Here is a 55,177-nt window from a genome sequence, read left to right as displayed (position 1 = left end):
CCGCCACGATCCGGCCGATGGTTTCGTCTCCAACCTGTACGCCTCGCTGGATGCGCTGCCGATCGGTGCGCGGGTTGGCACCTCGTCGCTGCGCCGCCAGGCCCAGCTGCGCGCGCTGCGCCCGGACCTGGAACTGCTGGACCTGCGCGGCAACGTCAACACCCGCCTGGCCAAGCTCGACAACGGTGGCTACGACGCCATCGTGCTGGCCGTGGCCGGCCTGGAGCGTCTGGGCCTGGGCGCGCGCATCGTCGCGCGCCTGCAACCGCCGCAGTGGCTGCCGGCCCCGGCGCAGGGCGCGGTAGCGGTGGAGTGCGACGGTGGTAACGCGCGCCTGATGGCGCTGTTCGCGGGCCTGGATGACGCGGAAACGCGCGCCTGTGTGGAAGCCGAGCGGGCAATGAACCGCGCGCTGCATGGCAGCTGCCACGTGCCGGTGGCGGCGATCGCGCAGTGGCAGGGGACCGACCTGCACCTGCAGGGCCTGGTCGGCAGTGCCAGCGATGGCCGTGCGGTGCGTGCCGAGGCGATCGGCCCGGCCAGTGACCCAGAAGCACTGGGCCAGCGCGTGGCGAAGATGCTGCTGGATGCCGGTGCCGGCGAATTGCTGAACGTCTGAGCCATCGCAGGTAGTGCCGGCCAGCGGCCGGCACTACCGAAAGAAGAACGGGCGCCTTTGGCGCCCGTTTCTTATTTGAATTTGTAGACCACGTTCATCGTGGTCAGCGTATCGGTCTTGCGCTTGTCCTCGGCCACGTCACTGTTGTAACGCGCCTGCCAGCCGGCCTTCAGCGCCAGGTGTTCGTTCATGCTCACCGAAACACCGAAGTCGTTCTGGCCGAAGGTGTTGTAGGAACCCGACTCGACCAGCAGGGTGTTGACCAGGTCGGTGTTGTCGGTCAGCGAGTACTTCATGTCGAACAGGCCGCGGCCGATCATGCCGGTGCGGGTGCGGTCGTCCTCGGTGCTGTGGGTGCGGCGCACACCGGGGCCGATCTGCGCGTCGAACGAGAAACGCTCGGTGTTCCACAGGCGGGTGCCGTAACCCAGACCGAACGAGCTCTGGCGGTCGTAGGTGGCGAAGTCATCGCGCTCGGTACGCACCGTGGCCGTCAGCTGGCGGTGCTCGCCCAGCTGCAGCGCGCTGCCGGCACTGCCGGTATAACGGTTGGCGGTGGTGTTGTTGCGGCGGCTGGTGGAGCCGTCGTCGCGGGTCTCGATCACCTTGGAGCTGGAACGCAGGCCAGCCAGGTCCATGCTGTGCACCCAGTCGCCATCGGTGTAGCGCAGGCGCAGGCGGCCGTTGAAGCTCTCGGTGCTGCTGTTGCCGCGTGCCGAAGCGAAACCGAGCTCGCCGCCACTGCCGCTCCACGGCGAGGACATCGCCGCCAGTTCGGAGGCATCCTGCGCATACGCGAGCGGTGCGCACAGCAGCAGGGGGATCAGCAGGGACACGCGCAGGGACATCGGGGCTTCTCCGAAGCGGTTGACAGCCGGTGATGATACTGGAAGCGTGATGGCGGTCCGAATCGATCCAAACGGTTTCTTCAGCAGACGTTGCCGCGATCGCCTATTCAGGGCAGATCGACGCGCAATGCCGGGTCGTTGAAGCGCGAATAGCGCAGGCGCAGCTGGAAGCTGCGGCCATTGCTGCTGCCGCTGCGTACGATCTGCCGCGGCAGGCCCTGCGCGTCCACCCAGTACTCCAGGCGTTCGCCGGGCTGCGCACCGCGCAGGCGGTAGTGACGCGTCTCGACCCCGTCCAGCGACTGGCTGCCCAGGTCTTCGGCCTGCAGATCGGCGGGCAGGGCATCGGCCGGCAGCGGGTTGCGCCATTGCTCGAGCAGGCCCGGCGGGGTCGGCACCTGCCGGATCGCGTCGTCGGCCTGCAGGAACATGGTGTCGCCGATGATCGTCTGCGGACCGGCCGGGGTCTGCACCCGGAAGCGGTCGGGGGCGACGAAGTCCATGGCGCTGCGCACCGGCTGGGGCGCGCCCAGCACCTCCAGTTCGGCGTGGAAGCTGCGCAGGGCCGAGAAGCGCTGGCTGGCGCCCAGCACCGCCTGCGCCGGATCCGCCGCAGGCACGGGCGCTTCGGTGCTGGCCGGCGCGGGCGCGCGATCACAGGCGGCCAGCAGCAGGCAGGCCAGCAGGGACAGGGCAGGCAACCGGCGCATCGGGTGTTCCAGAGGGGTGGGGGCGACCACGATAGCCCAAACGTCCCACACAAGACCCGCGACTCGGACATAATCGGGGGTATGGACCGATACGAACGCATCACCGCCCTGCATCGTCTGCTCAAGTCCGCACGCTATCCGGTGACGGTGGCGACCCTGCAGGACAAGCTCGGTTGCTCCCGTGCCACCGTCTACCGCGATCTGGCCTTCCTGCGCGATGCGCTGATGGCACCGATCGAGGGCGACGGCGAAGCCGGCTTCCGTTACCAGGCCGACGAGAGCGACCGCTTCGAGCTGCCCGGCCTGTGGCTGAGTTCGGAGGAACTGCACGCCCTGCTGGCCTCGCAGCACCTGCTGGCGCGGACCGGAGGCGGCGTGCTGTCCTCGGTGCTGGCACCGCTGCAGCAGCGCATCGAGAGCCTGCTGGCGGCCCAGGCTGGCGTTTCCAGCTGGCCGGTGGACCGGGTGCGGGTGATTCCGCACCGTGGCCGCAAGTTCGATGAAGGCAGCTTCCGCAGCGTGGCTTCGGCGGTGCTGGAGCGCCGCCAGCTGGCGTTCGAGTACCGCGCCCGTTCCACCGACGAGCCGACCAAGCGCACCGTTTCGCCGCAGCGCCTGACCCACTATCGCGACAACTGGTACCTGGATGCCTGGGACCATGACCGCGAGGCGCTGCGCAGCTTTGCCGTGGATCGCATCCACAAGGCGCGGGTGATCGACAGCACCGCCCGCGACGTGGCCGACAGCGAGCTGGACGAGCAGCTCGGGGCCAGCTACGGCATCTTCTCCGGTGCGCCGAAGGGCTGGGCGACCATCCTGTTCAGCGCCAAGGCCGCGCGCTGGGTGGCCGACGAGCACTGGCATTCCAAGCAGCAGGGCCGCTTCCTGGCCGATGGCCGCTATGAACTGAAGGTGCCGTACAGCGTCTCGCGCGAGCTGCTGATGGACGTGCTGCACTACGGCTCGGATGCCGAGATCGTCGAACCGGTGATGCTGCGCGAGCAGGCCAAGGCGCTGCTTGAGCTCGCCCTGAGCAACTACGACAACTCCTGACACTCCCCCCGAGAACCCTTCCGCCCATGAAGAAGACCCTGTTGCTGCCCCTGCTCGCCGCTGCGCTGGCCCTGACCGCCTGCGGCAAGTCCGGCGAGCCCTCGCAGAAGCTGGTGGTGGCCGCCACGGCCGTGCCGCATGCCGAGATCCTCGAGGTGGTCAAGCCCATCCTCAAGCAGGAAGGCGTGGACCTGGACGTGCGCGTGTTCAACGACTACGTGCAGCCCAACGACCAGCTGGTGCAGAAGCAGGTGGACGCCAACTACTTCCAGACCGAGCCGTATCTGGATGCCTACAACCGCGATCGCAAGACCGATCTGGTGAAGGTGATCGGCGTGCACATCGAGCCGTTCGGTGCGTATTCGCGCAAGATCAAGTCGCTGGCCGAGCTGCGCGAAGGTGCCGACGTGGTGATCCCGAACGACCCGAGCAACAACAGCCGCGCGCTGATCCTGCTGCACAAGGCCGGTGTGATCGAGCTGAAGGATCCGACCAACGCGCTGTCGACCCAGCGTGACATCAGCGCCAATCCGAAGAACCTGAAGTTCCGCGAGCTGGACTCGGCGATGCTGCCGCGCGTGCTGGACCAGGTCGACCTGGCCCTGATCAACACCAACTACGCACTGGACGCGGGCCTCAACCCGACCAAGGATGCACTGGCGATCGAGAGCAAGGACTCGCCGTACGTGAACTTCCTGGTCGCGCGCCCGGACAACAAGGACGACGCCCGCGTGCAGAAGCTGGCCAAGGCCCTGACCAGCCCGCAGGTAAAGGCCTTCATCGAGACCAAGTACAAGGGCGCGGTGCTGCCGGCGTTCTGACGGCCGCTGGCCATGTGGTAGTGCCGGCCGCTGGCCGGCAATCTGCAGACGCCGCCAAGGATCATGGGGTTGCCGGCCAGCGGCCGGCACTACCGTCAGTCGACGTGGAAGGCGAGGGTGGCCGCCACGGCCTGCTGCCATCCCGCATACAGTTTCTCGCGCCGCGCCACCTCCATCTGTGGCTCGAAGCGCCGGTCCAGGCCCCATTGCGCGGCGATCTGTTCGCGGCTGGACCAGAACCCCACCGCCAGCCCGGCCAGGTAGGCCGCGCCCAGTGCGGTGGTCTCGGTCAGCCGCGGCCGCAGCAGTGGTACCCCAAGGATGTCGGCCTGGAATCCGGCCAGGAAGTCGTTGCCGATCGCACCGCCATCGGCGCGCAGCTCGGTCAGCGCGATACCGGCATCGGACTGCATCGCATCGAGCACGTCGCGGGTCTGGTAGGCCATCGCCTCCAGCGCGGCACGCACGAAGTGCGCCTTGCGGGTGCCACGGGTCAGGCCGAACATCGCGCCGCGCACATCACTGCGCCAATAGGGCGCACCGAGGCCGACGAATGCTGGTACCAGGTAAGCACCGCCGCTGTCGGGCACCTGCGCGGCCAGCGCCTGGCTGTCGCTGGCGCGTTCGATCATGCGCAGCCCATCGCGCAGCCACTGCACCACCGAGCCGGCGATGAAGATCGAGCCTTCCAGCGCATATTCCACGCGCCCGTCCAGGCCCCAGGCGATGGTGGTCAGCAGTCCATTGCGCGAACGCACCGCCTGCGTTCCGGTGTGCATCAGCATGAAACAGCCGGTGCCATAGGTGTTCTTGACCATGCCCGGCTGGAAGCAGGCCTGGCCGAACAGGGCCGCCTGCTGGTCACCGGCGATGCCGGCGATCGGGATCGGGTGATCGAAGAAGAACTGCGGCCGGGTATGCGCGTACACCGCGCTGGAATCGCGCACCTGCGGCAGCATCGCGCGCGGGATGTCCAGCAGCGCCAGCAGGTCGTCATCCCAGTCCAGCGTGTGGATGTTGAACAGCAGCGTGCGCGCCGCGTTGCTGTAGTCGGTCACATGCGCCTGGCCACCACTGAGGTTCCAGACCAGCCAGCTGTCGATGGTGCCGAACAGCAGCTCGCCGCGCTCGGCACGCTGCTGCGCGCCCTCGACGTGGTCGAGGATCCAGCGCACCTTGGTGGCGGAGAAATAGGCATCGATCAGCAGGCCGGTGCGCTCGCGGATCAGCGCCTCATGCCCTTCGGACTTCAGCCGCTCGCAGATGGCGTGGCTCTGCCGCGACTGCCAGACGATGGCGTTGTGGATCGGCTGTCCGGTGGCACGGTCCCAGACCACGGTGGTTTCGCGCTGGTTGGTGATGCCCAGTGCGGCGATGTGGCGCGGGTCGATCTGCCCGCGGCTGAGCAGTTCGGTCAGCGTGGCATAGACGCTGGTGAGAATCTCGCGCGGGTCATGCTCGACCCAACCCGGCTGCGGGAAGATCTGCGCGAATTCGCGCTGCGCGCTGCCGACGATGTCGCCGGTGCGGTCGAACAGGATCGCGCGCGAACTGGTGGTGCCCTGGTCGATGGCCAGCACGTAGCGGGGCGTCATGCAGCGTCTCCGGTAGCGATGGTGTTGGTAGAGTCGAGCCTGCTCGACTGCTTTTCATGTCAGTCGAGCAAGCTCGACTCTTGTGTCTTGGATCGTGCCCTGATCAGGCACAATCCCCCGGTGACCCGGGAGGCTCCGATGACGCTGCCTCGGCTCTTAAGCCTTCGAGCTTGCAAAGTAGATTCAGCGCGTCGGCGGCCTGACACCGCCATGGAACTTGAACGGTATCTTAGGCCCGCCATCGGGTGAGAGCCTGTACTCACAAGGGCAAGTCTGGCGGCTTCCGATCACGATCGTAAGTTCAAGCTGGAGCGAAATCATGCAATTTATCGGCATCGACGCAGCCAAGGCGACTTTTGACATCGCCCTGCCTCTATCTCACGGCAAGTATCGAACCAAGGCCAAACTCCCCAATACGCCAAAGGGTTTTGATGAGCTTCTGGCTTGGCGCGCCAAGCATGCGCCGAACGCGGCGGTAGGTATGGAGGCTACAGGCATCTATCACGAGGCCTTGGCTCAAGCACTGGTGGAGGCGGGGGTCGTGGTTCATGTGGCCAATCCCGCCCGAGTAAAGGCGTTTGGGCAGGCGGAGGGGATGCGGACCAAGACTGACCGCAGCGACGCCAAGCTGATTGCCCGGTTTTTTGAGGCACAACGCTCGGAAAAGCTGCATCCCTACGTTCCGCCGACGCCCTCGGAGGTGAAGCTGCGCGCCTTGGTACGGCGTCGAGATGATCTCCAGGAAATGCTGCAGATGGAGCACAACCGCCTGGACGTTGCCGATATCTCGGTCCAGCAAGGGATCAAGGATGTGATCCGGACGTTGGAAGAGCAGATCAAGCAGGTCCAGAAGGCGATTGAGGACCATATCGATAACGATCCGGACCTGCGCCGGCGTCATCAACTGCTTACCAGCATCCCCGGTGTAGGCAACACCAGCAGTGCCCAGCTGTTGGCCATTCTGGGGGATCTAAGCAAATACAGCGACGTGCGCCAGGTGGTTGCCCACGCGGGCCTGAATCCGGCCCAGCGTCAATCAGGAAACTACGAAGGCAAATGCCGGATATCACGCGTCGGCGACGCCAATTTCCGCAAAAAGCTGTACATGCCGGCGCTGACCGGGAAGACCCACAACCCCACACTGAAGTCCTTTGCAGACCGGCTCAGCGCGAAAGGCAAGCCCTTCAAGGTCGTCATGTGTGCAGTGATGCGCAAGCTCATCCATCTGATTTGGGGCGTACTGAGAAGTGACCGACCCTTTGAGCCTGACGTCGCCCTTGCCTAGGCGAGGGCGACACGGTATCTACCGTCTATCGATCCACGCCTGCAGCCGCGCCACCTGCGCAGCATCCAGCCGCAACCCCAGCTTGCTCCGCCGCCACAGCACGTCCTCGGCGTCCCAGGCCCATTCGTGGTCGCGCAGGAAAGCCACTTCCCGCGCATGCAGGCCGCCGCCGAAGTCCTCTCCAAGATCGTCCATGCCCCGTGCACCCTGCAGAAGGGCGGCGCTGCGGCTGCCGTAGGCTTCGGCCCAACGCCGTGCGATCTCCACGGGCAACCACGGTGCCAGCGCCTGCAGACGGGAGCGCGCCTGCGCGGCGTCGCCCCAGTCGCTGCCCGGCAGCGGGTCTCCGCCTGCGGTCCAGGCCGGCCCCATCTGTGGCAGGGCAGGGCGCAGCAGGTCCAGCGCTTCCTCGGCCAGCACGCGGTAGGTGGTCAGCTTGCCGCCCAGCACATGCAGCGCCGGCGCCGGGTTGGACTGCAGCTGAAGGCGGTAGTCGCGGCTCAGCGTTGCCGCACGCGGGTCCGGGTCGGCCAGCAGGGGACGTACACCGGCGAACTGCCAGACCACGTCTTCCGGAGTGATCGGCTCACGCAGATAGCGGCTGGCGGCCGCGCACAGGTAGCTCACCTCGGAAGGCAGCACGCTGCAGCGCGCCGGGTCACCGCGGTAGTCGGTGTCGGTGGTGCCAATCAGCAGATGATCGTGGGCGAACGGCAGCAGGAACACCACGCGGCCATCGGGCTGCTGCAGCAGGCAGGCACTGTCATCGGGCCAGGGGCGGCGCATCACGATGTGGCTGCCCTGTACCAGCCGCAGCGCGGGGCCGCCGCTGCGGGCCTCCATCTGCTCCAGCAAGCCACCGGCCCATGGGCCAGCCGCATTGGCGACGGCGCGCGCGGTCACATGCTGCTGGCCATCGGCGGATTCCAGCACGGCCAGCCAACGGCCCTGCACAGGGCGCAGCTCGATGCAGCGGCTGCGCACATGTACCTGTGCGCCACGCCAGGCAGCATCCAGGGCATTGAGCAGTACCAGACGCGCGTCATCGACCTGCGCGTCGGCGTAGCTGAAGGCCTGCCGCAGATCCGGGGAGAGCCAGGGGCCGAGCGGATCATGCTGAAGGTCCAGGGCGCGCGAGGCGGGAAATGCCGGGCTGCGTGGGCCCAGGTGGTCGTACAGCCACAGTCCCACGCGCAGCATCCAGCGTGGGCGCAGGTGCGGTTCCCACGGCAGCACGAAACGCAGCGGGCGGACCAGATAGGGTGCCTGCCGGCGTACCACCTCGCGTTCGCCCAAGGCCTTGCGTACCAGACCGAACTCGCGCTGTTCCAGGTAGCGCAGGCCACCGTGGATCAGCTTGCTGCTGGCGCTGGAGGTATGCGCAGCGAGGTCGTGCTGCTCGCACAACAGCACGCGCAGGCCGCGGCCGCTGGCATCACGGGCGATGCCGGCACCGTTGATACCGCCACCGATCACCAGCAGGTCGACGTCGTGCATCGCGCCTCCGCATCCTGTGTGTGTAGAGTCGACTGTCAGTCGACTGCTCTTGCAAAAGTCGAGCAAGCTCGACTCTACGAAAGGCAGTCGAGCAAGCTCGACTCTACAGAACGCGGGTGACGGAAACGACGACGGGCCCCGAAGGGCCCGTCGCGTTACATCAGTGAAGCAGGTGCAGCCTGGATCAGAAGCGGGCGCCGATGCCGAAGCCGACGGTCCACGGATCCATCTTGGCTTCGCCGATCTTCTCGCCGCCTACCTTCACGTCCGGGCGGGCGCGCATGTAGCGGGCGTCAGCACGGGCGAACCAGGTGGAGTTGATGTTCATGTCCACGCCGACGGTGCCGATCACGCCCTTGGCATCCTTGAAGCGGATGTCGGTGTCAGCGCCGTTGCCCAGCTTCTCGTTGCTGAAGCTCGACTGGTAGTAGCCCACGCCCACGAACGGACGGAACACGTTGTCAGCCTGGCCGAAGTGGTACTGGCCGCTCAGCGCGATCGGCTGCTGCTCGACCGAGCCCAGGCGGGCGTTGTTCGGGCCCTTGAACTTGTTGTCGAACTTGTCGGCAGCGCCCCACAGTTCAACGGCCCAGTTGTCGTTGATGTAGTAGCTGAAGCTGACGGTCGGCGCCGGGCCACCATCGGTCTTCTTGACGCCGGTGATCGGGTCGTTCTTCGGTTCCAGCAGCGAGATGCCGCCAACAACGGCAAAATGCTTGCCCGAAGCGGTGTCGGTGCTGCTGCTGTCCTGGGCGAAAGCGGCCGGCGCGAAGGCGGCGGAGGTCAGCAGGGCGAGACTCAGGATACGGATGGAGCGCATGGGGGGTATCTCCTAATGTTTCTTGTTTTGGGCCCCCGGTTGCGGGGCGAGCACACCGTAGTCGCCCCAACATGAATCGAATCCGACGCACGTTAAAAAATAGTTTCCCTTGTTCAGCGACTGGAGCGAAAAGCCTGTTTTCATGGGCTTTTCGGCCCTCGGCGACATTCATGCAGTTGGAGAAGATGTGAGCGAAGCAACGGTGTGCATCGGCCTGCAAGCGCAGGTGAACATGGAGTGCAGGGTGCTGCTGCTGGGTTCGATGCCCGGCGTTGCGTCATTGCAGGAGCAGCGCTACTACGCGCATCCGCGCAATCGCTTCTGGCCTGTGCTGGCCGATATCTGTGGCTTCGATGTGGCCCTGGCGTACCCGCAACGGCTGCGCGCACTGCAGGCAGCCGGTGTGGGTTTGTGGGATGTGATCGGTCAGTGCGAGCGGCGTGGCAGCCTGGATGCCGACATCGTGCGTGGCACGGAAGTACCCAATGCGCTGCCGGCATTGATCGCTTCGCTTCCTGAGCTGGAGCTGATCGGCTGCAACGGTGCGGCATCGCTGAAGGCATTCCAGCGTTGGGTGCTGCCCGGCCTGGAGGCGCCGCCAAGGCTGCTGGCGCTGCCGTCCACCAGCCCTGCCAACGCGGCCTGGTCACTGCCGCGGCTGCGCCAGGCCTGGCAGCCGGTAGCCGACGCACTGGCGACATGAAGCGGACATCGTCCGGACAATACGCTACCGACTGGTCGCGGCCGCAACCCATGAGCAACAGCGTGTCCCGGCTGCGTGAGTACTGAAAACACCTGTAACGGTTGGCGCTGGCCCCCGCTGGCCGCACAATAGACGTTTCCCTACACCAGATTGCCGGAGTTATCCCCATGGCCGAAATCAAGGAAGCACTTGTCCCCGATATCGGTGACTACAGCGATATCCCGGTAATCGAGGTGCTTGTCGCCGTCGGCGACACGGTCAAGAAGGACCAGGGCCTGGTGACGCTGGAAAGCGACAAGGCGACCATGGAAGTGCCGTCGGCCGTGGCCGGCGTGGTCAAGGAGATCAAGGTCAAGGTCGGTGACACCCTGTCCGAGGGCAAGGTCGTGGCGCTGATCGAAGTGGCTGAAGGCGAGGCTGCCAAGCCGGCAGCTGCCGCGCCGGCACCGGCCAAGGCCGCAGCGCCGGCTGCCGCCACCCAGAGCGCGCCGGCCCCGGCCGCAGCTGCGCCGGCCGCTCCGGCTGCCAGCGGTGGTGCGGTTGAAGCGCTGGTGCCGGATATCGGCGACTATTCCGGCATTCCGGTCATCGAAGTGCTGGTCGCCGTCGGCGACACGGTCAAGAAGGACCAGGGCCTGGTCACGCTGGAAAGCGACAAGGCCACCATGGAAGTGCCGTCTTCGGTGGCTGGCGTGGTCAAGGAGCTGAAGGTCAAGGTCGGCGACACTCTGTCGCAGGGCAATGTGGTCGCCATCATCGAGGCCGAGGGCGCTGCCGCGCCGGCGCCGACCAAGGCAGCCGCTGCTGCCGCTCCGGCTGCCGCCGAGACCGCCACCAAGGTCGAGCCGGTCGCTGTGCCGGCGCAGCCGGACAAGCTGGCGGCCCGCGAGGTCGCCTCGGCCGGTACCCCGTCCAGCCCGCCGGTGCAGTTCAACGCCGATGGCGTGCTGCCGGCCAAGGTGCCGTATGCCACCCCGGCGGTGCGTGTGTTCGCCCGCGAACTGGGTGTGGACCTGCTGCAGATCAACGGCACCGAGAAGGGTGGCCGCATCACCAAGGGTGACGTGCAGAAGTTCGTCAAGGCCGCACTCAGCGGTGGCGTGCCGGCTGCCGGCGGTGCTGCTGTCGCTGCCGGTGGTGGCCTGAACCTGCTGCCGTGGCCGAAGGTCGACTTCAGCAAGTTCGGCGAGACCGAAGTGCAGCCGTTGTCGCGCATCAAGAAGATCTCGGGTGCGAACCTGGCCCGCAACTGGGCCATGATCCCGCACGTCACCCAGTTCGAACAGGCCGACATCACCGACCTGGAAGGCCTGCGCGTGGCGCTGAACAAGGAGAACGAGAAGGCCGGCATCAAGCTGACCATGCTCGCCTTCCTGATCAAGGCCAGCGCCGCAGCGCTGAAGAAGTTCCCGGAGTTCAACGCCTCGCTCGATGCCAGCGGTGAAAACCTGACCCTGAAGAAGTACTTCCACATCGGCTTTGCCGCCGACACGCCGAACGGCCTGGTCGTGCCGGTGATCCGCGACGTGGACAAGAAGGGCGTGGTGCAGATCGCGCAGGAAACCGGCGAACTGGCCAAGAAGGCACGCGACGGTAAGCTGGGCCCGGCCGACATGAGTGGTGGTTGCTTCTCGATCAGCTCGCTGGGCGGCATCGGCGGCACCGCGTTCACCCCGATCGTCAATGCACCGGAAGTGGCCATCCTCGGCGTCTCCAAGTCGTCCATCCAGCCGGTCTGGAACGGCAAGGAGTTCGCACCGAAGCTGATGCTGCCGCTGTCGCTGAGCTACGACCACCGCGTCATCGATGGCGCGCTGGCCGCGCGCTTCACCACGTACCTGTCGCAGGTACTGGCCGACATGCGCCGCGTGCTGCTGTAAGGCACCGCTTCGCCCCCACCGTGCGGCCGCCGCCCCTGGCGCGGCCGCGTGAACAGATGCAGTGACAGCCCGCCGGCACCGCCGGGCGGGCACGAGGAAAACCCACCATGGCCACGATTGAAGTCAAGGTTCCCGACATCGGCGATTACAGCGATGTGCCGGTGATCGAAGTGTTGGTCGCCGTCGGCGACACGGTGAAGAAGGATCAGGGTCTGGTGACCCTGGAATCGGACAAGGCCACCCTGGAAGTGCCGTCCTCGGCTGCCGGCGTGGTCAAGGAAATCAAGGTCAAGCTGGGCGACACCCTGTCCGAAGGCGCTGTGGTCGTGGTGCTGGACGCCGAAGGTGCCGCCGAAGCCCCGGCCAAGGCGGCCGCGCCGGCCCCGGCAGCGGCCGCTCCGGCCAGCAAGCCGCCGGTGACCCCGTCGCACCGCGCCCCGGCTGAGCCGGCGGCGCCGAAGCCGGCGCTGTCCAGCGGCAAGCCGGCCGACATCGAATGCGAAATGGTCGTGCTGGGCTCCGGCCCGGGCGGCTACACCGCCGCTTTCCGCGCCGCCGACGTCGGCCTGGATACGGTGCTGGTCGAGCGCTACGCCAGCCTCGGCGGCGTCTGCCTCAACGTGGGCTGTATTCCGTCCAAGGCGCTGCTGCACGCTGCAGCGGTCATCGACGAAGTGGCCCACGCCGGTGATTTCGGCGTCGAGTTCGGCAAGCCGACCATTACCCTGGACAAGCTGCGCGAGTACAAGGAAAAGGTCGTCAACCAGCTGACCAAGGGCCTGGCCGGCATGGCCAAGCAGCGCAAGGTCCGCAGCGTGCAGGGCGTCGGCAAGTTTGTCTCGGCCAACGAACTGGAAATCACCGCGGCTGACGGCAGCACCCAGCTGCTGCGCTTCCAGAAGTGCATCATCGCCGCCGGTTCGCAGGCGGTGAAGCTGCCGAACTTCCCGTGGGACGACAAGCGCGTGATGGATTCCACCGACGCGCTGGAGCTGGCCGAAGTGCCGGGCTCGCTGTTGGTTGTCGGTGGCGGCATCATCGGCCTGGAAATGGCCACCGTGTACAGCGCGCTGGGCAGCAAGGTCACCGTGGTCGAGTTCATGGACCAGCTGATGCCGGGCGCCGACAAGGACCTGGTCAAGCCGCTGGCCGACCGCCTGAAGAAGCAGGGCATCGAAGTCCACCTGAAGACCAAGGCCTCGGGCGTCACCGCCGATGCCAAGGGCATCACCGTGACCTTCGACGCCGCCGAGGAAGGCCAGGCGCCTGCGCTGGCGCAGGGCACCTTCGATCGCGTGCTGGTGGCCGTGGGCCGCTCGCCGAACGGCAAGAAGATCGATGCCGAAAAGGCCGGCGTGCAGGTCACCGACCGTGGCTTCATCCCGGTCGATCGCCAGATGCGCACCAACGTGCCGCACATCTTTGCCATCGGCGACATCGTCGGCAACCCGATGCTGGCCCACAAGGCCACGCACGAGGGCAAGCTGGCTGCCGAAGTGGCCGCCGGCCACAAGAAGGAATGGGTGGCCCGCGTGATCCCGTCGGTGGCCTATACCAACCCGGAAATCGCTTGGGTCGGCGTGACCGAGACCGAAGCCAAGGCCAAGGGCCTGAAGGTCGGCGTGGCCAAGTTCCCGTGGGCCGCCAGTGGCCGTGCGATCGGCATCGGCCGCACCGAGGGCTTCACCAAGCTGATCTTCGACGAAGAGACCCACCGCATCATCGGTGGTGCGATCGTCGGCGTGCACGCCGGTGACCTGCTGGCCGAGATCGGCCTGGCCATCGAGATGGGTGCCGAAGCTGAAGACATCGGCCACACCATCCATGCCCACCCGACGCTGAGCGAATCGGTGGCGATGGCCTCGGAAATCTACGACGGCACGATCACCGATCTGTACATGCCGAAGAAGAAGTAAGGCGCCCGCGCCTTCGCGAATGAAAAGCCCCGGCATCTGCCGGGGTTTTTTGTTTCTCCGCTCCGGATTTTTGCGGGCGGTGGGGCCGCTGCGCGGGTGGCAGGCGTTTGGACAAATGTCCCCCGTCGTCCGCCTGCGGCGGTCGCCTCCTCCTTTACTTTGTCCAAACGCCTGCCACCCGCGCAGCGGCTCGGCTTGCGGATAGTCGAGAGCCACAGCTTGGCCCGCCTGGATGCCTGACACGCGGGGGAAGAGGGGCTTGCGTGCGAAGTAAAGGAGGAGGTGACGGCCGCAGGCCGGTGCCGGGGGACATTCGCACGCAAGCCCCTCTTCCCCCAGCGCTCGACCAACCTGCTTCTCTGCTCGACGATGCAAAGAAAAAGCGCGGCCCCGATGTTCCGGAGGCCGCGCCAGGAGAGAGAGTGCCGTGGAAGGGGCGGGGGATCAGAACACGAAGCTGACGCCGGCCACCGGGCCCTTGAATTCCTGCTTCAGGCCGATGGTGCCGTCGCTGCCCTTCTTGTCCGCGTCGAGCTTGAACCAGTCGTAGCCAGCGAACACACCGAAGTTCTTCGTGAAGCGGTAATCCACGATGGCGTTGGCGCGGCTCAGGTCGCCCTTGTAGTCATCGAAGCTGCCCCAGCGCGTGTTGAGATACTGGCCCTGCAGCGTGATCATCCACTTTTCCGACGGGGTGAAGCTCAGGCGCGCACCGACCACCGGCGCCACGCCGTCGGTCTTCTCATTGAGGAACTGGCCTTCGTAGACAGTGCCCAGATCGGCATAGGCCTTGGTGCTGACCTTGGCGTACTCGGCACCCAGCTGCAGGCCGAGGTCGAAGGTATCGGTGTCCACCACCGAGTAGTCATAGACCAGGCTGGCGACCTGGTACTTCAGTTCACCCTTGACGAAGCTGCCGGACGGCACGTTGACGTCACCGAAGGAGATGTCCTGGCCAAGGGTCTCGCGGCGGTCCTTGTCGTACTTGAAGTAGTTGAACAGCAGGCGCTGGCGGTTGCTGATGCGGAACATGCCGTCAATGCGCGGTTCCCACTCCTTGCCACCCAGCTTGAAGTCCTCGGAGAAGCCGATGTCCTGGCCGGCGACGTTGGTCTTGCCGCGAAGGGTGTTGTCCGAGTCGATGTTCATCGCACCCAGGCGCAGGGCGAAGCGGTCGTCGCCTTCAGCGGCGTGGGCGGCAGTGGCGAACGAAGCGCCGGCGGCGAGCAGGGAGAGGGCGAGAAGGGTGGGTACGGGGCGCATCGAAGAGTCCTTGCAGTGGTTCATCAGAATGAAGGCCACTGTGCCGGACAGGCCCGTCCACCATCCGTGAACGTATGGTCCACGAAGTGTGCACGGTTCAGCGCTGTCGCGACGATGCAAAAAGATGGCCCCGGAGCCGGGCTTCGGGGCCATCGTGGGACCTGCGGGGCGGAGCGTCGACGAGGTTGCTGCAGGCAGGTCGAAAGATCGGACCGGCGCATTCGGTGAAAGTTCCGCAGCCTGCGACCAAAGTTCAATACTGCGCTGCAACATCATACGGACGTCATTGTCCCCTGGGTGGCACGCAAAAATGTAACCGTTACCGCAACTTGCGGCCTCCCGGGATGAACAGGGAGCGGTTGTCTCGCAAATTGTCCCATTGCTATAATTTGGCGGCTCGATGAGGCCCCCCTGCTGTAGTCGCCTCAGCCCTCCACTTGCAACCACGCGGGACGTCCTGTGCTGAACTCCGTTGATGCGGGTCGGCGACTGATGCTGCGCGCCGCGGTCTACCCGCTGGCCGCAGTGGCTGTCCTGGCCCTGGCCTTCCTGCTGGTAGGTCCGAAATATGCCCTCGGCGCACTGGCGTCCGGTGTGGCCATTTCGGCCGGTGGCTGGGTGGCGGCACGGATGGCACTGGGCGGTGGGGCACTGGCCGCAGGTTCGGCGATGGCTCGCCTGATCATTGCGATCGTGGCCAAGTGGGTGGTGGTTTTCGGCGTCCTGCTGGTGGGGTTCCTGGTCTTCAAGCTGCCTGCATTGGCGCTGTTGGCCGGTATCGCCGTCGGCTTGATGTTCCAGGTCCTGGCGATGGCCAGGCGTTGACAGAATTCAATTAACTGAAGGTTCCGGACACATGGCGGGCGAGGCTCTAACCCCTACCAGCTACATCCAGCATCACCTGCACAACCTGACCGCGCCGGTCGGCAAGGGTGAGGGTATGTTCTGGCATATCCACGTCGATACCTTCCTCACCGCGGTCCTGATGGGCCTGGTGATCGTTGTCGCGTTCTGGCTGGGCACCCGCAAGGCCACCGCCGGCGTGCCGGGCAAGTGGCAGGCCTTCGTTGAAATCTGCCTGGAGTTCGTCGACCGCCAGGCCAAGGACACCTACCACGGCAAGAGCAAGCTGGTCACGCCGATCGCCATCACCATCTTCTTCTGGATTCTGCTGATGAATCTGCTGAAGATGATCCCGGCCGATTTCATCGCCAAGCCGCTGGAATGGGTGGGCGTGCACTACTGGAAGCCGGTGCCGACCGCTGACGTCAATGCCACCCTGGGCATGGCCATCAGCGTGTTCTTCCTGATGCTGTTCTTCGCGCTCAAGTCCAAGGGCCTGGGCGGCTTCATCAAGGAATTCCTGACGGCGCCGTTCGGCAAGTGGATGATGCCGTTCAACCTGATCCTCAACATCGTCGAGTGGCTGAGCAAGCCGATCTCGCTGGCGATGCGACTGTTCGGCAACATGTTCGGCGGCGAAATCGTGTTCCTGCTGATCTGGGTGCTGGGTGGTGCCGGTTTCTTCGGTGCCATTGCCGGTGGTGTGTTCGGCCTCGGCTGGATGCTGTTCCACCTGCTGGTGATCCCGCTGCAGGCCTTCATCTTCATGATGCTGTCGATCGTGTACCTGAGCCTGTCGGAAGACGCTCACTGAGTTTCAAGCTTCAACGCGTTTCAACCTTCATCCGTTTCATCACCCTTAGCAACTTAAGTTCCTGGAGATAACCATGTACTTCGCCGTCCTGACCAACTTCGCGCAGATTCAGAGCTCCACCGCCCTTGCCGTCGGCATCATGATCGGCCTGGCCGCGCTGGGCGCCGGTCTGGGTCTGGCCATCATGGCTGGTAAGTTCCTGGAGTCGGCCGCCCGCCAGCCGGAACTGATCCCGGTCCTGCAGGTCCGCATGTTCATCACCGCCGGCCTGATCGACGCCGCGTTCATCATCTCGGTCGCCGTCGGCCTGCTGCTGGCCTTCGCCAACCCGCTGTCGGCTGCCTTCGCTGGCGCCGTCACCAAGGCTCTGGCCGGCTGATACAGCGGTTTGAGACGACCGGGTGCTGATGCACCCGGTTTCGGATGAAGGCCGGATGCGCCGCTACGGCGGCGCGTCCACCCCGAAACCAGCGATCGAGCTAACCATGAATATCAATTTCACCCTTCTTGCGCAGGCGCTGGCCTTCGCTGGTCTGATCTGGATCATCGCGACCAAGATCTGGCCGCCGCTGATGAACGCGATCGAAGAGCGCCAGCAGAAGATTGCTGAAGGCCTCGCTGCTGCCGACCGCAGCCAGAAAGATCTGGCCCAGGCGCAGGAGAAGGTCAACGAAGCGCTGAAGGAAGCACGTACCAAGGCCAACGAGATCATCGATCAGGCCCACGCACGTGCCAACCAGATCGTTGATGCTGCCCGTAACGAAGCGATCACCGAAGCCACCCGTCAGAAGGAACTGGCCCAGGCTGAAATCGACGCCGCCGCCAACCGTGCCCGTGAAGATCTGCGCAAGCAGGTGTCCGCGCTGGCCGTGACCGGTGCCGAAAAGCTGCTCAAGCGCGAAATCGACGCCAACGCCCACAAGGCGCTGCTCGACGAGCTGGCCTCGGAGATCTAAGGATGAGCCAGGCCCTCACGCTTGCCCGCCCGTACGCCCGCGCCGCGTTCGCGACCGCGCGCGACGAAGGCGCGTTCGCGCCGTGGTCGGACGCCCTGGCGTTCTCCGCCCACGTCGCCGCCGACCCGCGCGTGGCGGCCCTGCTCGCCAACCCGGAGCTGGGTCGTGACGACGCCGTCGCCCTGCTGGCGCCGGTGTCCCACGGCGAGACCTACTCGCGCTTCCTGGCCATCCTGGCCGAATCGCATCGTCTGCCGCTGCTGCCGGAGATTTCCGGCATGTTCGACGCCCTGCGCGCCGAAGCCGAGCACGTGGTCAAGGCCACCGTCACCTCGGCCGCCGAACTGTCGGCCGGTGAGCTGGACGCGATCAAGGTCGCGCTGCGCAAGCGCTTCAACCGCGAGGTCGACGTGACCACCGCGGTCGATGCCTCGCTGATCGGCGGCGCCGTGATCGACGCCGGCGACGTGGTCATCGATGGTTCGCTGAAGGGCAAGCTGGCCCGTCTGCAGACCGCGCTCGCTAACTGAATTCATTTAACGTCCGGCCCCGCTGCCGGCACTAGGACTTGACGATGGCAACCACGCTCAACCCCTCCGAAATCAGCGAACTGATCAAGAACCGCATCGAGAAGGTCAAGCTGGCCGCGGAATCGCGCAACGAAGGCACCGTGACCAGCGTGTCCGACGGCATCGTGCGCATCTTCGGTCTGGCCGACGTGATGCAGGGCGAAATGATCGAACTGCCGAACAACACCTTCGCCCTCGCCCTGAACCTGGAGCGCGACTCGGTCGGCGCCGTGGTGCTGGGTGACTACGAGCACCTGCGCGAAGGCGACGTCGCCAAGACCACCGGCCGCATCCTGGAAGTGCCGGTCGGTCCGGAACTGCTGGGCCGCGTGGTGAACGCGCTGGGCGAGCCGATCGACGGCAAGGGCCCGCTGGGCACCGACCTGACCGCTCCGGTGGAGCGCGTTGCGCCGGGCGTGATCTGGCGCAAGTCGGTCGACCAGCCGGTGCAGACCGGTTACAAGTCGGTCGACTCGATGATCCCGATCGGCCGTGGCCAGCGCGAGCTGATCATCGGTGACCGCCAGACCGGCAAGACCGCGATGGCGATCGATGCCGTGATCAACCAGAAGGGCACCGGCATCAAGTGCGTGTACGTTGCGATCGGCCAGAAGGCTTCGACCATCGCCAACATCGTGCGCAAGCTGGAAGAGAACGGCGCGCTGGCCCACACCATCGTGGTGGCCGCGACCGCTTCCGAATCGGCTGCCATGCAGTACATCAGCGCCTACTCGGGCTGCACCATGGGTGAGTACTTCATGGACCGCGGCGAAGACGCGCTGATCGTGTACGACGATCTGTCCAAGCAGGCCGTTGCCTACCGCCAGATCTCGCTGCTGCTGAAGCGCCCGCCGGGCCGTGAAGCCTACCCGGGTGACGTGTTCTACCTGCACTCGCGCCTGCTGGAACGCGCTGCCCGCGTGTCCGAGGAATACGTCGAGAAGTTCACCGAAGGCAAGGTCACCGGCAAGACCGGTTCGCTGACCGCGCTGCCGATCATCGAAACCCAGGCCGGCGACGTGTCCGCCTTCGTTCCGACCAACGTGATCTCGATCACCGACGGCCAGATCTTCCTGGAAACCGACCTGTTCAACGCCGGCATCCGCCCGGCCGTGAACGCCGGTATCTCGGTGTCGCGCGTCGGTGGCTCGGCCCAGACCAAGATCATCAAGAAGCTGTCCGGCGGCATCCGTATCTCGCTGGCCCAGTACCGCGAGCTGGCTGCGTTCGCGCAGTTCGCCTCGGACCTGGACGAAGCCACCCGCAAGCAGCTGGAGCGTGGCCAGCGCGTCACCGAACTGATGAAGCAGAAGCAGTACGCGCCGATGTCGATCGCCAACCAGGCGCTGTCGATCTACGCCGTCAACGAGGGTTACCTCGACGACGTGCCGGTCAACAAGCTGCTGGCGTTCGAAGAAGGCCTGCACGCCCACTTCGCCAACACCCAGGGCGAGCTGGTCAGCAAGGTCAACGCCACCGGCGGTTGGGACAACGACATCGAAGGTGCCTTCAAGAAGGGCATCGCCGAGTTCAAGACCACCGGCAGCTGGTAATCGCGGTCCTGTAGAGCGGAGCCTCTGGCTCCGCTGGACCAGATGACAAACGGTTGAACAACGCGGGGCAGCAGCCCCGCGCCACGGGAAACAAGAGATGGCAAGCGGACGCGAAATCAAAACCAAGATCAAGAGCGTGCAGAACACCCGCAAGGTGACGCGCGCCCTGGAAATGGTCTCGGCCTCCAAGATCCGCAAGGCGCAGGATCGGATGAAGACCTCGCGTCCGTACGCGCAGGCGATGAAGCAGGTGATCGGTCACCTGGCCCAGGCCAGCACCGACTACCAGCATCCGTTCCTGGTCGAGCGTGAGCAGGTCAAGCGGGTCGGCTTCATCGTGATCTCCTCCGATCGCGGCCTGGCCGGCGGCCTGAACAACAACCTGTTCCGCAAGATGCTGGGCGAAGCCAAGGCATGGCAGGACAAGGGTGCGGAAGTGGACCTGGTGACCATCGGCCAGAAGGCTTCGACCTTCTTCCGCCGCGTGAAGGTCAACATGGTCGGCAGCGTGACCCACATCGGCGACGTGCCGAAGCTGGAATCGCTGATCGGTGTGATCAAGGTCATGCTCGACGCCTTCACCGAAGGCAAGATCGACCGCGTGTACCTGGTCTACAACCGCTTCGTGAACACCATGGTGCAGAAGGCCAGCTTCGATCAGCTGCTGCCGCTGCCGCCGGCTGAGAAGCAGGTCGCTCACCACGACTGGGACTACCTGTACGAACCCGATGCCGCGACCGTGCTCGAGCACGTGATGACGCGTTACATCGAGTCGCTGGTGTACCAGGCACTGCTGGAAAACGTCGCCTCCGAGCATGCGGCACGCATGGTTGCGATGAAGGCGGCGAGCGACAACGCCAACAAGCTGATCGGCACCCTGCAGCTCGTCTACAACAAGGCGCGCCAGGCAGCGATCACCCAGGAAATCTCCGAAATCGTCGGCGGCGCGGCAGCAGTCTGACCGCGTTCGTTCAAAGCACACATTAGAGGATGCAGCAATGAGTCAGGGCAAGATCGTTCAGATCATCGGCGCGGTCGTCGACGTCGAATTCCCGCGTGAATCGGTGCCGAAGGTGTACGACGCACTGAAGGTGGAAAACACCGAGATCACCCTCGAAGTCCAGCAGCAGCTGGGCGACGGCGTGGTGCGTACCATCGCCCTCGGTTCCACCGACGGCCTGAAGCGCAACCTGGTTGCCGTCAACACCGGCCGTGGCATCTCGGTGCCGGTCGGCGCTGGCACCCTGGGCCGCATCATGGACGTGCTCGGCCGTCCGATCGACGAAGCCGGCCCGGTGGCCGCCAGCGACAGCTGGGAAATCCACCGTGCGGCCCCGTCGTACGAAGACCAGTCCCCGGCCACCGAACTGCTGGAAACCGGCATCAAGGTCATCGACCTGATGTGCCCGTTCGCCAAGGGCGGCAAGGTCGGCCTGTTCGGCGGCGCCGGCGTCGGCAAGACCGTCAACATGATGGAGCTGATCAACAACATCGCCAAGGCGCACAGCGGTCTGTCCGTGTTCGCCGGCGTGGGTGAGCGTACCCGTGAGGGCAACGACTTCTACCACGAAATGAAGGACTCCAACGTCCTCGACAAGGTGGCGATGGTGTACGGCCAGATGAACGAGCCGCCGGGCAACCGTCTGCGCGTCGCCCTGACCGGCCTGACCATGGCCGAGTACTTCCGCGACGAGAAGGACGAAAACGGCAAGGGCAAGGACGTCCTGCTGTTCGTCGACAACATCTACCGCTACACCCTGGCCGGTACCGAAGTGTCGGCACTGCTGGGCCGCATGCCGTCCGCCGTGGGTTACCAGCCGACCCTGGCCGAGGAAATGGGCGTCCTGCAGGAGCGCATCACCTCGACCAAGAACGGTTCGATCACCTCGATCCAGGCCGTCTACGTTCCCGCGGACGACCTGACCGACCCGTCGCCGGCAACCACCTTCGCCCACCTGGACTCGACCGTGACCCTGTCGCGTTCGATCGCCTCGCTGGGTATCTACCCGGCCGTCGATCCGCTGGACTCCACCAGCCGCCAGATGGACCCGCTGGTCATCGGCCACGAGCACTACGACACCGCCCAGCGCGTCCAGCAGACCCTGCAGAAGTACAAGGAACTGAAGGACATCATCGCGATCCTGGGCATGGACGAACTGTCCGAAGAGGACAAGCAGGCCGTGTCGCGCGCCCGTAAGATCGAGCGCTTCTTCAGCCAGCCGTTCCACGTGGCCGAAGTGTTCACCGGTTCGCCGGGCAAGTACGTGCCGCTGAAGGACACCATCCGTGGCTTCAAGGCCATCGTCGATGGCGAGTACGACCACCTGCCGGAGCAGGCGTTCTACATGGTCGGCGGCATCGAAGAAGCGGTCGAGAAGGCCAAGAAGATGGCCGAGAAGGCCTGATCCGGGGCGGGCGGGAGCGATCCTGCCCGACCTGACGCCGGCGCCGGGCAACCGCCCGCGCCGGTGGACTCCCACGGTGGCATTGCGCCGCCGCGAACAGCGAAGAGATTTGCATGAGCACGATCCGTTGCGACATCGTCAGCGCCGAGCAGGAAATCTTCCGTGGCGAAGCGACCCTGGTCGTGGCCACCGGTGAGCTGGGCGAACTGGGCATCGCGCCCAAGCACGCGCCGCTGATCACCCGCCTGAAGCCGGGCAAGGTGGTGGTGACCACGCCGAACGGCGAGCAGCTGGATTTCGCCATTTCCGGCGGCATCCTGGAAGTGCAGCCGCAGGTGGTGACCGTGCTGGCCGACACCGCGATCCGCGCGCAGGACATCGACGAAGCCTCGGTCCGCAAGGCCAAGGAAGAAGCCGAGCGCATCCTGGCCAACCGCGGCGAGGCGATGGAAGTGGCTGAAGCCCAGCAGAAGCTGGCCGAAGCCGTCGTCCAGCTGCAGGCGCTGGAGCGCCTGCGCAAGAACCTCAAGCACTGACACGTGCTAGGGAACCATCGGCAGCCATGCCGGTAGTGATGGAAGATCGCCGGCTCAGTGCCGGCGATTTTCGTTGAGGAGAAGGGAGGCATGCACGGAATGCAGTACGCATCGGCCCCGAGCATCGGCGCCACGGATGCAGCCCGTTCCCGATGGGCTCGGCCTGAAACGCTGTGGGTGGCAAGCTGGCTGCTGCTGTGCCTGCCGTGGCTGATCGGTACCAAGGTCATTCCGTACGACGCCGTGCAGCAGTTCTTCCCGGCGGTCAGTTTCAGTGCCGAGCAGCTTCGGAACCTGCAGGCCCCTTGGTGGAATCCCTACCTGTTCGGTGGCTATCCGCAGATCGCCGATCCGCAGATGATGACGCTGCAACCGACCATGGTCCTGCCGATGCTGCTGGCGCCGGCGTCGTTGCATCTGTTCACCTTGGTGGTGCTGCTGCATGTGCTGGCGGGTGGCTTCGGCGCGCTGCGCCTGGCGCGTTCATTCGGACTTTCTGCACCCGCACAGTGGTTCTTTGCGATGGTGCTGATGTTCGGTGCGGTGGCAGCCTCCCGCCTGCAGCACACGCCGATGATCGTCAGCTACAGCCTGCTTCCCTGGATCTGGTTGGGCCTGTCGACTGTTCGGAACCGGGGCCGCGCGCGTGACGTGCTGCTGGCGGGACTTGCAGGCGGCCTGTGCGCGCTGCAGCTGACCCAGGTGACCTACTTCATCATCCTGGCGTGTGCCGTGTACGCCGCAGGCGCAGTGCTGTCGGCAACAGGCAAGCGCTTCCGCCTCGCATTGCAGCTGTCCGCGGTCGCCCTGATCGCCGCCGCCGTGAGCGCCCCCCAGTGGCTTTCCACGTTGGCCTGGCTGGGTGACACCAATCGTGATGGCATGACCCTGGAGATGGCGCTGGCCGGTGCGATGCACTGGCAGGGGCTGGTAACACTGCTATCGGGAAATGTGTTCTCGCAGGTACGTGGGGTCAGCTGGTCCTTCGGCGATATCACCACGGACTACCTCTATTTCGGCGCGGTGCCACTGGCGCTCTGGCTGGCCTGGGGCGGCAGCGTTGTGCACAGGCAGCGACGGGCCACCTGTCTGGCGCTCGGTGTACTGCTGTTGACGACACTGGTCGCGCTGGGTGACGTCACTCCGCTGTTCGCATGGCTCTTCAGCGGATTGCCGGGTCTTGATCTGTTCCGACGGCCCTCTGACGCGCTGTTCCTTGCGGTACCGGCAGCGGCCTGGCTGGGTGCACAGGCGTTGCAGGTTGCGTTGGAAAAGCGCGCACTGCGCCCGCACCGGGTGTCGTTGGTGGTAGTCGTTGTCCTGGTGTGCGTTGCCTCCTGGCTGGCCGCGAGCCACGGGCATCTGGAAGCCTTTGCGTGGCTGGCAGCCAGTGCCGGCATCGGCACTGCCGCGGTGCAGCTGCTGCGCCGGCATCCGGCTCCGGTGCGCTGGCTGATCGCACTGGTCGTGTTCGACATGCTGCTGTTCAACGTGGGAACACGCTTCAATACATCGGGGGCCCGTCCGCCGGTAATGACGGCCGAGCGCAATGGCGCCACGCAGCGCGCCTATACGCTGCTCGCCGCCGAACGGCGCACTGGCCTGCCCGAGCGCGCCATCGTCTTCGGCATCGGCGTGCTGACCAATGGCGCGGCTGTGCATGCGATTCCACTGGCCAATGGCTACAACCCGCTGCTGTCCAGTGATTACCAGGACATGGTCGGCATGCCGACGGAGCCCGTGGCTGCTTTCCAGCAGAAGGCGACGACCCCTTGGGCTCCCGACATGGACGCCCCCGTGTACGACCTGCTGGGTGTCCGCTGGCTGCTGTCACCGGAGCCGTTTGCAGGGTCCGATGACCAAGGCAGCGACGTGCAGCTGGCGCTACGCGGAAGTGTGCTGCCGCGCACGCTCAACCCGCAACGGGTGCAGCGGCACAGTGAACGCCTGCCACCGGCCGCTGAGTTCAACCAGACGGACTTCAGCCAGGCGGTCTGGCTGCCCACCGGGCAGCAGACGGACTGCCCTGAACGTGAGGCGGGCCGGCTGAAGGTGCTCTCGCAAGCCTATCAGCCCGGAAGGATCGCCCTTGACGTGGACGCCGAGCATCCGGCGTGGCTGGTGATCAATGAGGTGACCGCCCAGGGCTGGCAGGCCCGGCTGGATGGCGGAGCGTCGTTGCCGCTGATGCGTGCCAACGGGCTCTTCCACGCGGTGTGTGTGCCCGCGGGGCGGCATCGTGTGGAACTTGGGTACAGCCCGCTGCAGCTGTGGCGGGATGGGCTGCCGAAGCGATTCGCCGCGGGTGGAGCAGGCTGAAGGTCTCAGCGGAAGACCACATGGCGCAGCAGCAGGAAGGAGATCATGGCGATCCCACCTTCGATCAGCGGCTTGGCCAGCCAGGCCCAATCCAATCCAAGGTGGCGGCTGGTCAAAGCGACCAGCACCGTGCTGGCGGCGGTAAGTGCGGCCCAGATTCCCAGAAAGCGTGAAAATCGACGCCAGCCAAGGCGCGCATCACCTGCGTTGGCAAAGGTGTAACGGCCGTTGAGCCAGAAGCCCAGCAGCATCCCGGCCAGGCGTCCGGCAATGTTGGCAGGCACCACCGGCAGGCCCAGCGCGGTCGCGGTGACGAACACCAGCCAGTCGAGCAGCAGCTGCACGAGCCCGATGATGAGATAGGTGCTTCCCTGGCGGACGAGGCCCATCAGTGCGGTGAAGGAGGTGGGATGCACATGTTAACGGCCCACGCTCTAGAATCATCGGCAACGAACCACGGACTGCCGTTTCCATGACCCAACCCCTGCACGTCATCATCCTCGCCGCTGGCGCGGGCAAGCGAATGAAGTCGGTGCTGCCGAAGGTGCTGCAGCCGATCGCCGGCCAGCCGATGCTGGCGCATGTGATCGATGCGGCCCGCGAACTGCAGCCCTCGGCGATCCACGTGGTCTACGGCCATGGTGGTGAAGCGGTGCGCCAGTACTTCGCCGACCAGCCCGACCTGCAATGGGCTGAACAGGCACGGCAGCTGGGCACCGGCCATGCGGTGGCCCAGGCGATGCCGCAGGTGCCTGACGCCGCGCAGGTGCTGGTGCTGTACGGCGACGTGCCACTGATCCGCACGCAGACCCTGCGCGACCTGCTGGCGCAGCCGGGTCGCCTGGCGGTGCTGGTCGCCGATGTCGATGACCCGACCGGCTACGGCCGCGTGCTGCGCGATGCCGAAGGCAAGGTGGGCTCCATTGTCGAGCAGAAGGACGCTACCGACGACCAGCTGCGTGTGCGCACGATCAATACCGGCATCATTGCCGCCGAGTCGACCGCGCTGCGGCGCTGGCTGTCGCAGTTGTCCAACAGCAACGCGCAGGGCGAGTACTACCTGACCGACGTGTTCGCCTTTGCCGCGCACGAGTACACCCCGGCCGAAATGGCACTGGTGGCCGACGCGCAGGAAGCCGAAGGGGCAAACGATCCCTGGCAGCTTGCGCAGCTGGAGCGTGCCTGGCAGCGCCGCGCGGTACGGGCCCTGTGCGCGCAGGGCGCGCGCGTGCGTGACCCGGCACGACTGGATATCCGTGGCACCGTCACCGTGGGCAGCGATGTGCTGATCGATGTCGACGTCGTTCTGGAAGGCCACATCGTGCTCGGCGACGGCGTCACCGTGGGCCCGTTCAACCGGCTGAAGGACGTCAATCTTGGCCCGGGCACTGAAGTGCGCGCGCATTGTGATCTTGAAGGCGTGGTCACCGAAGGTGCTGCGCTGGTAGGACCGTTCGCGCGGCTGCGTCCGGGGACCGTGCTCGCCGACGGCGTGCACGTGGGCAACTTCGTCGAGACCAAGAAGGTCACCCTCGGTGTTGGCAGCAAGGCCAACCATCTGACCTACCTGGGCGATGCGGTGATCGGCAGCAAGGTAAACATCGGTGCCGGCACCATCACCTGCAACTACGACGGCGTGAACAAGTCGACCACCACCATCGGCGACAACGCCTTCATTGGTTCCAACAGTTCGCTGGTAGCACCGGTGACCATTGGCGACAGTGCGACGATTGCCGCCGGTTCGGTCATCACCCGCGACGCCCCGGATGGCAAGCTGACACTGGCACGTGCACGACAGGAAACCATCGATGGCTGGAAGCGCCCGCTCAAGAAGTCCTGAGCCACGCATCCCGCATGCCGACGAACTCGGCATGCTGCCGGCAATTGAACAACGTGCCGGTGAACTGCTGAAGGGTCACCAGGCCTACCCGGTGTTTGCCGGGCATGGTCTGGACCTGCCGACGCTGCAGGATGGCCTTCAACGTGGCCAGTTGTGGGTGGTGGATGCGGCTGACGGTGGTATCGCGGGTTACCTGCTGGCCGGCGAACTCTGCGGTGAATTCCATGTGCTGCAGATGGACGTGGATCCCGCACACGCGCGGCGTGGCTACGGCCGCGCTTTGCTGCGCCATGCCTTGGCGCAGGCGAGGGCGGGAGGCTACGCGGCCGCGGTGCTGACCACGCTGTCCGATGTGCCGTGGAATGCGGCCTTCTATGCCAGCGAAGGATTCGACGTAGTGCCCGAGGCGCAGTGGAACGATGGCCTGCGCGCGGTGATGGCCGAAGAGGCTGAGCTCGGGTTCCCGATGCACCTGCGGGTGGCGATGCGGCGATCCATCTCTTCGCTGGATGGCTGAAGGTCGGCCACCGGTCATGGGCGTTACTTTTCTTTGTGCGCAAAGAAAAGTAACCAAAAGAAACGCTCCGCCGGTCGCGAGCCGATGCTGCGCATCGGTGCCCTGCGCTTCTCGGTGAATCAGGGGACGGCGCCGAACTCGCTGCGCTCAAACATCGGCGCCTCTGCGCCCCAGATTCCCCGGCGATGCTTGGCTCGCTCAAGGCGGAACCAACATCCAGAGCCGCAGCTGCACCCAGTCGATTCAAACTACGCGTTGATCTCGTTGCGTTTGCTCTTGATGCTCCCGTTCCCCTGGAGCGCAGGATGCCGATGCCGCAGCTTTGGCAGGTGCCGACCTTGGTCGGCATATACACACTACCGGGAACCCCGTTGGCCCGATCAACCCACCGGCAACAGGATCGACACGCACAACCCGCCATCGCCGCGATTCTGCAGTGATACCCGGCCGCCATGCGCTTCCACGATCTCGCGGGTCAAGGCCAAGCCCAGCCCGGTACCATTGCGCTTGGTCGAATAGAACGGCATCAGCGCATTCTGCAGCACCTGCTCGTTCATGCCCTTGCCGCGATCCAGTACGTCCAGGCGCAGCCACTGCGGCAGCCGCGTGAGTTGCACCTGTACGTCGTCGTTGGGCGGTTCTGCTTCGGCGCAGGCTTCGTGCGCGTTCTTCAACAGGTTCAGCAGTGCCTGCCCGAACTGGGCGATGTCGATGCGGCTGCTCAGTTCCTCGTCCGGCTCACGTTCCATGCCGAATGGGATCTGCTGGCGCAGGCTGGACAGGAAGGGGGCCCAGTGCACGGTCTGCAACTGCGGTTGCGGCAGCTTGGCAAAGCGCGCATAGCCGCGGATGAAGCCTTCCAGGTGGCGTGCACGATCCTCGATGGTGGTGAAGATCTCCGGCAGCCGGTCAAAGCGCTCACGCTGCACCAGTACACCGCCGGAGTGGGCCAGCGAGGCAATCGGTGCCAGCGAGTTGTTGAGCTCGTGGCTGATCACCCGGATCACCTTCTTCCAGGTCTGTACTTCCTGGCGGCGCAGCTCGGCGGTCAGCAGGCGTACCAGCAGCAGGTCGTGCGGACGACCATTGAGCTGGAAGGCGCGGCGCGAGAGGTGGTACACCTGCTCGTCGTCCTCATCGCCGTCCTCGCCCTCGGCATGCACCGCGAACAGGCTGTCGCCACCGCGGGCGATGGCATCGCGCAGCTCCACCGGCACCTGTTCCAGCACGTCCTCCAGGCGCTGGCCTTCCAGCTTCCAGCCGCCATGCAGCAGCTTGCGCGCAGCCAGATTGGAGAACACCACGCGGGCGATGCCATCACCGCCCGAGGCGATCAGCAGCATCGCCACCGGCGTGTTCTGCACCATCGTGTCCAGCAGAAGTTCGCGTTGCACCAAACCCTGCCGCTGTGCACGCAGCACATCGCCCAGTTCGCGGTGTGCCTGCACCAGGTCGCCGAGCTCGTCATTGCCGGGCCAGTGCACGCCGAAGTTGTATTCGCCGTCGCGATAGCTGCTGGTGGTGCCCGCCAGGGCCCGCATCAGTGACCGCACCGGGGCGGTAGCGCGACGCAGGGTCCACCACATCAGCGACAGCAGGATCAACGCCGACACCGTGGTCACCACCCAGCCATGGTCCATCCAGTAGGCCAGCAGCCACGGCAACGCGGCGGCCAGCGCCAGCACCGGCAGCAGGCGCAGGAACAGGCGGAAAGTGAACGAGCGCCGTTTCATTCTCGCGGGATACCGTGGCGGTCCATGCGCCGGTACAGCGCCTGGCGGCTCAGGCCGAGTTCGGCGGCGGCCTGGGCGATGACGCCATGGTTGCGCGCCAGTACCTCTTCGATGCGCGCGCGGTCGGGGTCATTGCCCGCACTGGGGGCCGGGCGCGGTGCTGCGGCTGCGCGCGGCAGGTTCAGGTCGGCCACTTCAATGCGGTTGCCGGTGGCCAGCAGTTCGGCGCGCTGGATCACGTTGCGCAGTTCGCGCACGTTGCCTGGCCACGGGTGGCGCAGCAGGGCGGCGGTGGCGGCGCTGGACAGGGGTTTGCCAGCGGTCAGGAAGCGCTCGGCCAGCGGCACGATGTCGCCCGGGCGATCGGCCAGCGGCGGCAGCACCAGTTCCACCGTGTTGAGGCGGTAATAGAGGTCTTCGCGGAAGGTGCCGTCGCGGATCATCGCCGGCAGGTCGGCATTGGTCGCGCTGACCACGCGGACCTTGACCTGGCGTTCGCGGTTGGAGCCCAGGCGCTCGAAGCGGCCGGTTTCCAGCACACGCAGCAGCTTCATCTGCCCGCCCAGCGACAGGTTGCCGATCTCATCCAGGAACAGGGTGCCACCATCGGCGGCCTCGAACTTGCCTTCGCGCGCCTTGTTGGCGCCGGTATACGCACCGGCCTCGGCACCGAACAGTTCGGCCTCGATCAGTTCCGAAGGCAGCGCGCCACAGTTGACCGCCACGAATGGGCCCTTGGCCACCAGGGAATTGGCCTGGATGATCTGCGCGATCTTCTCCTTGCCGGCACCGTTCGCGCCGGTGATCAGTACCGGCAGTTCCGAGCGTGCGACCTGGCAGGCGAGAGCGATGACGCGCTCGCTGGCGGGGTCGGCGAAGACCGCGCCGCACAGGTCATACTTCTCTTCCAGCGCATTGCGCTGGCGCAGTTCACGGCTGCGGCGCCGGTCCAGTTCGCGGCGCGCCTCGGACAGTTCCAGCAGGTTGTTGACCGTGGTCATCAGCTTGCGGTCGTCCCAGGGCTTGGCCAGGTAGTCGGCCGCACCGGCCTTGACCAGATCCACCGCGCTGCTGAGGTGGGTCCAGGCGGTCAGCAGGATCACCGGCAGATCGGGATGGCGCGCGCGGATCTGCGCGAACAGGGCCTCGCCTTCTTCGCCGGAGGTGGTGTCCTCGCTGAAGTTCATGTCCTGGATCACCAGGTCGACCGGCTGCGACTCCAGCAGGGCCAGCCCTTCGGACGGGCTCTGCGCCTGCAGGGTGTCGATGTCGTGCAGGGAGAACAGCACGTCCAGCGCGGTACCCACGCTGGCGTTGTCGTCGATGATCAGGATTGCAGGCATCAAGCGGTTCTGCAGAAAGGGATGGGCGGCGCCGTTGGAGCCGTTCGTGTCCACGCACCGGGAGAGCCCGGCGCCACCCATCAAGCATAGCCAAACCCGTGGCTGTGCAGGAGCGGCCCTCGCTCAGCGCCGGGGAGGCACCGGGGGCCGTGGCGGCGCGGGTGGCGGCGGCACCTCCAGCGCCTGGCGCCAGGCTGCGGCGTCGACCGCCACCGTCAGTTCGCGCTTGTCGCGGCGCAGCAACAGATAGGCGGTGGCTGCGTTGGAATGACGCAGGGCCTCGGCAAGGTGTTCGACCCGGCGCACCGCCGTGTCGTCCACGCGCAGGATGCGATCGCCACTGCGCACGCCGAAGCGCATTTCCGGGCTGGCGGCCTCCACGCGCACCTGGCCCTCCGTTGAGCGCAAGGACAACCGCGCGGCATCCTGGCGCCACTCCAGTGTCTGCGCACTGCCACCGCCGGCCAGCGCCGGCAATGGCAGGAGCAGCATCAGGCACATCGCGCGGGCACGCATCTCACGCGCCCCGCGTGGCGACCGCAGGCGGCACCGCTGCCGCACGCCGCGCCGGCCCGAACACGGCGATCTGGCCCAGCACCCACAGCAGCAGTGCACCCAGCGGCAGGTAGTACAGCGGCATGCGCGGCAGCTCGTACAGGTTCATCAGTGCCAGGTTGATGGCGTAGGCCGCCAGCATGCCCAGCACGATGCCCAGCGTGGCCAGCAGGAAGTTCTCGGTCTGGAAGTAGCGCAGGATCTGCCCGCGGGTCGCGCCCAGCGCACGGCGGATGCCGATCTGCTTGCTGCGCTGCTGCACCCAGAAGCTGGCCAGGCCGATGATGCCCAGCGCGGTGACCACCAGCAGCGAGATGCTGACGGTGATCAGCAGGCCGACCATCGCGCGGTCGTTCTTGAAGAAGTCCTTGCGCTGGTCTTCATAGGTCAGCTTGTCGCGCATCAGCCGGTTGGGGTCGTTGCGTTCCAGCGCGGCGGCACCGGCATCGAGTACTTCCTTGCGGCGTTCCGGCGAAGTGCGCAGCACATACGTGCCACCTTCGTCGAAGGTGCGCCGCATGGGCAGCAGCATCGAGTTGGTCCAGTTGTCATTCCAGCCGTTGGGCGTGCTGAGCGTGTCGACGATGCCGACCACATGCAGCGGCTGCTTGCCCATGTAGTAGGTTTTGCCCAGCGCACTGCCATTGGGTTCCATCTTGGCGGCGGTGGCCTGGGTGAGGATGACCGGGATCGCGTTCTCCTTTGCGCCGCCCTTGCTGGCGTCTTCGAAGTTCTGGTACTCGTCGGGCAGGAAATCGCGGCCTGCGATCAGGTTGATGCCCATCGTGGCCAGCCCGTTCTCGGACAGGGTGTACATCGAGGCGTTGGTGGTCGGCCGTTCCTGGTCGATCACACGCGAAATGCTGCTGCTGGAGGAGCCGTCGCGGAAGGGGACCTGGTTGATGATGGTGACGTTGCTGACGCCGGGAATCGCGCGCAGCGATGCCAGGTCCTCGCGGGTGCGGGCCATGGCGTCGGTCTGCTTGCCGATGCCGCTGACGCGCAGCATGACCAGTTCGCTCTCGGCGATGCCGCTGGGCATGCTGATCTTCTCCACGCGCTGGCTGACCAGGAACAGCGCGTTGCAGACGATGGCGCAGGTCAGTGCGACTTCCAGCACGATCAGGGCAGCGGCGGTCTTGTGCCGGCGCAGCGTGCTGAGGATGGGGCGGATGTCCATGGGAGTCCTCGTTCGGGTGCTTACTGCGACTTGAGCTGGATGGCCGGGGTGACCTGCATGGCGCGCCAGGCGGGCAGGAACCCGGCCGCAAGACTGGCGAGCAGGGTCAGGCCCAGCGCGAGCAGCAGCATGTTGCCGTCCAGGTGGGCCAGCTTTGCGTATTCCACCGGTTGCTGGCGCACCGCGAACAGGCCAAGCAGGGCCAGACCGATACCCAGCACGCCACCGACAACGCCGACCGCACCGGCTTCCACCAGGCACTGCAGGAAGATCTGGCCACGGCTGGCACCGAGGGCGCGGCGCACGCCGATCTCACCACTGCGGCGCAGGAACTTGGCCAGCAGCAGGCCCACCGTGTTGATCAGGCAGACACCCAGGAAGCCCAGCGCCAGCCACAGCTGCAGGCGCACATCGCTGGGGACCGCGCCATTGAAGTCCAGCCATTCCATCACGGTGCGCAGGCGCACGTTCGGCGGATGCTTGAAGCGGCCGGCCTCGCGCTGCTGGGTCGAATAGTTCTCCAGGTAGCGGCGGTAGTCGGCGGCCTTGGCCGGGTCCATCTCCACCCAGTACTGCAGCCACGCGCACGGTGCGTTGAGCGAGTAGCTGTTGCCGTCGGGATTCTCGCCGAAGCAGTTCATGTTGCCGTTGTTGCCCAGCTTCAGGTCGAAGGAGGTGGAGATCGGCAGCAGCAGGTCCTCGTTCTTGCCGTAGCTGCCCGTGGTCAGGTCGTAGAAGTGCGGCTCCGGGCTCCATTCCTTCATCACGCCGACAATGCGGTAGCTCTGCCCTTCCATGCGCAGGTCGCGGCCCACGCTGTTGGCGCCCTGGTACAGCTTGTCATTGAGCGCCTTGGAGATGACCACCACGCGTGCACGGCCTTCATCGTCCTCGCGCGTCCAGGGGCGGCCGTACTGCATGGGCACCTCGAACATCGGGAAGAAGTCGGCCGAGGTCCAGCGGGTGTCGATGCTGAAGGGCTTGAGAGTGCTGTTGTCCGGTTCGATGGTACCGCCGCCGCCGCTCATCAGTGCCTGGCGCTCGCCCTTGGCCTCGCGCAGCAGGGCTTCACCGTCGAAGCGGGTCAGCTGGGTTTCCGGTTCCTCGCCAGCGACATAGGCGCCGGTCGCGGCATCAAGCTGCACATAGAACAGGCGGTCACTCTTGCCGGGAATCGGGTCACCGGACAGCACGTGGAACACGGTCAACGTGGTCATCGAGGCGCCGATGCCTAGCGCGATAGCGATCACCATCAACGCGGTCAGTACCTTGTTGCGGCGGAAGCTGCGCACCGCCAATCGGGCGTAGTAGGCGAACATGGTCGGGCCCTCACTCGTTGACGGCGACAATGTGGCGCGGCGGGGTGGCCAGCACCGGCTCGCGCACCAGGTCGGTCACCTGGCCATCGACGATGTGCACGTTGCGCTGCGCGCGCGCGGCCAGTTCCGGATCGTGGGTGACCATCACGATGGTGGTGCCGGCAGCGTTGATCTCCTCCAGCAGTTCCATCACGCCGCGGGCCATCTGTGTGTCCAGGTTGCCGGTCGGTTCGTCGGCCAGCAGCAGGCGCGGGCTGCCGGCCAGCGCACGCGCGATGGCCGCGCGCTGCTGCTGGCCACCCGACAGTTCATTCGGATAATGCTTCATGCGCGAGCCGAGGCCGACCTGGCTCAGCGCCTTCTCGATACGTTCGCGGCGCTCGTTGGCGCTCATCTTCCGATAGCGCAGCGGCACGTCGACGTTGTCGAACAGGTTCAGGTCGGGGATCAGGTTGAAGCCCTGGAAGATGAAGCCGATCTTCTGGTTGCGCAGGCGGCTGCGGGCGTCGTCGCCCAGCGTGCTCACGTCCTGGCCGTCAAGCATGTAGGTGCCGCTGGTGAAGGTTTCCAGCAGGCCGGCGATGTTGAGGAAGGTGGTCTTGCCGGAGCCTGACGGGCCGGTGACGGCGACGAACTCACCTTCCTTGACCTGCAGTTCCAGCGAGCGCAGTGCGTGGGTTTCCACCTGTTCGGTGCGGAAGACCTTGGCGACCGAACGCATTTCGAGCATGTACATGGGGTGTCCTCTCTCCAGGATTCAGGTATCAGGTATCAGTTGACGGAGACGCGTTCGGCGTCCTTGAACAGGTCGCTGCCAGAGACCACGATGCGGTCGCCCGGCTGCACACCCGACTTGATTTCCACTTCGCCCAGGCTGCTGACGCCCAGTTCCACCGGACGCCGCACTGCGGTGCGGCCATCCATCACGTAGGCGATGCCGTTGCCCTGTTCGACGAACGGGCCGCGCTCGACCTTCAGCACGTCCTTGCGGGTGTCGAGCAGCACGCGCACCGACATCCGCTGGCTCTGGCGCAGGCCTTCCGGCTGCGCGCTGGCGAAGCGCACGCGGGCGTTGACCTCGCCGTTGACCACTTCCGGCGACACCGCACTGATCTCGCCCGGGAACGGCTTGCCGTTGCCGCCGGTCAGCTGCGCCGGCATGCCGATCGCCAGGTCGCGGGCGAAGCTCTCCGGTACCTTGATCTCAACCTCGAACTTGGACAGGTCGACCACGCCCAGCACGGGCGCATTGGCGGCCAGGTTGGTGGACTGGACGGCCTGCACCTGGCCGACCTGGCCGTCGAACGGCGCGCGCAGGGTCAGCGCGTCCACCTGGCGCTGCACCTCGGCCACCACCGCCTTCTGGCGGTCGGCCAGCAGGCGCTTGTTGCGGGCGTCCAGGTCAGCGCCTTGGCTCTGCAGGCGTGCATCGGTGGTGGCATTGGCCAGCGTGATGTCGGCCTTCTTCAGCGAGTCCTTGGCCTTGGCCAGATCGATCTGCGGTACTGCGCCGCCGTCGTAACCGCGCTGGTAGCGCTGCAGGTCGCGGTCGGCGGCCTGGCGCTCGATGGTGGCCTGGTCGGTTTCCTTGCGCGACTTGGCGCGGGCCAGGGTGGCGTCCAGCGCGGCGCGGCTGGCCTCGGCTTCCAGGCCGGCCAGGGTGGCCTGCTCCTGGGCCAGCTTGCTGCGCAGTTCCGGGCTGTCGATGACCGCCAGCTCCTGGTCCTTCTTGACCACGTCACCGGCAACGACTTTCAGGTCCACGGTACCGGCCGAGATGGCGTACAGGATCGGGCTGTTGGCGGCGATCACGCGGCCGTCGGCGGCGATGTCGCGGACCAGGTCACCGCGCTTCACTTCGGCGATGCGCACGCGGCTGCTGTCGTAGGAGCGGCTGGCGTTGGACCAGGCGTACACGGCCCAGCCGATGCCGGCCAGCAGCGCGATGGCGCCCAGTGCCGGCCAGCGGTAACGCTGCCAGTTGGCGCGGGTGGTGCCGGCCGGGGCGGAGGAAACGATCTGGTCCTGTGCGGAGGTGTCGCGGATCATCGGGTGCGTGCCTGACGGTGGTAGTGGGTACCAAGCACGTAGCGTGCCAACTTTATTTCCTTGTGGGTCAATGGGTTGGGAGTCGCCCTGAAGTGTCCGGGTGTCCGCGGACACCTTTCCGGACACTTTCATTAAGCGGACAGGAGGGGGAGCGCGGGCCCGCAGGCTAGAATGCGGCGATCGTCTTCAAGGAAACGCGTGACATGTGTGGAATCGTGGGTGCGATCGCTGATCGCGACGTAGTGCCGGTGCTGATCGAAGGCCTGAAGCGCCTTGAGTACCGTGGTTACGATTCCTCGGGCATCGCGGTGATCGACCATGCCGAACGGCCGGATGTGCGCCGCGTGCGTCGTACCGGCCGTGTGTCGGAAATGGCCACTGCGGCCGAGGCCGAGGGCTTCAATGCAGTGCTGGGCATCGGCCACACCCGCTGGGCCACCCACGGTGGTGTCACCGAGGCCAACGCGCATCCGCACATCAGCCACGGCGTGGCGCTGGTGCACAACGGCATCATCGAAAATCACGAGGAGCAGCGCGAGAAGCTGCGTGCCCTGGGTTACACCTTCGAGTCGCAGACCGACACCGAAGTCATCGCGCACCTGATCCATCACCACCTGAAGGACGGCGACGACCTGCTGGTGGCGCTGCAGCATACGGTGAAGGAGCTGACCGGTGCCTACGCACTGGCCGTGGTCAGCCGCGCCGAGCCGGAACGCTTCGTCTGCGCGCGCATGGGCTGCCCGCTGCTGATCGGCCTGGGCGAGGGCGAGAACTTCGTGGCGTCCGACGTTTCGGCGGTGATCTCGGCCACCCGCAAGGTGATCTTCCTGGAAGAGGGCGACACCGCCGAAATCCGCCGCGACGGCGTGCGCATCTTCGATGAGCATGACCAGCCGATCGAGCGCGAGGTGCACCTGTCCGACGTATCGCTGGCATCGCTGGAGCTGGGCCCGTACCGCCACTTCATGCAGAAGGAAATCCACGAGCAGCCGCGCGCGCTGGGCGACACCATCGAGGCAGCGATCGACGCCGGTGGTTTCCCGGCCGAACTGTTCGGCAAGAATGCCGAGGCCGTGCTGTCAGGCATCGAAGGCGTGCAGATCATCGCCTGTGGCACCAGCTATTACGCCGGCCTGACCGCGCGCTACTGGATCGAAGCCATCGCCGGCCTGCCGTGCAGCGTGGAGATTGCCAGCGAGTACCGCTACCGCGCCGCCTATGCGAACCCGAAGCACCTGATCGTCACCATCTCCCAGTCCGGCGAAACGCTGGATACGATGGAGGCGTTGAAGTACGCCAAGTCGCTGGGCCACAGGCACACGCTGTCGATCTGCAACGTGCCGGAAAGCGCGATTCCGCGCGCCAGCGAGCTGGTCTGCTACACCCGTGCCGGCGCCGAGATCGGCGTGGCGTCGACCAAGGCCTTCACCACCCAGCTGGCCGCACTGTTCCAGCTGACCGTGGTGCTGGGCAAGCTGCATGGCCGCATCGACGCGGCGCAGGAAGCGGACTACCTGGAGCAGCTGCGCTTCCTGCCGGGCAGCGTGCAGCATGCGCTGAACATGGAGCCGCAGATCGCCGCCTGGGCCGAGCGTTTCGCGCGCAAGAGCAGCGCACTGTTCCTGGGTCGTGGCCTGCATTACCCGATCGCGCTGGAAGGCGCGCTCAAGCTCAAGGAAATCTCCTACATCCACGCCGAGGCCTATCCGGCGGGCGAGCTGAAGCATGGCCCGCTGGCGCTGGTGGACGAGGACATGCCGGTAGTGGTGATCGCGCCCAACGACAGCCTGCTGGAGAAGGTGAAGTCGAACATGCAGGAAGTACGCGCGCGCGGCGGCGAGCTGTTCGTGTTCGCCGACCAGGACAGCAACTTCAACGAGTCCGAAGGCGTGCATGTGATCCGTACGCCGCGCCATGCCGGCGTGCTCAGCCCCATCGTGCACACCATCCCGGTGCAGCTGCTGGCGTACCACACCGCACTGGCACGTGGCACCGACGTGGACAAGCCACGCAACCTGGCCAAGAGCGTGACGGTGGAGTAACTCCGCCGGAACCGCTGGAAGCTGCATGCGAAAGGGGCCCCACGTGGGCCCCTTTCGTTTGCGCCGGTGGTCGTGCCAAGTGGGACAGCCGCCGGGTGTTCTGTCCGCTGTCGGCAGCAGGCAATCAATCTTTAATGCGCGACATCGCCTGTATTCAGCGGCGGTTTCAGCCGCGGTGCCATTCTCTGGATCGTCAGTTGGTTCCCACGACGAACTGTCCTATCGATGCCGGTAGTGACCGATGGTCGCAGTCGTAGAATCGATTTGACCGAGGGCCGGGTTGAGCGGTTGAACCCACCTCGTTCGCGTTGCAGCACGTCGTCTGCCGTTCCATTTCCACCGGCAGCCGGGTGCGCCAGACGTGCGCTGAAAGGTCTGTTCCCGGGGAGGGGGCGTATCGGAAGAGCACACTTTTTTGACTTCAGTGACCTGCACCAGGAAACAAGAATGAACGTCCGCGAACTCCTGCAATCCAAGAAAGAAGCTGTCATCACCATCGACGCCGAAGACACCATCGGTGCCGCCGCCCACAAGATGAGCGCGAACAAGATCGCTGCGCTGGTGGTGATGAAGGACGATGCCCCGGTCGGCATCATTTCCGAGAAGGACATCGTGCGCACCCTGGCCGACGACGGCCCGCAGGCCGGCCGCCGGGTGATCTCCAGCCTGCCGTCCACCGGTCTGGAAGGCATTGCGCCGGAAGCGACCCTGAAGCAGGCCATGTCGCTGATGACATACTCGCGGCGCCGTCATCTGATGGTCACCGAAGGCACCCTGCTGGTGGGCATCCTCAGCCTGGGTGACATCGTGAAGAACCTGCTGGGCGAGCTGGAGCTGGAAAAGGCCGTGCTGCAGGACATCTACATGGCCGCCCACTGAGGGCTGGACCCTTGGATGTAGAGAAGCCGGGCATTGCCCGGCTTCTTCGTTCACTGCTTCGGTGATATCAGAAAGTGACCTTCACCGAATCGGCGCTGTAGTTCGCCGGACCGTGATAGACCACTTCGATGTTGTTGCCATCCGGATCGAGCACAAAGGCGCCGTAGTAGCCGGGATGGTAGGGGCGCTCGCCGGGTGCGCCGTTGTCCTTGCCTCCGGCGGCGATGGCCGCAGTGTGGAAGGCATCGACGGTGGCGCTGTCGCGTGCCTGGAACGCCAGATGGTGGCGCCCGGTCAGCTGGCCGGCGGCGGCCTCGCTGCTGGCGCTGGAAATGAACAGCTCATCGGCCCAGAAGTAATCCTCGCCTTCGCCGGCGATCGGGATGCCGATCGTATCGAACACCGCCTGGTAGAAGCGGCGGCTGGCGGCCAGGTCGCGCACCACCAGCTGGATGTGGTCGATCAGGCGGCCACGGTGCAGTTCCATCGTTTCCATACGAACCTCGCAAAAAAGGGGACGGAGGGGATTAAGTCGCTTCCAGCCAATAGTGCCAGAAACGACTTAATCCCCTCCGTCCCCTTTTTGGGTCAGACGTTGGCGATGATCTCGACCCAGTAGCCGTCCGGGTCCTTGATGAAGGCCAGGTTCTTCATGCGGCCGTCGGTCAGGCGCTTCTGGAAGGTCACGCCCAGGTCCTCGAAGCGCTGGCAGGCGGCTTCGATGTCCGGCACGGACACGCAGATGTGGCCGAAGCCGCGCGGGTCGCTGTTGCCGTCGTGGTAGACCGCGCCGTCCTGGGTTTCGGTGCCGTGGTTATGGGTCAGTTCCAGCACACCCGGCAGGCCGGCCATCCACACGCGGCGCTGGCTGTCGTCTTCCGGCACCACCGCGCCGGCCGGTACGTAGGCCAGGAAGTACAGGCTGAACTGGGCTTCGGCGAAGTCGCGCTTGTCGATCAGCTGGTAGCCGAGCACGCGGGTGTAGAAGTCCAGCGAGGCGGTGATGTCCTTCACCCGCAGCATGGTGTGGTTGAACACGAAGCCGGTGGTCTCGGCCGGGGCCTGGGCGGCGACGCCGGGGACATCGCGCAGGGCGGGAATGGTCATGGGGGAGGTCCTTCAGACAGGGCCGTTGCTGGCCGGATGGGGCCATTCTACCGGCCGTCACCTGACGGCACCGCGACGTACAATGGGCGGATCGCACCGTTCCGTTCTGAGCATTGCCCGCCATGTCGCAGCGTGAATGGGTGGCTGCCGCCATCCGCAAGATCGAAGCCGATTTCAACCGTTCCGCCGATACCCACCTGATCCCGCTGGCGCTGCCCGGGTTCGCGGGCATCGATGTGTACCTGAAGGATGAATCGAGCCATCCCACCGGCAGCCTGAAACACCGGTTGGCGCGCTCGCTGTTCCTGTATGCGTTGACCAACGGCTGGCTGCGCGAAGGGCGGCCGGTGATCGAGGCTTCCAGCGGGTCGACGGCAGTGTCCGAGGCCTATTTCGCGCGCCTGCTGGGGGTGCCGTTCATTGCGGTGATTCCGGCCACGACCTCCCCAGAGAAGATTGCGGCCATCGAGTTTCACGGGGGCCGCTGCCACCTGGTCGAGCGTGCCTGTGAACTCAACGGTGAATCGGAGAAGCTGGCCCGCGAAACCGGCGGCCACTTCATGGACCAGTTCACCTACGCCGAGCGCGCTACCGACTGGCGGGCCAACAACAACATTGCCGAGTCCATCTTCAAGCAGATGGCCGAGGAGCCCAGCCCGGTTCCGGAATGGATCGTGTGCAGCCCCGGTACCGGCGGTACCGCAGCGACGCTGGGCCGCTATGTCAGCTACCGCCGGCATGACACCCGCATCCTTTGCGCGGACCCGGAAGTGTCGGTGTTCTTCGATGGCTATCAGGCTGCCGTGGCCGGCCAGCAGGACTGGCGCGGCCTGACCTGCAGCGGCGGTTCGCGCGTGGAAGGCATCGGCCGGCCGCGGGTGGAGCCGAGCTTCATCCCGACCAGCGTCGATGCGATGGTGAAGGTGCCCGACGCGCTGAGCCTGGCCGCGATGCGCCATGTCAGCCGCCAGCTCGGCCGCCGTGTCGGTGGCTCCACCGGCACCAACTTCATCGGTGTGCTGCAGGCGGCGCAGTGGATGCGTGAGGCGGGCCACCAGGGCAGCATTGTCAGCATCCTGTGCGACAGTGGCGAGCGCTACGCGCAGAGCTATTACGACCCGGCGTGGTATGCGCGCCAGGGAATCGATGTCGACGGCGCCGATGCGCAGCTGGCGGCGGCAGTGGCCGGGCAGGGGCTGCCGGAACTGCCGTGGTGCAGCCTGGAAGCGTTGTAGCCGGCCGGCATTTCCGCCGGGCCATGCCCGGCGAGCGCAGCGGTGTGTCGTACCCCGATCAATACCCCGCCGCGGTGAACGCATCCAGTACTGCATCGCGCAGCGCATCGGGCAAGGCCTCGATGTCCATCGCGCGATCATCCAGATGCAGGCTCGGGTCCAGGATGCTGGCACGGCCCTGGGCCAGCGCCTGCAGCCACAGCAGCACGCAGATCACGAACTCGCGCTCATGGCCCAGCCGCAGCTGGCTGGCGCCACGTTCGATCACCTCGAACGGGTACCACTCCTGGGCATCGTTGAACGTGCCGCCCTGCTGCAGCACTGCCTGCAGTTGCTGCAGGTGACGCGGGGCGTCGTCGCCGGCATCGCACAATGCGGCGATCCAGGTCAGTTCGGCCGGGCTGGCGGACAATGCCAGTGACCGGGCCGGTGAGGCGGATGCAACTGCAGCCAGACCTTCCATGTAGGGCCTCGTTCGGTGCGTACCGCTGCGGACTCCCCCGCAGCCAGAGCTTCAGCGCGGGACCGTAAGGCCGACGTGAATGCCAGGCCGTGCCCCCTTGTCAGCCCCGCCTGCCAGCGCCATATCCTGCATGCTGCCCGCCCGCTGGGCCCGTACCCTGGAGATCTACCGTGACCGTTGCCAACCCCCTGCTCGATTTTTCCGGCCTGCCGCGCTTCGAGGCCATCCGCCCCGAGCACGTGGCGCCGGCGCTGGACGTGCTGCTGGCCGAGGCCGAAGCCGCCGTCAGCGCGGCCGAGCAGGTGCAGCCGGTGCGCTGGGAGACCTTTGTGGCCCCGCTGGATGACGCCACCGAGCGCCTGTGGCGCGCCTGGGGCCTGGTCGGCCACCTGCAGGGCGTGGTCAACACCCCGGAACTGCGTGAGGCCTACAACAGCAACCTGCCGCGGGTGACCCGCTTCGCCAGTGCGCTCAGCCAGAACCTGGCGTTGTACCGGCAGTACCAGACACTGGCCGCCAGCACCGAGGCGGCGCGCTTCGACGAGGCCCAGCGCAAGGTGCTGGACAACACGCTGCGTGACTTCCGCCTCGGCGGTGCCGAGCTGGCGCCGGAGGCGCAGCAGCGCTTCGCGGCGATCAAGGAAGAACTGTCGGCGCTGTCGGCGAAGTTCTCGCAGAACGTTCTTGACGCTACCGATGCCTGGTCGCTGATCGTCGAGGACGAAGCGCGATTGAAGGGCCTGCCGGAAGACGTGAAGGCCGCCGCGCATGCCGCAGCACAGAAGGACGGCAAGTCTGGCTGGAAACTGACCCTGCAGATGCCGTGCTACCTGCCGGTGCAGACCTGGGGTGAGGACCGCGACCTGCGCGAGATCCTGTACCGTGCCAGCGCACAGCGTGCGTCCGAATTCGGCGATGACACGCTGGACAACAGCGGCAACATCGACCGCATCCTCGCCCTGCGCGCGGAACTCGCCGCACTGCTCGGCTTCGGTTCGTATGGTGATTATTCGGTGGCGACCAAGATGGCGCAGGACCCGGCCGAGGTGCTCGGTTTCCTGCGTGACCTGGCCTCGCGCGCCAAGCCGTTCGCGGCCAAGGACCGTGCTGAACTGGAACAGTTCGCACGCGAGCAACTCGGTATCGACAGCCTGCAGGCCTGGGACCTGGCATTCGCTGCCGATCGCCTGAAGCAGGCGCGTTACAGCTATTCCGAGCAGGAGGTGAAGCAGTATTTCACCGAGCCGAAGGTACTGGGCGGCCTGTTCTCGGTGATCGAGCAGCTGTACGGCCTGCGCGTGCAGGAGGACAGCGCGCCGGTGTGGCACGAGGATGTGCGCTTCTTCCGGTTGGTCGATGCGCAGGGTGCGCTGGTTGGCCAGTTCTACCTGGACCTGTACGCCCGCGAGGGCAAGCGGGGCGGGGCGTGGATGGATGATTGCCGCAACCGTCGCGTGCGCACCGACGGCAGCGTGCAGACGCCGCTGGTTTACCTGGTGTGCAACTTCGGCCGCGGTGCCAACGGCAAGCCGGCCACCTTCAGCCACAACGAAGTGACCACGCTGTTCCATGAGATGGGCCACGGCCTGCACCAGCTGCTGACCCGCATCGGCGAACTGGGCGTGGCCGGCATCAACGGCGTGGAATGGGACGCGGTGGAGCTGCCCAGCCAGTTCATGGAGAACTTCTGCTGGGAATGGGACCACCTGCAGGGCATGACCGCGCATGTTGAAACGGGTGAGCCGCTGCCGCGCGCGCTGTACGAGCGCATGCTGGCTGCACGCAACTTCCACAGCGGCATGGCCACCGTTCGCCAGCTGGAGTTCGGTCTGTTCGACATGCTGCTGCACAGCCAGTTCGAGCCGGCGCAGGACAGCGTTCTGGCACTGCTCGATCGTGTGCGCGCGGAAGTGGCGGTGAACCACCCGCCGGCCTGGAACCGCTTCCCGCACCAGTTCAGCCACATCTTTGCGGGCGGTTACGCCGCGGGTTACTACAGCTACAAGTGGGCCGAGGTACTCAGCGCCGACGCCTATGCCGCTTTCGAGGAAGCGCCGCAGGCACTGGCTGAAACCGGTGCACGCTTCCGTGATGAGATCCTGTCGCGCGGTGGCAGCCGCCCGGCGGCGGACAACTTCAAGGCCTTCCGCGGCCGTGCTCCGCAGATCGATGCGCTGCTTCGCCACTCGGGCATGGCGTAAGGTGTTTGGTAGGTGCCAACCTTGGTTGGCACGTTACCGCTATCCACGCATGGCGTGGATCTACCGGAATGTTCGGACATGGCGTAACGCCTTGGTAGGCGCCAACCTTGGTTGGCGAAAAGCCCAGGCCAACCAAGGTTGGCCTCTACCGGGCGTCGCGCCTTGGGGTCATTCGGCGTAGATCATCTTCCGGGTCATGCCGCCGTCCACGATGAAGTCCTGGCCGGTGGTGAAACCGGACAGCGACGACAGCAGGTACACCGCCAGTGCACCGATGTCTTCGGGCCGACCGACCCGGCCGACCGGGTGTTGCGCATGGTCGATGGCTGAGTATTCAGGTGCGTGGCGCTGTGAGGGTGCCTGCCACGCAGTGGTGCCGATCCAGCCGGGACTGATGCTGTTCACCCGCACCGCCGGGCCGCTGCTGATCGCCAGCGCATGGGTGAAGGCCACCAGCCCGCCCTTGGCTGCGGCATAGGCTTCGCTGTGTGCTTCGGATTGCCAGGCGCGGGTCGAGGCGATGTTGATGATCGCACCGGCGGCGCTGGCGGTCAGCGCCGGCAACGCATGCTTGCTGCACAGGAACGCGCCGTGCAGCGAAGACAGCCGGCGCTGCCACTCGTCCCAGTCCATGTCCTGCAGCAGCGTGCCGTGCGGGCTGGCAATCCCCGCGTTGTTCACCAGTCCGTCGATACGGCCGAAACGCTGCAGGGCCACGGCGATGAAGTCGCGCACGCTCGCTTCGTCGGTGATGTCCAGGCGCTGGAACGCGGCATCCTCGCCGCGCTGCCATTCCGCCAGACACGCTTCTCCGGCCTCCACGTCCAGGTCGCCGATCAGCACGCGTCCTCCGGCACCAAGTACGGCCTGGGCAATACCACGGCCGATGCCGTTGGCACCGCCGGTGACCAGCACAACCTTGCCCGACAGTGGCGCGGCCGGCCATGCGGCAATCGGCGGCACCGTGCTCACGTCAGGTCTTCGCCGCGCAGGCGGCGATGCCAGCCGTCCACACCGATGCGGTCCAGGGTCTGGATGTTGCGCTCGACGATCACGTCCGGGTCCGGATAAACATCCACCGCGCGTGCCACGCTGTCTTCGCGCAGCAGGTGCAGGGTGGGGAAGGGCGCGCGGTTGGTGTAGTTGCTGGCGTCGTCCGCGGCCACGCCATCGAACTGGTAGTCCGGGTGGAAGCTGGCCACCTGCAGGATGCCCTGCAGGTCCAGTGCCTCGATCGCCGCATCGGCGTTGTCGAGGAAATCGTTGTAGTCGAGGAAATCGGTCAGCACCTGCGGATGCACGATCAGCGTCGTGTCGATCTGCTCGGCCGGGGTATCGCGCAGCAGCACCAGCTCCTCGGCCAGCTGTTCAACCAGGGCTTCCGGCGTGGTCGCATCGCTGAGCACGATGCGGACCTGGTCCTTCACGTACACCGCCTTGGCGAACGGGCACAGGTTCAGGCCGATGACGATGCGCTCCAGCCACAGGCGGGTGGCGGCGATCGGGTCATCGGTGGGCAGGTGGGAATCGGTCATGGCGGGCACGTGGGCTGGCGGGGCCGCCATTGTAGGCAGTGTGCCGGTGCTGCGCTGTCCACTGTGCAGGAACTGGACAGTGGCGAAGCTGGAAATTCCTGAAGATTCAAACCGTTGCGCGCTACCGATGGATGGCCGATTGCCAGTCCGGGGCGACGGGCGTGGAATGGATGCACGACACAGGAGGACACCCATGACTGCATCTTCCCCGTGGCTGCCGGACGCCCTCTGGGCCGGCGCCTTCTTTGATGGCCACTGGCAGGCTGCCCCGCAACGGCACCCGGTGATTGAACCGGCCACCGGCCAGGAGTTGGGCGAGATCGGCCTGGCCGACCCGGCGCAGATCGCGCGTTCGGCGGCTGCCGCGGCACAGGCGCAGCAGGCGTGGGCGGCGGCGCCCTACGAACAGCGTGCCGACGTGCTGCGCAAAGCCGCGCGTCTGGCCGAAGAAAACATCGACACCCTGGTCGAGTGGCTGGTGCGCGAAAGCGGCTCGACCCGCCTGAAGGCCGGCTTCGAGGCCAAGGTGACGATCAAGGCGCTGCACGAGGCCGCCGCACTGCCGTCGCGCAGCACGGGTGAGATCCTGCCCTCCGAGCCGGGCAAGCTGAACCTGGCGCGGCGCCGCCCGCTGGGCGTGGTCGGGGTCATCTCGCCGTTCAACTTCCCGCTCTACCTTGCGATGCGCGCGGTGGCCCCGGCGATCGCGCTGGGCAACGCTGTGGTTCTCAAGCCGGACCCGCGTACGGCAGTGTGTGGTGGCGCGGTGATCGCACGCCTGTTCGAGCAGGCGGGCCTGCCGGCAGGCGTGCTGCACATGCTGCCCGGCGATGGCGCGGCCGGGGCCGCGCTGACCAGTGACCCGCACGTGGCGATGATCCAGTTCACCGGTTCCACCGCCGCCGGGCGCAAGGTCGGCGAAGCGGCGGGCAAGCACCTGAAAAAGGTTTCGCTGGAGCTGGGTGGCAAGAATTCGTTGATCATCCTGGACGATGCGGACCTGGACCTGGCGGTGGCCAACACCGCGTGGGGCGTCTACCTGCACCAGGGCCAGATCTGCATGGCGACCGGCCGCGTGCTGGTGCACCGGAAGATCCATGACACGTTCCTGCAGAAACTGGTGGCCAAGGCCAACGCGCTGAAGGTAGGCGACCCGGCACGTGAGGACGTGGCGATCGGCCCGCTGATCAATGCCGGCCAGCGCGACCATGCTGCACGCGTGGTCGAGCAGGCGGTGCAGGCCGGTGCCACGCTGGAAGCGGGCGGCACGCACCGGGAGCTGTTCTTCGCACCCACCGTGCTCGGCAACGTTGCGGCCGACAATCCGGCCTTCAGCGAGGAAATCTTCGCGCCGGTAGCGGTGGTGGTGCCGTTCGACGATGACGACGAAGCCGTGCGCCTGGCCAACGACAGCGAGTACGGGCTGTCGATGGCGATCGTGTCCAGCAACGTCGGCCGCGCGCTGAAGATCGGCGAGCGCCTGCGTACCGGTCTGCTGCACATCAACGACCAGACCGTGAATGACGAGGTGATCAACCCCTTCGGCGGCGTCGGCGCGTCCGGCAACGGCACCAGCATCGGTGGCCCGGCCAACGGCGAGGAGTTCACCCAGTGGCAGTGGTTGACCGTCAAGGGCGAAGCGCCCGCTTACCCGATCTGATCGAAGGAGCCATCACGATGAACGACAACAACGCAACGCGTGAGATCACCGCCGCCGTGGTACGCGGCAAGGAGCAGCCCTTCGTCATCGAGCAGGCGACGCTGCGCGGTCCCCAGGACGACGAGGTGCTGGTGAAGGTGGTGGCCACCGGCCTGTGCCATACCGACCTGATCGTGCGCGATCAGTACTATCCGGTGCCGCTGCCGGCGGTGCTGGGCCATGAGGGGGCGGGCATCGTCGAAGCGGTTGGCCCGAACGTGCGCGACCTCAAGGCGGGGGATCACGTGGTGCTGACCTACGGCGCCTGTGGTCACTGCAATCCCTGCCGGGGTGGACACGGTGCTTACTGCAGGGATTTCTTCGCCCTGAACTTCGGTGGCGATGATGGTCACGGCCATACCGCGATCACCGATGCGCAGGGCCAGCCGCTGCACGATCACTTCTTCGCCCAGTCCTCGTTTGCCACCTACGCGCTGGCCCGCGAGATCAATGCGATCAAGGTGCCTGATGACGCACCACTGGAACTGCTGGGCCCGCTGGGGTGCGGCATCCAGACCGGTGCCGGTGCGGTGCTCAACTCGCTGCAGGTGCGGTCGGGCAGCAGCTTTGCAAGCTATGGTGCCGGTGCGGTGGGCCTGAGCGCGGTGATGGCGGCCAAGGTGGCCGGGGCCACCACCATCATTGCCATCGACGTGGTGCCTTCGCGCCTGGAGCTTGCTCTGGAGCTGGGGGCCACCCACGTGGTCAACAGCCGGGAGACCGATGTGGTCGAGGCGGTGCGTGCGATCACGGGTGGGGGTGCTGACTTCGCGCTGGAATCGACCGGTCGTCCGGACGTGCTGTCCGCTGGCGTCGAGGCGCTGGGTGGGCTGGGCATGATGGGCGTGGTCGGTGCGCCGAAGCTGGGCACCACCGCCAGTTTCGATGTGAACAACCTGCTGCTCGGCGGTCGCAGCATCCGCGGCATCGTCGAGGGCGACAGTGTGCCGCAGGTGTTCATTCCGCAGCTGGTGACCCTGTTCCAGCAGGGACGCTTCCCGTTCGACAAACTGGTGAAGTTCTATCCGCTGGAACAGATCAACCAGGCCGCCGAAGACAGTACCCGTGGCATTACCCTGAAGCCGGTGCTGCGCATCGCGGCGTAGTTTCCCTTGTTGGTAGTGCCGGCCGCTGGCCTGCATGGGGCAGATCCGTTTTCCATAACGGCTCTGCCCCTTTGTTTGAACGCGTCTTGAAACGGAAACGCTCCGTTGCCGAGACGTAACATGGCGTTGCCGCTGGCGGGTGTACGCTGCGTCCATGATGGCCACGACAGTCGGGCAGCAACAACTGGTGGCGGCACGTGCCGCTTTCGCCGACGGCGATGCGCGCTCATTGGGCGTGTTGCCGCTGCCGCTGCAGCAGTCATGGCTGCGTTCGCGCGCGGCGGGCCTGCAGCCGGGGCAGGAGCCGGACTATCGGCCGCTGCTGGGCGATGGCCGCCATCTGTCCCATCCCGATGACCGGCGCCTGGCGCGTTGCGTGCAGCCGGAGCTGGAACAGCTCTGGGCGGCCTTCGGTGGGCGTGGCTGGACGATGTTCTGCGCCAACCGCGACGGCATGGTGATCGCGCAGCAGGCCCACGGGCTGGAAGATGCTCCCTTGCTGCGGCCGATCCAGGTCGGGCGACAGCTGGGCGAGACCGAGATCGGCACCACCGCGCCAGCGGTCAGCCTGGCCGACGATGTGCCGGCACTGGTGCGCGGCAACGAACACTACCTGCAGCGGTTCGCGCCGGTGTTCTGCCTGAGCGAGCCACTGCACGATCTCGACGGTCGGGTCTGCGGAGTGATCGATATCACCGGTCTTGGCGAGCGCGATCCCGCGCTGCTGCAGGGCTATTTCCGGCAGGCTGCGCTGGCCAGCGAAAATCGCTTGTTCCACAGCCTCACTGACGTACACCTGCTGGCCGTGCAACATGATCCGCGCTGGCTGGCGTCACCGCTGCAGGGACTGCTGGCGGTGCAGGAGGATGGCCAGCTGCGTGCAGCCAACCGCGTTGCACGGCGCCTGCTGGGCCTGCCACGGCGCGGGCCGTTGCCGCTGCTGGGTCTGGAAGCGCTGTTTTCCGGTGCCAGTGCGGCGCAACGGCGTCGGCTGCTGCAACCGGGCGCAGCGCATCGGGTCCGGCTGGGCGAGGGCAGTGCGGTCTACCTGCAGCGTCTGCAGGGGCCGCGGGGCGCGGCGCACCGGTCTACTGTGCGGAGCACCCCGGCAGATCCAGGCGCGCCGCTGCTGCGTGACCAGCAGCGTGAGGCCGCGCGTCGCGCGGCCCAGGCCGCTGACGGCAACCTCAGCCTGGCCGCACGCCAGTTGGGAATCTCGCGTACCACGCTGTACAAGCTGCTGCGCGATTGACCGCGTAGTCCACCGGGCAGGGCCCGGCGGGGGCATCAGTCGCGGAAGTTGTTGAACTGCAGCGGCAGTTCGAACTTGCCGGCCTTGAGCACGGCGATGGCGTCCTGCAGATCGTCGCGCTTCTTGCCCTGCACGCGCAGCTTGTCGCCGTTGATCTGGCTTTCCACCTTCAGCTTGGCGTCCTTCAGTGCCGCCGCGATCTTCTTGGCGATCTTCTGCTCGATGCCCTGCTTGACGGTGATCTTCTGCCGGGCTTGGGCCAGGTTGGTTTCGATGTCGCCGAACTCCAGGCTGAGCACGTCGATGCCGCGCGCGGCCAGGCGTGCGCGCAGGATGTCGTTCATCTGCTTGAGCTGGAACTCGGTCGGCGCCGTCTGGTTGATGACATCGCCATCGCGTTCGAACTTGGCGTCCACGCCCTTGAAGTCGAAGCGGGTGGCCAGTTCACGGTTGGCCTGGTCGATGGCGTTGGTCAGCTCGTGGGTGTCGACTTCGGACACGACGTCGAAGGAAGGCATGGGCGGTGCTCCGCAGAATTCAGTGGCGGTCATTCTATCGCGCTGGCTGCATACCCGTTTTGTGGAGTCGAGCTTGCTCGACTCGCTCCCTCCCTTGTAGCGCCGAGCCATGCTCGGCGGCTTTGTGAAGAGCAGTCGAGCAAGCTTGTATGTTCCTCCCGGCTCCTACGCGGTATGTAGGAGCCAGGGTGGAGGGACCGTCAAGCATGCATCTGCGGATACTAGCCGACAGACGAGTCGAGCGATCCCCATCCCGCACACGAACGTCGATAAAGGATCGTACGGCCCCCAAAGGGGATCGTCGATGTAGGCAAGCTAACGTCGGTGCGGTACCACCCCAGCCCCTTAAAGATAGCTGGGAGCCGTACAAATGTCTGATTCTCTCGATATTGGCGTGGACGTGGACTCCAAGGAGTTCGTACCGGCAGTGGCCGACCGCAAGGCCGGCGACAGGATCGCCAACACCCGGGCCGGCATAGCCCAGTGGCTCAACACCTTGCCCCAGCGATGCCGGATTGGCATGGAGGCGACGGGGCGGTACTACGAGTTGTTGGCTCGGATGGCTGGCCAGGCAGGCCACGTTGTCTATGTGATCAATCCACGTCTGATCAAGCACTACGGCCGGGCGACGGGCTCGCGTGGCAAGACGGACGCCATGGACGCCGAAGCGATCGCCCGGTACGTGAAGAAGGAGAACGATCGCCTGCGTGAATACGTACCGCGTACCGATGAGCAGCAGCAGATGCACGATTTGCTGCGCAAGCGGCAGACGCTGGTAAAGACACGCGCGCGCCTGGAGCAATCCTTCGGGGTAAGCAAAAGTGCCCCCGGGGAGCTGTCAGATCTGTTCTGCGCTCTGGCTGGGACGCTGTCCGAGCTGGAAAGCGAACTGCAGCGCTTGGGTCGCGATGGAGAGCATGGCACGCTCTACAAGCGCCTGTTGACCATCCCTGGTATCGGCCCCGCCGTCGCCGCTCACCTGATTTACTACATGACGCGCTGGCCGTTGGCCAACGCCAACGCGTGGATCGCCTGCACCGGCCTGGATCCCCGGCCTAACGAGTCTGGCGGCAGAACGGGACGGCGTCGGCTGTCCAAACAGGGCGCGCCAGTGCTGCGCCAGATGCTCTACATGGCCGCCATGGGGCTCAAGCGGTGTCGTCGGGGGCAACCGCTCTACGACGAGCTGTCAAAACGCGGTCACCCCAGCACCGCCGTCTTCAACATCCTGGCCAGAAAGCTGGCCAGGATCGCCTGGGGTGTCTTCAAAAGCGGCCGGGACTTCGATCCGGCGATGCTGAAGGTGGGTCAAGCCTGCTTCCAGCAGGCTTGACCACGAACATAGGATCTCGACTCTACAAACCGGTGCTGTCGGCGATAATGGGCCATGAACGTGCAACGCTCCCCTTCGCGTGCGGTGGCCTGGATGGTCGCTGCGGTCGCCTGTTTCTCGCTGATGGATGCTGGCATGAAGCAGCTGTCGGCCAGCTATCCGACCCTGGAAGTGACCTTCCTGCGTGGTGCGGCTTCGTTGCCGTTCGTGCTGGTCTGGGTGCTGGTCAGCGCCGGCCCGCGCTCGCTGATCCCGCGCCGCTGGGGCCTGCACCTGCTGCGTGGTGGGCTGGGCATGGCGATGATCGGCTGCTTCGTGTTCGCCCTGCGTGACCTGCCGCTGTCCACCGCCTACACCATCTATTTCGTTGCCCCACTGCTGATCGCCGCGCTGTCGGTGCCGTTGCTGGGTGAGCGGGTTGGCCCGCGGCGCTGGGTGGCCATCGGCATCGGCCTGGTCGGCGTGCTGGTGGTGCTGCGGCCGGGCGTGGACGGCTTCATTTCGGTGCCGGGGCTGATGGTGCTGGCCGCGGCCACCGCGTATGCCGTGGCGGCGATCACGGTCAGCCTGCTCACCCGCACCGATACCTCGCAGTCGATGGTGGTCTGGTTCCTGGTGATCATGGCCATCGGTGCCGGCCTGCTGGCCCTTCCCGGCTGGGTGCCGCTGCAGCTGGAGCATGCGCCGCTGATCGCCGGCATGGGTCTGGCTGGGGCGCTGGGCCAGATTGCCCTGACCAAGGCGTTCCAGCTGGGCGAGGCCTCGATGATCGCGCCGCTGGAGTACAGCGGCCTGGTCTGGGTGATCGGCTGGGATCTGGCCTTCTGGGGCCAGCTGCCGGACAGCTATACCTGGGTGGGCGCGGCGATCATCGTCGCCTCGGGGCTGTACCTGCTGCACCGTGAGCGGGTGAACCGGCAGGAACCGCCGAAGCCGCTGGATCATCCCTGAGCCGGGGTAGTGCCGGCCGCTGGCCGGCAACTCCTTGCCCCGGAGGGATCGCTGCAGGTGCCGGCCAGCGGCCGACACTACCGGGTGCGGGCGACTTAGAACCAAAAGGAATAACATTCTGGCCCATGGCGCGGGCGCGCGACCGCCTGCGCTGGTAGGCTGCACGCCCCCTTCCGTCACCCAGCCGGTGAGCCACGCCCGTGATCGAGTTCCAGCGCCTGCACAAATCCTATGCCGTTGCCGGCCGCGCAGTCAGCGCGCTGCAGCCGCTGGACCTGACCATCGAGGCCGGTGAGGTATTCGGCATCATCGGCCATTCCGGCGCCGGCAAGTCGACCCTGATCCGCATGATCAACCGCCTGGAAGAGCCCAGCGGTGGCCGTTTGCTGATCGGTGGCGAGGATGTCACCGCACTGGACGCGGATGGCCTGCGCGCGCTGCGCAGGCGCATCGGCATGATCTTCCAGCACTTCAACCTGCTGTCGTCGCGCACGGTGGCCGGCAACGTTGCCTTCCCGCTGGAGCTGGCGGGCACGCCGAAGGCGGAGATCGATGCACGCGTGGCCGAGCTGCTGCAGACCGTGGGCCTGGAGGCGCATGCGCAGAAGTATCCGGCGCAGCTGTCCGGTGGCCAGAAACAGCGCGTCGGCATCGCCCGCGCGCTGGCGACCCGCCCGCAGATCCTGCTCTGCGACGAGGCCACCAGCGCGCTGGATCCGCAGACCACGGCCTCGGTGCTGTCGCTGCTGTCGAAGATCAATCGCGAGCTGGGCCTGACCATCGTGCTGATCACCCACGAGATGGATGTGATCCGCCGTGTCTGCGACCGTGTCGCCGTGCTCGACGCCGGCCAGATGGTCGAGACCGGGCCGGTCACCCGGGTGTTCCTGCATCCGCAGCACCCGACCACGCGCCGTTTCGTCAGCGAATCGGAGCACGTGGATGAAGGCGCGCTGCATCGTGATTTCGATGCCGTCGGTGGCCGCATCGTGCGGCTGACCTTCCTCGGCGGAGACACCTACGAACCCCTGCTCGGCAGTGTCGCGCGGGAGACCGGGGTCGACTACAACATCCTGTCCGGCCGTATCGACCGGATCAAGGACACCCCGTATGGCCAGCTGGTGGTCGCCCTGGTGGGCGGTGACCAGTCCGCCGCGCAGGCCGCGTTCGTGGCCGCCGGCGTGCACGTTGAGGAGCTGCGTCGATGATCATCGCCACTGCCGGCGGATTCTTCCGCCACCTGGATGCGGGCAAGTGGGCCGACATCGGCCAGGCCACCATCGACACTCTGCTGATGCTGCTCGGTTCGCTGCCGCTGACCCTGGCCATCGGCCTGCCGCTGGGCGTGCTGCTGTACCTGTTCGGCGCGCCGCAGATGAAGCGCCGTCCGTTCGCCTACGGCGTGCTGGCGCTGGTGGTGAACCTGTTGCGCTCGGTGCCTTTCATCATCCTGATGATCGTGCTGATCCCGGTCACCCTGTTCCTGATGGGGACGTCGCTGGGGGTACGCGGTGCGATCGTGCCACTGGTGATCGGTGCCGCGCCGTTCTACGCGCGCCTGGTCGAAACCGCACTGCGCGAAGTGGACCGTGGCGTGATCGAAGCGACCCAGTCGATGGGTGCCACCACCTGGCAGCTGGTCACCCGCGTGCTGCTGCCCGAGGCGCGCCCCGGCCTGATCGCCGGTGCGACGGTCACCACCGTGGCGCTGATCGGCTTCACCGCGATGGGCGGTGCGATTGGTTCCGGCGGCCTTGGTGATCTGGCGTTCCGCGATGGCTACCAGCGTTCGCACACCGACGTGGCCCTGGTTACCGTGGTCCTGCTGTTGGTTCTGGTGCAGCTGCTGCAGATGCTCGGCGACCGCCTGGTCGCGCATTACAGCCGCAAATGACGAGGCGCCGGGGCGCTGCCCCGGCGTCGCCCGGTGCATCGCGGCAGCCGGCCAGCGGCCGGCTCTACCCCATTGCCTGGAAACGGTAGTGCCGGCCGCTGGCCGGCAATCCCACCTGCAATCAACGCACGTTCGGTACTTCGTAGCCCAGCTTGCCGACCTGCTCCGGGTGCTGCGGCACGCGCTTGAGCTTGTCGGTGTTCACGCCGTACTCGTCACGCAGGCGCTCGGCCAGCTCCTTGTACAGGGCTTTGTCCATGTCCGGCGTACGCGAGAAGATCCAGGCCATCTCGCGGCCCGGGTAACCGATCAGTGCCCACGAGTAATCCGGTGCCACTTCCAGCACCCGCGAATGGGTAGGCACGACGCGGTAGAACCAGGTGCGCCAGCCGTGGTTGCCGCTGTCCGGGTCGACGCTGGCGCGGGCACGCACTTCCTGCAGCGGTTCGCCGAAGCCATCACGGTAGCGGTAGGTGATGCCGACCTTGTGCGCATCGCGCAACTCGTACTCGTTGACGCTGGCGACATGGCCACGTTCGATGAAGTTCGGTACGCGGCCGATCACGTACCAGGTACCCATGAAGCGCTTCAGGTCGATCGGTGCGTCCAGGGCAGCCGCACCAGAGGCGCTGGTACGGGGCGACGGCGGCTCACTGGCGGCCACGGCGGGGCCGGCCAGGGAAAGGGCCAGCAGCGCGGCGCAGAGCGGGCGGATCGAAGTCATGCGGGAGCGGGCTCCAGTGGGCTTGCACGCGCATGGTCGACTGTGTGCACGCGATCCGTCAATGGTGTCGCAACCTGTGAGAAGGGGGTTGCCCATGCTGTGTTGCATTGTCCACCGGAGAAGCCCCATGAACGCACGTTCCGTCCGCCGCTCTGCAACTGAACGCGTCATTCTCGAGCGTGCCGACCCGCGCCTGCTGCGCAGCGTGCAGCAGCTGGCCCTGGCCGGTATGGCGCTGGTACTGGTCTGGCCGGCCGCGCGCGGCAGCAGTGCCTGGCTGGGCTGGCTACCCATGTGGCTGGTGGGCATGCCGCTGGTGGCCTGGTGGGCGTTGCTGCGCTTTCCGTTGCCGCGCCTGTCGTGGCTGCGGCTGGCGCGTCGTACCGGTGGACAGGCACGTCGCCGTAGCGGCGGGGCGGCGCGAGGCCGTCGCGGCTCCACCGCCGCGGCCTGACCTTCGACACGGGGGCGGCCGCGGCGATCCATGCTAGCGTTCCACGGCTTATGACTGCCTGGAGCTGCAATGTCTCGACTCGCTTCCGCCTGCCTGCTGGCCGGCATGATGACCGCTGCCTCGGTGGGGACCGCCGTGGCCGCTGAAGACACCGATCGCTACGCCTGGCTCGAAGACGTCACCGGCGACAAGCCGCTGACCTGGGTCAAGGAACAGAACGCCAAGTCCGAGGCGCGCCTGGCG

At 66.1% G+C, this 55,177-nt stretch carries 53 protein-coding genes (2 of these 53 running past the window's edge); 32 read left to right on the top strand and 21 right to left on the bottom strand.

The window, feature by feature from the left end:
* On the top strand, positions 1–619 hold the 3' portion of the coding sequence (gene hemC / locus ACSYS9_RS21235; protein ID WP_049421426.1) for a hydroxymethylbilane synthase. The gene continues 293 nt to the left of window position 1, outside the view; the window shows 619 of its 912 coding nt (coding positions 294–912); the start codon falls outside the window, past its left edge; its stop codon occupies positions 617–619.
* Between the two features lie 71 nt (positions 620–690).
* On the opposite strand, the gene ACSYS9_RS21230 is transcribed toward hemC, so the two are convergent.
* Together ACSYS9_RS21230 and ACSYS9_RS21225 are read right to left on the bottom strand one after the other, a co-directional pair.
* Positions 691–1,467 (bottom strand): DUF481 domain-containing protein, encoded by a 777-nt coding sequence (locus tag ACSYS9_RS21230; protein ID WP_010481298.1) that lies wholly within the window; start codon positions 1,465–1,467, stop codon positions 691–693.
* A 107-nt stretch (positions 1,468–1,574) separates the two neighbouring features.
* Positions 1,575–2,177: a LolA family protein gene (locus ACSYS9_RS21225; protein ID WP_049399177.1), complete on the bottom strand. Its 603-nt coding sequence runs from the start codon at positions 2,175–2,177 to the stop codon at positions 1,575–1,577.
* 81 nt (positions 2,178–2,258) lie between these two features.
* Here ACSYS9_RS21225 and ACSYS9_RS21220 point away from each other — a divergent pair, with 81 nt between their 5' ends.
* Positions 2,259–3,230, top strand: a complete 972-nt coding sequence (locus ACSYS9_RS21220; RefSeq protein ID WP_010481302.1) for a helix-turn-helix transcriptional regulator — start codon at positions 2,259–2,261, stop codon at positions 3,228–3,230.
* Positions 3,231–3,256: 26 nt separating this feature from the next.
* On the top strand, positions 3,257–4,051 hold the full coding sequence (locus ACSYS9_RS21215) for a MetQ/NlpA family ABC transporter substrate-binding protein (RefSeq protein ID WP_049399178.1): 795 nt from the start codon (positions 3,257–3,259) through the stop codon (positions 4,049–4,051).
* A 95-nt stretch (positions 4,052–4,146) separates the two neighbouring features.
* Here ACSYS9_RS21215 and glpK read toward each other — a convergent pair whose 3' ends face one another.
* The gene (gene glpK, locus ACSYS9_RS21210; RefSeq protein WP_071228886.1) at positions 4,147–5,646 is read right to left on the bottom strand and encodes a glycerol kinase GlpK; all 1,500 of its coding nucleotides are present in this window, start codon (positions 5,644–5,646) and stop codon (positions 4,147–4,149) included.
* A gap of 319 nt (positions 5,647–5,965) precedes the next feature.
* Between glpK and ACSYS9_RS21205 the strand changes: the two genes are divergently transcribed.
* Positions 5,966–6,931 (top strand): IS110-like element ISStma4 family transposase, encoded by a 966-nt coding sequence (locus tag ACSYS9_RS21205; protein ID WP_440568522.1) that lies wholly within the window; start codon positions 5,966–5,968, stop codon positions 6,929–6,931.
* A gap of 18 nt (positions 6,932–6,949) precedes the next feature.
* On the opposite strand, the gene glpD is transcribed toward ACSYS9_RS21205, so the two are convergent.
* Both glpD and ACSYS9_RS21195 read right to left on the bottom strand, forming a co-directional pair.
* Positions 6,950–8,428 (bottom strand): glycerol-3-phosphate dehydrogenase, encoded by a 1,479-nt coding sequence (gene glpD / locus ACSYS9_RS21200; protein WP_049460863.1) that lies wholly within the window; start codon positions 8,426–8,428, stop codon positions 6,950–6,952.
* Between the two features lie 184 nt (positions 8,429–8,612).
* Complete coding sequence (locus tag ACSYS9_RS21195; protein WP_032129052.1) at positions 8,613–9,248, bottom strand: OmpW/AlkL family protein; 636 nt, start codon at positions 9,246–9,248, stop codon at positions 8,613–8,615.
* Positions 9,249–9,435: 187 nt separating this feature from the next.
* On the opposite strand from ACSYS9_RS21195, the gene ACSYS9_RS21190 reads away from it, so the two are divergent.
* The 3 genes from ACSYS9_RS21190 to lpdA all read left to right on the top strand — a co-directional run bounded on the left by ACSYS9_RS21190 (position 9,436) and on the right by lpdA (position 13,747).
* Positions 9,436–9,951: a DNA-deoxyinosine glycosylase gene (locus ACSYS9_RS21190; RefSeq protein WP_049421431.1), complete on the top strand. Its 516-nt coding sequence runs from the start codon at positions 9,436–9,438 to the stop codon at positions 9,949–9,951.
* 167 nt (positions 9,952–10,118) lie between these two features.
* Positions 10,119–11,831, top strand: coding sequence for a dihydrolipoyllysine-residue acetyltransferase (gene aceF, locus ACSYS9_RS21185; RefSeq protein ID WP_071229582.1), 1,713 nt, complete (start codon positions 10,119–10,121; stop codon positions 11,829–11,831).
* Between the two features lie 107 nt (positions 11,832–11,938).
* A complete protein-coding gene (lpdA, locus tag ACSYS9_RS21180) occupies positions 11,939–13,747 on the top strand; it encodes a dihydrolipoyl dehydrogenase (RefSeq protein ID WP_071229583.1) in 1,809 nt (602 codons plus the stop codon).
* Between the two features lie 444 nt (positions 13,748–14,191).
* Here the strand turns inward: lpdA and ACSYS9_RS21175 are convergent, their stop codons facing one another.
* Entirely contained in the window at positions 14,192–15,010 is an 819-nt protein-coding gene (locus ACSYS9_RS21175) for a hypothetical protein (protein ID WP_010481314.1), read from the bottom strand.
* A gap of 459 nt (positions 15,011–15,469) precedes the next feature.
* Here ACSYS9_RS21175 and ACSYS9_RS21170 point away from each other — a divergent pair, with 459 nt between their 5' ends.
* From ACSYS9_RS21170 to ACSYS9_RS21125, 10 genes are all read left to right on the top strand, one after another.
* Complete coding sequence (locus ACSYS9_RS21170) at positions 15,470–15,835, top strand: hypothetical protein (RefSeq protein ID WP_006394654.1); 366 nt, start codon at positions 15,470–15,472, stop codon at positions 15,833–15,835.
* 31 nt (positions 15,836–15,866) lie between these two features.
* Positions 15,867–16,667 (top strand): F0F1 ATP synthase subunit A, encoded by an 801-nt coding sequence (gene atpB, locus ACSYS9_RS21165; RefSeq protein WP_010481316.1) that lies wholly within the window; start codon positions 15,867–15,869, stop codon positions 16,665–16,667.
* Between the two features lie 73 nt (positions 16,668–16,740).
* Complete coding sequence (atpE, locus tag ACSYS9_RS21160; RefSeq protein WP_005411133.1) at positions 16,741–17,046, top strand: F0F1 ATP synthase subunit C; 306 nt, start codon at positions 16,741–16,743, stop codon at positions 17,044–17,046.
* Between the two features lie 106 nt (positions 17,047–17,152).
* Positions 17,153–17,623, top strand: a complete 471-nt coding sequence (locus ACSYS9_RS21155; RefSeq protein WP_005419512.1) for a F0F1 ATP synthase subunit B — start codon at positions 17,153–17,155, stop codon at positions 17,621–17,623.
* Between the two features lie 2 nt (positions 17,624–17,625).
* Positions 17,626–18,153, top strand: coding sequence for a F0F1 ATP synthase subunit delta (locus ACSYS9_RS21150; RefSeq protein WP_005411131.1), 528 nt, complete (start codon positions 17,626–17,628; stop codon positions 18,151–18,153).
* Positions 18,154–18,197: 44 nt separating this feature from the next.
* The gene (gene atpA, locus ACSYS9_RS21145) at positions 18,198–19,745 is read left to right on the top strand and encodes a F0F1 ATP synthase subunit alpha (RefSeq protein WP_005411130.1); all 1,548 of its coding nucleotides are present in this window, start codon (positions 18,198–18,200) and stop codon (positions 19,743–19,745) included.
* Between the two features lie 97 nt (positions 19,746–19,842).
* Complete coding sequence (gene atpG, locus ACSYS9_RS21140; RefSeq protein ID WP_005411129.1) at positions 19,843–20,706, top strand: F0F1 ATP synthase subunit gamma; 864 nt, start codon at positions 19,843–19,845, stop codon at positions 20,704–20,706.
* A 37-nt stretch (positions 20,707–20,743) separates the two neighbouring features.
* A complete protein-coding gene (gene atpD, locus ACSYS9_RS21135; RefSeq protein WP_005411128.1) occupies positions 20,744–22,150 on the top strand; it encodes a F0F1 ATP synthase subunit beta in 1,407 nt (468 codons plus the stop codon).
* A 113-nt stretch (positions 22,151–22,263) separates the two neighbouring features.
* A complete protein-coding gene (locus tag ACSYS9_RS21130; protein WP_005419509.1) occupies positions 22,264–22,686 on the top strand; it encodes a F0F1 ATP synthase subunit epsilon in 423 nt (140 codons plus the stop codon).
* Between the two features lie 177 nt (positions 22,687–22,863).
* Positions 22,864–25,005: a hypothetical protein gene (locus ACSYS9_RS21125; protein ID WP_143048233.1), complete on the top strand. Its 2,142-nt coding sequence runs from the start codon at positions 22,864–22,866 to the stop codon at positions 25,003–25,005.
* Between the two features lie 5 nt (positions 25,006–25,010).
* On the opposite strand, the gene ACSYS9_RS21120 is transcribed toward ACSYS9_RS21125, so the two are convergent.
* Positions 25,011–25,394, bottom strand: coding sequence for a GtrA family protein (locus tag ACSYS9_RS21120; RefSeq protein WP_032129059.1), 384 nt, complete (start codon positions 25,392–25,394; stop codon positions 25,011–25,013).
* Between the two features lie 83 nt (positions 25,395–25,477).
* Between ACSYS9_RS21120 and glmU the strand changes: the two genes are divergently transcribed.
* Positions 25,478–26,845: a bifunctional UDP-N-acetylglucosamine diphosphorylase/glucosamine-1-phosphate N-acetyltransferase GlmU gene (gene glmU / locus ACSYS9_RS21115; RefSeq protein WP_071228874.1), complete on the top strand. Its 1,368-nt coding sequence runs from the start codon at positions 25,478–25,480 to the stop codon at positions 26,843–26,845.
* Positions 26,814–27,362 (top strand): GNAT family N-acetyltransferase, encoded by a 549-nt coding sequence (locus ACSYS9_RS21110; RefSeq protein WP_071228875.1) that lies wholly within the window; start codon positions 26,814–26,816, stop codon positions 27,360–27,362. The genes glmU and ACSYS9_RS21110 overlap by 32 nt, the downstream gene beginning before the upstream one ends.
* 380 nt (positions 27,363–27,742) lie before the next feature.
* Here the strand turns inward: ACSYS9_RS21110 and ACSYS9_RS21105 are convergent, their stop codons facing one another.
* From ACSYS9_RS21105 to ACSYS9_RS21075, 7 genes are all read right to left on the bottom strand, one after another.
* The gene (locus ACSYS9_RS21105) at positions 27,743–29,095 is read right to left on the bottom strand and encodes a sensor histidine kinase (RefSeq protein ID WP_049399192.1); all 1,353 of its coding nucleotides are present in this window, start codon (positions 29,093–29,095) and stop codon (positions 27,743–27,745) included.
* Positions 29,092–30,438 (bottom strand): sigma-54-dependent transcriptional regulator, encoded by a 1,347-nt coding sequence (locus tag ACSYS9_RS21100; RefSeq protein ID WP_071228885.1) that lies wholly within the window; start codon positions 30,436–30,438, stop codon positions 29,092–29,094. The genes ACSYS9_RS21105 and ACSYS9_RS21100 overlap by 4 nt, the downstream gene beginning before the upstream one ends.
* Before the next feature lie 123 nt (positions 30,439–30,561).
* Entirely contained in the window at positions 30,562–30,939 is a 378-nt protein-coding gene (locus tag ACSYS9_RS21095) for a PDZ domain-containing protein (RefSeq protein ID WP_177179520.1), read from the bottom strand.
* Between the two features lie 16 nt (positions 30,940–30,955).
* On the bottom strand, positions 30,956–32,173 hold the full coding sequence (locus ACSYS9_RS21090; RefSeq protein ID WP_071228876.1) for an ABC transporter permease: 1,218 nt from the start codon (positions 32,171–32,173) through the stop codon (positions 30,956–30,958).
* 20 nt (positions 32,174–32,193) lie between these two features.
* Positions 32,194–33,492, bottom strand: a complete 1,299-nt coding sequence (locus ACSYS9_RS21085) for an ABC transporter permease (protein ID WP_071228877.1) — start codon at positions 33,490–33,492, stop codon at positions 32,194–32,196.
* A gap of 10 nt (positions 33,493–33,502) precedes the next feature.
* Positions 33,503–34,228, bottom strand: coding sequence for an ABC transporter ATP-binding protein (locus ACSYS9_RS21080; RefSeq protein ID WP_032129038.1), 726 nt, complete (start codon positions 34,226–34,228; stop codon positions 33,503–33,505).
* A 35-nt stretch (positions 34,229–34,263) separates the two neighbouring features.
* On the bottom strand, positions 34,264–35,541 hold the full coding sequence (locus tag ACSYS9_RS21075) for an efflux RND transporter periplasmic adaptor subunit (protein WP_049399200.1): 1,278 nt from the start codon (positions 35,539–35,541) through the stop codon (positions 34,264–34,266).
* A gap of 203 nt (positions 35,542–35,744) precedes the next feature.
* Between ACSYS9_RS21075 and glmS the strand changes: the two genes are divergently transcribed.
* Both glmS and ACSYS9_RS21065 read left to right on the top strand, forming a co-directional pair.
* Positions 35,745–37,583 (top strand): glutamine--fructose-6-phosphate transaminase (isomerizing), encoded by a 1,839-nt coding sequence (glmS, locus tag ACSYS9_RS21070; RefSeq protein ID WP_071228878.1) that lies wholly within the window; start codon positions 35,745–35,747, stop codon positions 37,581–37,583.
* 447 nt (positions 37,584–38,030) lie between these two features.
* A complete protein-coding gene (locus tag ACSYS9_RS21065; RefSeq protein WP_006394252.1) occupies positions 38,031–38,462 on the top strand; it encodes a CBS domain-containing protein in 432 nt (143 codons plus the stop codon).
* Positions 38,463–38,529: 67 nt separating this feature from the next.
* Here ACSYS9_RS21065 and ACSYS9_RS21060 read toward each other — a convergent pair whose 3' ends face one another.
* The gene (locus ACSYS9_RS21060; RefSeq protein WP_032129035.1) at positions 38,530–38,958 is read right to left on the bottom strand and encodes a VOC family protein; all 429 of its coding nucleotides are present in this window, start codon (positions 38,956–38,958) and stop codon (positions 38,530–38,532) included.
* 92 nt (positions 38,959–39,050) lie between these two features.
* Positions 39,051–39,569: a lactoylglutathione lyase gene (gloA, locus tag ACSYS9_RS21055; protein WP_071228879.1), complete on the bottom strand. Its 519-nt coding sequence runs from the start codon at positions 39,567–39,569 to the stop codon at positions 39,051–39,053.
* A gap of 122 nt (positions 39,570–39,691) precedes the next feature.
* Here gloA and ACSYS9_RS21050 point away from each other — a divergent pair, with 122 nt between their 5' ends.
* Positions 39,692–40,804, top strand: a complete 1,113-nt coding sequence (locus tag ACSYS9_RS21050; protein WP_071228880.1) for a PLP-dependent cysteine synthase family protein — start codon at positions 39,692–39,694, stop codon at positions 40,802–40,804.
* A 58-nt stretch (positions 40,805–40,862) separates the two neighbouring features.
* On the opposite strand, the gene ACSYS9_RS21045 is transcribed toward ACSYS9_RS21050, so the two are convergent.
* Positions 40,863–41,267, bottom strand: a complete 405-nt coding sequence (locus ACSYS9_RS21045) for a hypothetical protein (RefSeq protein WP_005411111.1) — start codon at positions 41,265–41,267, stop codon at positions 40,863–40,865.
* Between the two features lie 170 nt (positions 41,268–41,437).
* On the opposite strand from ACSYS9_RS21045, the gene ACSYS9_RS21040 reads away from it, so the two are divergent.
* The gene (locus tag ACSYS9_RS21040) at positions 41,438–43,468 is read left to right on the top strand and encodes a M3 family metallopeptidase (RefSeq protein ID WP_071228881.1); all 2,031 of its coding nucleotides are present in this window, start codon (positions 41,438–41,440) and stop codon (positions 43,466–43,468) included.
* Between the two features lie 168 nt (positions 43,469–43,636).
* On the opposite strand, the gene ACSYS9_RS21035 is transcribed toward ACSYS9_RS21040, so the two are convergent.
* Positions 43,637–44,440 carry an SDR family oxidoreductase gene (locus ACSYS9_RS21035; protein WP_071228882.1) on the bottom strand — a complete coding sequence of 268 codons (804 nt, stop codon included), beginning with the start codon at positions 44,438–44,440 and terminating at the stop codon, positions 43,637–43,639.
* On the bottom strand, positions 44,437–45,003 hold the full coding sequence (locus tag ACSYS9_RS21030; protein WP_032129027.1) for a DUF1415 domain-containing protein: 567 nt from the start codon (positions 45,001–45,003) through the stop codon (positions 44,437–44,439). Before ACSYS9_RS21030 ends, ACSYS9_RS21035 begins: the two co-directional genes overlap by 4 nt.
* A gap of 193 nt (positions 45,004–45,196) precedes the next feature.
* Between ACSYS9_RS21030 and ACSYS9_RS21025 the strand changes: the two genes are divergently transcribed.
* From ACSYS9_RS21025 to ACSYS9_RS21015, 3 genes are all read left to right on the top strand, one after another.
* A complete protein-coding gene (locus tag ACSYS9_RS21025) occupies positions 45,197–46,663 on the top strand; it encodes a benzaldehyde dehydrogenase (RefSeq protein ID WP_071228883.1) in 1,467 nt (488 codons plus the stop codon).
* A 17-nt stretch (positions 46,664–46,680) separates the two neighbouring features.
* Positions 46,681–47,808 (top strand): NAD(P)-dependent alcohol dehydrogenase, encoded by a 1,128-nt coding sequence (locus ACSYS9_RS21020; protein WP_049399218.1) that lies wholly within the window; start codon positions 46,681–46,683, stop codon positions 47,806–47,808.
* A gap of 154 nt (positions 47,809–47,962) precedes the next feature.
* Entirely contained in the window at positions 47,963–49,060 is a 1,098-nt protein-coding gene (locus tag ACSYS9_RS21015; protein ID WP_071228884.1) for a helix-turn-helix domain-containing protein, read from the top strand.
* 35 nt (positions 49,061–49,095) lie between these two features.
* Here ACSYS9_RS21015 and ACSYS9_RS21010 read toward each other — a convergent pair whose 3' ends face one another.
* Complete coding sequence (locus tag ACSYS9_RS21010) at positions 49,096–49,578, bottom strand: YajQ family cyclic di-GMP-binding protein (RefSeq protein WP_006471121.1); 483 nt, start codon at positions 49,576–49,578, stop codon at positions 49,096–49,098.
* Between the two features lie 370 nt (positions 49,579–49,948).
* Between ACSYS9_RS21010 and ACSYS9_RS21005 the strand changes: the two genes are divergently transcribed.
* The 4 genes from ACSYS9_RS21005 to ACSYS9_RS20990 all read left to right on the top strand — a co-directional run bounded on the left by ACSYS9_RS21005 (position 49,949) and on the right by ACSYS9_RS20990 (position 53,756).
* Positions 49,949–50,911: an IS110 family transposase gene (locus ACSYS9_RS21005; RefSeq protein WP_132808894.1), complete on the top strand. Its 963-nt coding sequence runs from the start codon at positions 49,949–49,951 to the stop codon at positions 50,909–50,911.
* A 54-nt stretch (positions 50,912–50,965) separates the two neighbouring features.
* Positions 50,966–51,862: a DMT family transporter gene (locus ACSYS9_RS21000; protein ID WP_071229057.1), complete on the top strand. Its 897-nt coding sequence runs from the start codon at positions 50,966–50,968 to the stop codon at positions 51,860–51,862.
* A gap of 200 nt (positions 51,863–52,062) precedes the next feature.
* Complete coding sequence (locus tag ACSYS9_RS20995) at positions 52,063–53,070, top strand: methionine ABC transporter ATP-binding protein (RefSeq protein ID WP_032129022.1); 1,008 nt, start codon at positions 52,063–52,065, stop codon at positions 53,068–53,070.
* Positions 53,067–53,756, top strand: coding sequence for a methionine ABC transporter permease (locus ACSYS9_RS20990; RefSeq protein ID WP_032129021.1), 690 nt, complete (start codon positions 53,067–53,069; stop codon positions 53,754–53,756). The genes ACSYS9_RS20995 and ACSYS9_RS20990 overlap by 4 nt, the downstream gene beginning before the upstream one ends.
* Positions 53,757–53,877: 121 nt before the next feature.
* Here the strand turns inward: ACSYS9_RS20990 and ACSYS9_RS20985 are convergent, their stop codons facing one another.
* Complete coding sequence (locus tag ACSYS9_RS20985) at positions 53,878–54,480, bottom strand: lipocalin family protein (protein WP_010481371.1); 603 nt, start codon at positions 54,478–54,480, stop codon at positions 53,878–53,880.
* 127 nt (positions 54,481–54,607) lie between these two features.
* Between ACSYS9_RS20985 and ACSYS9_RS20980 the strand changes: the two genes are divergently transcribed.
* Positions 54,608–54,934, top strand: coding sequence for a hypothetical protein (locus tag ACSYS9_RS20980; RefSeq protein ID WP_049399225.1), 327 nt, complete (start codon positions 54,608–54,610; stop codon positions 54,932–54,934).
* 69 nt (positions 54,935–55,003) lie between these two features.
* Positions 55,004–55,177 carry the 5' end (the start) of a prolyl oligopeptidase family serine peptidase gene (locus ACSYS9_RS20975; RefSeq protein ID WP_049463220.1) on the top strand. 1,923 nt of this gene lie beyond the right edge of the window, so 174 of the gene's 2,097 nt are visible here — the first part of the coding sequence; the start codon lies at positions 55,004–55,006; its stop codon lies off the right edge, out of view.

This window comes from Stenotrophomonas sp. STK17_22, from assembly GCF_051983905.1.
In the GTDB taxonomy this organism is placed as follows: Bacteria; Pseudomonadota; Gammaproteobacteria; order Xanthomonadales; family Xanthomonadaceae; genus Stenotrophomonas; species Stenotrophomonas maltophilia_A.
This window is presented reverse-complemented; position numbering and strand designations above follow the sequence as displayed.

What these genes read in the sequence shown, in the direction of transcription:
- ACSYS9_RS21230 (WP_010481298.1), bottom strand. Translation starts at nt 1,467, where the DNA reads ATGTCCCTGCGCGTGTCCCTGCTGATCCCCCTGCTGCTGTGCGCACCG.
- ACSYS9_RS21225 (WP_049399177.1), bottom strand. Translation starts at nt 2,177, where the DNA reads ATGCGCCGGTTGCCTGCCCTGTCCCTGCTGGCCTGCCTGCTGCTGGCC.
- ACSYS9_RS21220 (WP_010481302.1), top strand. Translation starts at nt 2,259, where the DNA reads ATGGACCGATACGAACGCATCACCGCCCTGCATCGTCTGCTCAAGTCC.
- ACSYS9_RS21215 (WP_049399178.1), top strand. Translation starts at nt 3,257, where the DNA reads ATGAAGAAGACCCTGTTGCTGCCCCTGCTCGCCGCTGCGCTGGCCCTG.
- glpK (WP_071228886.1), bottom strand. Translation starts at nt 5,646, where the DNA reads ATGACGCCCCGCTACGTGCTGGCCATCGACCAGGGCACCACCAGTTCG.
- ACSYS9_RS21205 (WP_440568522.1), top strand. Translation starts at nt 5,966, where the DNA reads ATGCAATTTATCGGCATCGACGCAGCCAAGGCGACTTTTGACATCGCC.
- glpD (WP_049460863.1), bottom strand. Translation starts at nt 8,428, where the DNA reads ATGCACGACGTCGACCTGCTGGTGATCGGTGGCGGTATCAACGGTGCC.
- ACSYS9_RS21195 (WP_032129052.1), bottom strand. Translation starts at nt 9,248, where the DNA reads ATGCGCTCCATCCGTATCCTGAGTCTCGCCCTGCTGACCTCCGCCGCC.
- aceF (WP_071229582.1), top strand. Translation starts at nt 10,119, where the DNA reads ATGGCCGAAATCAAGGAAGCACTTGTCCCCGATATCGGTGACTACAGC.
- lpdA (WP_071229583.1), top strand. Translation starts at nt 11,939, where the DNA reads ATGGCCACGATTGAAGTCAAGGTTCCCGACATCGGCGATTACAGCGAT.
- ACSYS9_RS21175 (WP_010481314.1), bottom strand. Translation starts at nt 15,010, where the DNA reads ATGCGCCCCGTACCCACCCTTCTCGCCCTCTCCCTGCTCGCCGCCGGC.
- atpB (WP_010481316.1), top strand. Translation starts at nt 15,867, where the DNA reads ATGGCGGGCGAGGCTCTAACCCCTACCAGCTACATCCAGCATCACCTG.
- atpE (WP_005411133.1), top strand. Translation starts at nt 16,741, where the DNA reads ATGTACTTCGCCGTCCTGACCAACTTCGCGCAGATTCAGAGCTCCACC.
- ACSYS9_RS21155 (WP_005419512.1), top strand. Translation starts at nt 17,153, where the DNA reads ATGAATATCAATTTCACCCTTCTTGCGCAGGCGCTGGCCTTCGCTGGT.
- ACSYS9_RS21150 (WP_005411131.1), top strand. Translation starts at nt 17,626, where the DNA reads ATGAGCCAGGCCCTCACGCTTGCCCGCCCGTACGCCCGCGCCGCGTTC.
- atpA (WP_005411130.1), top strand. Translation starts at nt 18,198, where the DNA reads ATGGCAACCACGCTCAACCCCTCCGAAATCAGCGAACTGATCAAGAAC.
- atpG (WP_005411129.1), top strand. Translation starts at nt 19,843, where the DNA reads ATGGCAAGCGGACGCGAAATCAAAACCAAGATCAAGAGCGTGCAGAAC.
- atpD (WP_005411128.1), top strand. Translation starts at nt 20,744, where the DNA reads ATGAGTCAGGGCAAGATCGTTCAGATCATCGGCGCGGTCGTCGACGTC.
- ACSYS9_RS21130 (WP_005419509.1), top strand. Translation starts at nt 22,264, where the DNA reads ATGAGCACGATCCGTTGCGACATCGTCAGCGCCGAGCAGGAAATCTTC.
- ACSYS9_RS21120 (WP_032129059.1), bottom strand. Translation starts at nt 25,394, where the DNA reads ATGGGCCTCGTCCGCCAGGGAAGCACCTATCTCATCATCGGGCTCGTG.
- glmU (WP_071228874.1), top strand. Translation starts at nt 25,478, where the DNA reads ATGACCCAACCCCTGCACGTCATCATCCTCGCCGCTGGCGCGGGCAAG.
- ACSYS9_RS21110 (WP_071228875.1), top strand. Translation starts at nt 26,814, where the DNA reads ATGGCTGGAAGCGCCCGCTCAAGAAGTCCTGAGCCACGCATCCCGCAT.
- ACSYS9_RS21105 (WP_049399192.1), bottom strand. Translation starts at nt 29,095, where the DNA reads ATGAAACGGCGCTCGTTCACTTTCCGCCTGTTCCTGCGCCTGCTGCCG.
- ACSYS9_RS21100 (WP_071228885.1), bottom strand. Translation starts at nt 30,438, where the DNA reads ATGCCTGCAATCCTGATCATCGACGACAACGCCAGCGTGGGTACCGCG.
- ACSYS9_RS21095 (WP_177179520.1), bottom strand. Translation starts at nt 30,939, where the DNA reads ATGTGCCTGATGCTGCTCCTGCCATTGCCGGCGCTGGCCGGCGGTGGC.
- ACSYS9_RS21090 (WP_071228876.1), bottom strand. Translation starts at nt 32,173, where the DNA reads ATGGACATCCGCCCCATCCTCAGCACGCTGCGCCGGCACAAGACCGCC.
- ACSYS9_RS21085 (WP_071228877.1), bottom strand. Translation starts at nt 33,492, where the DNA reads ATGTTCGCCTACTACGCCCGATTGGCGGTGCGCAGCTTCCGCCGCAAC.
- ACSYS9_RS21080 (WP_032129038.1), bottom strand. Translation starts at nt 34,228, where the DNA reads ATGTACATGCTCGAAATGCGTTCGGTCGCCAAGGTCTTCCGCACCGAA.
- ACSYS9_RS21075 (WP_049399200.1), bottom strand. Translation starts at nt 35,541, where the DNA reads ATGATCCGCGACACCTCCGCACAGGACCAGATCGTTTCCTCCGCCCCG.
- glmS (WP_071228878.1), top strand. Translation starts at nt 35,745, where the DNA reads ATGTGTGGAATCGTGGGTGCGATCGCTGATCGCGACGTAGTGCCGGTG.
- ACSYS9_RS21065 (WP_006394252.1), top strand. Translation starts at nt 38,031, where the DNA reads ATGAACGTCCGCGAACTCCTGCAATCCAAGAAAGAAGCTGTCATCACC.
- ACSYS9_RS21060 (WP_032129035.1), bottom strand. Translation starts at nt 38,958, where the DNA reads ATGGAAACGATGGAACTGCACCGTGGCCGCCTGATCGACCACATCCAG.
- gloA (WP_071228879.1), bottom strand. Translation starts at nt 39,569, where the DNA reads ATGACCATTCCCGCCCTGCGCGATGTCCCCGGCGTCGCCGCCCAGGCC.
- ACSYS9_RS21050 (WP_071228880.1), top strand. Translation starts at nt 39,692, where the DNA reads ATGTCGCAGCGTGAATGGGTGGCTGCCGCCATCCGCAAGATCGAAGCC.
- ACSYS9_RS21045 (WP_005411111.1), bottom strand. Translation starts at nt 41,267, where the DNA reads ATGGAAGGTCTGGCTGCAGTTGCATCCGCCTCACCGGCCCGGTCACTG.
- ACSYS9_RS21030 (WP_032129027.1), bottom strand. Translation starts at nt 45,003, where the DNA reads ATGACCGATTCCCACCTGCCCACCGATGACCCGATCGCCGCCACCCGC.
- ACSYS9_RS21025 (WP_071228883.1), top strand. Translation starts at nt 45,197, where the DNA reads ATGACTGCATCTTCCCCGTGGCTGCCGGACGCCCTCTGGGCCGGCGCC.
- ACSYS9_RS21020 (WP_049399218.1), top strand. Translation starts at nt 46,681, where the DNA reads ATGAACGACAACAACGCAACGCGTGAGATCACCGCCGCCGTGGTACGC.
- ACSYS9_RS21015 (WP_071228884.1), top strand. Translation starts at nt 47,963, where the DNA reads ATGATGGCCACGACAGTCGGGCAGCAACAACTGGTGGCGGCACGTGCC.
- ACSYS9_RS21010 (WP_006471121.1), bottom strand. Translation starts at nt 49,578, where the DNA reads ATGCCTTCCTTCGACGTCGTGTCCGAAGTCGACACCCACGAGCTGACC.
- ACSYS9_RS21005 (WP_132808894.1), top strand. Translation starts at nt 49,949, where the DNA reads ATGTCTGATTCTCTCGATATTGGCGTGGACGTGGACTCCAAGGAGTTC.
- ACSYS9_RS21000 (WP_071229057.1), top strand. Translation starts at nt 50,966, where the DNA reads ATGAACGTGCAACGCTCCCCTTCGCGTGCGGTGGCCTGGATGGTCGCT.
- ACSYS9_RS20990 (WP_032129021.1), top strand. Translation starts at nt 53,067, where the DNA reads ATGATCATCGCCACTGCCGGCGGATTCTTCCGCCACCTGGATGCGGGC.
- ACSYS9_RS20985 (WP_010481371.1), bottom strand. Translation starts at nt 54,480, where the DNA reads ATGACTTCGATCCGCCCGCTCTGCGCCGCGCTGCTGGCCCTTTCCCTG.
- ACSYS9_RS20980 (WP_049399225.1), top strand. Translation starts at nt 54,608, where the DNA reads ATGAACGCACGTTCCGTCCGCCGCTCTGCAACTGAACGCGTCATTCTC.